The organism is Aquisalimonas lutea, assembly GCF_030409225.1.
Lineage (GTDB): Bacteria > Pseudomonadota > Gammaproteobacteria > Nitrococcales > Aquisalimonadaceae > Aquisalimonas > Aquisalimonas lutea.
In genome coordinates this window covers 478,145-525,512 of the sequence record NZ_JAUFPK010000005.1, presented here as the reverse complement: position 1 = coordinate 525,512, position 47,368 = coordinate 478,145, and the positions used below count along the sequence as shown (strand labels likewise).

Genomic DNA, 47,368 nt, shown 5'->3' with positions numbered 1-47,368 from the left:
ATGTGACCCACGGGCAAACGCCCGAGGACAAGCTCGCCATCATCCGCACCATGCAGGCGAGTCAGCGGACCGCATTCGTCGGCGACGGCCAGAACGACGGGCCGGCGCTGGCCGCCGCCGAGCTGGGGCTGGCCGTCGGCGACGCCGATGCCACCGCCCGGGCCGCGGCCGCGGCACTCCTGCCCGGCGGCGTCCACAAGGTTACCGAAGCCCTACGGCTGGCCCGGGTGGCGCGCCGGGGCATGATCCAGAACCTGGCCTGGGCGATGAGCTACAACCTCCTGGCGCTGCCGACGGCGGTGCTCGGCTTCGTTCACCCGGCGGTCGCGGCCGCCGCCATGGGCATCAGCACGCTGTGCGTGCTCGCCAACACGGCGCGGCTCGCGCTGGGGGATCGTCACCGCGCATCGGCGCGGGACGAGCACCGGCAGCACGTCTATCCTGACGCGGAGACCAGCGCGCGGCTGGGAGATCCGGCATGAGCCAATGGTACTGCGTGAACCTCGGCGACGCCCTTACCGCGGGGATCGAGCTGGACCGCATCGAGCGCGCCTTCGCCGCGGCGTTCGGCCGGCGCGGCGAGCCCGGGGACATGGGGCTGTTCGTGCGGCACGTCTCCGAGGGGCAGCTTCACTGCGACGTGGTGGTCTACTTCACGCCGGCATCCGCCGACGTTGCCGGCCGGGCACTGGCGGACCCGTGCCCGCCCCCGTCCCGCCACGGGCTGGGACTGCTCCAGGGGTCGGCCGAGGCCTGGCGTCTGCTTGCCGGGCGCGACGAGCCTCCGTGCTGACCGGCGCCCCTTCCCTTCCCCGCAGGCCGCCCGTCGCGGCGTCCCGCCGGCGGACGTGGAGCGCGGTTTTTGCCGCGTCCCCGTTCCCGGGAACGTGCAACACGATTCCTTCGCAACAGGGTTTGCAATCACCCGATTTACATTATTTTTTTTCATATATATTGGAAACAAGGCTATTTTTGTTCATGTAACGCCTCCGTTAAGGTGAAGCTGTTTCACGGACTACGGCAACGGGAGGATCCCTCATGGCCACGCTGCACAACCTCGGCTTCCCTCGCATCGGCCCCGGGCGCGAGCTCAAGTTCGCCCTGGAGGCGTACTGGCGCGGCGAGACCGACGCCGCATCCCTGGAAGGCACGGCCTCGGAGCTGCGCCGCCACAACCTCATGCTGCAGTACAACGCCGGGCTGGACTGGCTGCCCGTGGGGGAATTCTCGCTCTACGACCACGTGCTGGACACCAGCTTCCTGCTAGGCCACGTGCCGTCCCGGTTCCGCGACGGCTCCGGCCTGTCGGAGCGGGATCAGTACTTCCGCGTCGCCCGGGGCCGGGCACCGGAGGGCGCCCCGGCGACGGCCGCGGAGATGACCAAGTGGTTCGACACCAACTACCACTACATCGTCCCGGAGCTCGAGGATGCGACCCGGTTCAGCCTGAACGCGGAGAAGTGGCTTGCGGAGATCGACGAGGCCCGGGAGCTGGGCGTGCCGTACAAGCCCGTGGTGCTCGGGCCGGTGAGCTATCTCCACCTGAGCAAGTGCAAGGGCGCGTCGGCCGAGGCCCTGGATTCCCTGGAGGCGTTGATTCCGCTGTATCGCTCGTTCCTGGAGCAGATGCACCAGGCCGGCGCCCGGTGGATCCAGATGGATGAGCCCGCCCTGGCCCTGGATCTCGCGCAGGACTGGCGCGTGGCATTCGAGCGCGCCTACGGCGAGCTCGGGACCCGCACGGCACGGCCGCGCATCCTGCTGACATCCTATTTCGGGCCGCTGCGGGACAACCTGGAAACCGTCACCCGGCTGCCGGTGGACGGACTCCACCTGGACGCCGTGCGCGCCGCCGACGAGGTGGACCGGGTCGCCGCGCGCTGGCCCCGGGACCGCGTCCTGTCCCTCGGGGTGATCGACGGCCGCAATGTCTGGCGGGCGGATCTGCAGGCGCTCACGGACCGGCTGGCGCCGTTCCACGACGCCCGCGGCGACGGCCTGTGGCTGGCGCCCTCGTGCTCGCTCCTGCACGTGCCGGTCTCCCTGGCCCCCGAAGACACCATGGACGACGAGCTGCGCTCCTGGCTCGCGTTCGCTACCGAGAAGCTGGACGAGCTCGCCACCCTGGGACAGGCCCTGAACCAGGGTCCCGCCTCGGTCCGGGACGAGCTGGACGCGAGTGCCCGCGCCGTGCAGGCGCGCCGGCGCTCGGAGCAGGTGGTGCGCACCGAGGTCCGCGAGCGCATGCGGCAGCTGGGCGACGACATGTTCCGGCGGCGCTCGCCCTATCCGCGCCGGGCCGGGGCCCAGCAGCAGCGCTTCGCCCTGCCGCGGTACCCGACCACGACCATCGGCTCCTTCCCGCAGACCGCGGAGATCCGGCGCGTACGCAGCCGGTACCGCAACGGGCGCATCTCCGCCGACGAGTACCGCCGTTTCATGAAGGAGTGCATCGCCGAGGCCATCCGCGAGCAGGAGGCCGCCGGCCTGGACGTGCTCGTCCACGGCGAGGCGGAACGCAACGACATGGTGGAGTACTTCGGCGAGCAGCTCGACGGCTACGCCTTCACCCGCTTCGGCTGGGTGCAGTCCTTCGGCAGCCGCTGCGTGAAGCCCCCGGTGATCTACGGCGACGTGGCGCGCCCCGGCCCCATGACGGTGGACTGGGTCCGGTACGCCCAGTCCCTGACGGACCGTCCGGTCAAGGGCATGCTCACCGGGCCGGTGACCATGCTCCAGTGGGCGTTCGTGCGCGACGACCAGCCCCGCGGCGACACGGCGTTCCAGATCGCCCTGGCGCTGCGCGACGAGGTCGCCGACCTGGAGGCGGCGGGCATCGGCATGATCCAGGTGGACGAGCCGGCCCTGCGCGAGGGCCTGCCGCTGCGCCGGGCGGAATGGGACGCCTATCTCGACTGGGCGGTACGGGCCTTCCGGCTTGCTACGGCGGTGGTCCGGGACGACACCCAGATCCACACGCACATGTGCTACGCCGAGTTCAACGACATCATGGCCGCCATCGCCGACCTGGACGCCGACGTCATCACCATCGAGACGTCGCGCTCGGACATGGAGCTGCTGGACGCCTTCGAGGGCTTCGCCTATCCGAACGAGATCGGCCCCGGCGTCTACGACATCCACAGCCCCAACGTCCCGGAGCAGGAAGCCATGGAGCAGCTGCTCCGGGCGGCGGCCGGGCGCATCCCGCCGGAGCGCCTGTGGGTCAACCCCGACTGCGGGCTCAAGACCCGCCGGTGGGAGGACGTCCGTCCGGCGTTGCGGAACATGGTGGCCGCTGCTCGGACCCTGCGCCGGGAAAGCGGGCAGACTGCCACGGCCTGACAAGACTCCGGGACGGTCAGTAACCACCGCCGGGCAGGATGGGCACGGGAAGCTCGTCGCGCAGGTGCTGGAGCTCGGGCTGGTGGAGCTCGGCGATGCGCTCCACCAGGCGGGCGCCCTCGTCCAGCAGATGGACCTGGATGTAGCGCCGGTCGGCATCATTGGCCCGGCGCTCCACCAGGCCGGCCTCCGCGCAGCGGTCGATCAGCGCCACGGTGCCGTGGTGCTTGGCCTGCAGGCGTTCCGCGAGCTCCCCGACGGTCGCCCAGTCGCGGTCGGGCATGCCCTTGATGTGCAGCAGCAGCTGGTACTGCAGCGAGGTCAGGCCGTGCGCCCGGCACAGATCGGTGCTGTGACGGAGAAAGCACCGCAACTGGTAGCGGAAGGCGGAAAGACGCCGGAAATCCTCGGCTGTCAGCGTGCCCTCGGCGCGGGAGGCATCAGTTGCCACGGCAACCTCCTTGACAGGCATGGTTTTATCGACTAATTATATCATTAGATGATATAAAGCAAAGGAGATCGCCATGTCCCCCGCGAGCATCCTGCGCCTGCCCTTCTCGTCCGCGAGCGGCTGGGACGAGCTGCGGCGGCGGCAGCCTTCGCTGATCGCGCTGGTGAGCTTCATCGTCCTGCCGCTGTCCCTGGTGCCGCCGGTAATGCTCTACTACGCGGGCACCCAGTACGGCGAGGCATTCGGGGCCGGCTTCGCCGACAAGCAATGGCAGTTCATCACCACCATCTTCTTCCTGGCGGAGCTGCTCACGTTCGCGGTGATGGGATGGCTGATCTACGAGGTGGGCAACACCCGCGAGGCACGGATCAGTGTCCACGATGCCTACCTGCTGGCCGCCATCGCCCCGATTCCCCTGTGGCTGTCCGCCCTGGCGCTGCTCATTCCCAGCCTGCCGGTGGTGGCCGTCATCGCCCTGGCCACCCTGGGTCTGTCGTGCAGCATCGTCTACCAGGGCATCCGCGGGCTGTGCCACGTCAAGGAGGACGTGGTCGCCATGTCCATCACGTACACGGTCATGGCCGCCAGCGTCATCGCCTGGGGCCTGCTGCTTGCCATCGTCTGGGCCTTCTGACATCGTTCGGTTCCCGGGCCGGCCTTCCCGCAGGGCCGGCTCTTCTTGCCCATGAACCGCTCACGGAGACAGCCCATGGCCGAGGGACACCGGTTCGCGACCCACTGCGTCCATGCCGGCGCACTCCGGGACTCGCACGGCGCCGCCCGCCCCCCGATATACAACACCACGACCTTCGCGTTCCCCACCACGAGCGACCTGCGCTCCGCGGAGAGCAACCCCCACGACACCGCCCTGTACACCCGCTACGGCAGCAATCCCACGCTGTTCGCGGTGGAAAAGCAGCTCGCCGCCCTCGAGGGCGCGCAAGCCGCCCTGGTGTTCGGCGCCGGCATGGCCGCCATCTCCGCCGCCTGCCTGGCCCTGGGCCGCGGCGGCATCGTCTGCCTCGGCAACGCCTACGGCGGCACGCTGGGCCTGCTGAGCGATCAGCTGCCGCAGCTCGGCATCGCCACGCGGCTCCTCCGGCCCGACCAGGGCGATCAGCTGGATGCGTTGCTGGCCGACGGCTACGGGCTGGTCATCGCCGAATCCCCCACCAACCCGGAGCTCAGCATCCAGGACCTGCATGCCCTCACCGCGCAGGCGCACCGCCACGGGGCGCGGCTGATGGTGGACAACACCTTCGCGACCCCCGTGAACCAGCGGCCCCTGGATCTCGGCGCGGACCTGGTGGTGCACAGTGCCACCAAGTACCTGGGCGGCCACAGCGACCTCACGGCCGGGGCGGCGATGGGGTCCAGCGCGGTCATCGACGAGGTCGACGTCTGGCGCCGGCAGCTGGGGCAGACGCCGGCGCCGGAGACCGCCGCCCTGCTCGGGCGCAGCCTGGCCACCCTGCATGTCCGCGTCCGCGAGCAGAACGCCACGGCGCTGCGCATCGCGGAGGCCATGGCGGACCACCCCGCCGTCGAGCGGGTCCACTACCCCGGTCTGCCGTCGTCACCGGATCACGCCGTGGCAGCGCGGCAAATGACCGGCTTCGGCGGCATGCTCACGCTGGACGTGCACGGCAGCCTGGAGACGGCGACCCGCGTGGTGGACGGCCTGGGCCTGTTTCTCAACGCACCCAGCCTCGGCGGCGTGGAGAGCCTGGCGACGCAGCCGGCGCTCACCAGCCATGCCGGCCTGGATCGCGGCGAACGGCACCGCCGGGGCATTCCGGACACGCAGATCCGGCTGTCCATCGGCCTGGAAGACGCCGAGGACCTGATCGACGATCTCGTCCAGGCACTCGAAGGGCGCGCGGCCGATCGCCGCGTGTAATAGTGTTCCGTCCGGCCTGTCCCCTAGACTGACTGGTACACGGGATCGAAGAGGGCGGCATGACGTTCAACCTGCTGGAGATTGCCTCGGTGGCGCTGTCGGCGGCACCCTGGCTGCTGCTCGGGCTCCTGGCCGCCGGACTGGTGCGCGCCCTGATACCGCAGGAACGCCTCGGCGGCTGGCTGGGCGGCGCCGGCCCTGCTGCGGTCCTGCGCGGCGCCGTGGCCGGCACGCCCCTGCCCCTTTGCTCCTGCGGCGCCATCCCCACGGCGCTGTCGCTTCACCGCAGCGGCGCCGGCCGCGGCCCCACCACGGCCTTCCTGGTGAGCACGCCCGGGGTGGGGGTGGACTCCATGGCCATCACCTACGCCCTGCTGGGGCCGGTCATGCTGGCGGGACGCGTCCTGGGCGCGTTCGCCACCGCCGTGGCCGCCGGTCTCCTGGTGGCCCGCTTCGGCACCACCGCCGCGGCGCCGGCCCCCGGCAAGACCGCACCGGCCGACGACTGCTGCGGCACCGGGGCCGGCGATGACGACTGCTGCGGCACCGGGGCCGGCGATGACGACTGCTGCAGCGCCGGGGCCGGCGACGATGACTGCTGCAGCCGGGGCGAAACGGCGGCGTCCCCGCTTGGCCGGCGGCTGCAGGACGGCGTGCGCTATGCGTTCACCACGCTCCTCGACGACATCAGCGGCTGGCTGTTCGCCGGGCTGCTGGTCGCCGGCATCCTCATGACCTTCTTCCCGCCGCAGACGCTGGCCTCCGTGGGCAGCGGCCTGCTGCCCATGCTGCTCATGGCGGTCATCGGCGTGCCCATGTACATCTGCGCCACCGCCGCGACCCCGGTGGCAGCGGCCATGCTCTTTGCCGGCATCTCGCCGGGCACGGTGCTGGTCTTCCTCCTGGCCGGCCCGGTGACCAGCCTGGCCACCCTCGGCGCCTACCGCAAGGAGCTCGGTACCGCGACGCTGCTCGTCTATCTCGCGGCCATCGTCGCCAGCACGGTGGCGCTCGGCGTCGCGCTGGACGCCGCCATTGCCGGCACCGGCCTCGCCGTGGCGCCGCATGCCGGCGCCGCCGGGGAATGGCTGCCGCAATGGCTGCGCTGGGCTGCCCTCGCCCTGCTGGTCGGGCTGTCCATCCGCCCCGTGCGCCGCCTCGGCGCCCGGACCCTGCGGCGCAGGCCCGGATCCACGCGCAGCGCGTACTAGTGTCCCAAGGAGAATCTCCTTTACTTGTGCCAGATCAAGACGATCGGCGGCAGGAACGGGCAGGGTGCGTCAATACCACCTTCGGCCCAACAAGCAAGCAAAGGAGAACCCGCATGTACCACGCAATCATGGTTCCGGTGGACCTGGAACACGTCGAAAAGCTGGGGAAATCACTCAACACCGCCATCGATCTGGCGCGCCATTACAACGCCATCGTGCACTATGTCGCCGTCACGCCCAGCGCTCCGACGGAGGCCGCACACACCCGCGAGGAGTTCACGCGGAGACTCGCGCAATTCGCTTCCGAGCAGGGCGAGCAGCACGGCATTCAGACGTCGTCGAAGGTCATCGTCTCGGCCGATCCGGCTGTCGAGCTGGATGACAAGCTTCTTGCCACGTACCGGGAGATCGGCGCCGACCTGATCATCATGGCGTCCCACGTACCCGGCGTGGCGGACAAGCTCCATCTCATGAGCTCCAACGCCGGCTACGTGGCCAGGCATGCCGACATCTCGGTGTTCGTCGTCCGTTGACGACCTGCGGGCGGCGGCGCCCGGGAAGCGGCCGAGCGCGGGCTCAGTCGTGCCGCTCCCGGACGTAGCTGCCGGGCGCCGGCTCGATGGGCGGGTGCTTGCTGCTGCCCACCTCGCGGGCGGCGACCTTTGCGCCCCCCTTCTGGCCGAGCCAGCGATGCCAGTCCGGCCACCAGGACCCCTCGTGGAATTCCGCCTTCTCCAGCCAGTCGTCGGGCGACTCGGGCAGCTTTCCGGCACGGGGGCTGGTCCAGTAGCCGTACTTGTTCTTGGCCGGCGGATTGACGATGCCGGCGATGTGGCCCGACATGCCCAGGGTGAAACGGACGTTGCTGGACAGCAGCCTGGCCCCGGCGTAGGTGGCCCGCCACGGGGCGATGTGGTCCTCCTTGGCGGAGATGTAGTAGGCCGGCACCTCGACCTTCGACAGGTCGATGGGCACCCCGTTGAGGGTAATGCCCCCGGGCTCGCGAAGCAGGTTGCGCAGGTACATGTTGCGCAGGTAGAAGGAATGCATCCGCGCCGGCATGTTGGTGGAGTCCTGGTTCCAGTACAGCAGGTCGAACGGGAACGGGTCCTCGCCGTGGAGGTAGTTGTTCACGAAGAATGACCAGATCAGGTCGTTGTCGCGCAGCATGTTCATGGCCGTGGCCATCTGGCTGCCCTTGAGCACGCCGCGCTCGTTCATCTGCTTCTCCAGCGACTCCAGCTGCTCCTCGTCGATGAACAGCTCCAGGTCCCCGGGGCTCTCGAAATCCAGCAGGGTCACGAAGAAGGTAGCGCTGTGCGGCCGGGTATCACCGCGGTCGGCGCAGTAGGCCAGGGTGCACCCGGTCAGCGTGCCGCCGAGGCAATAGCCCACCAGGTTGAGCTCCGACTCCCCGGTAATCTCCTCGACCACGTCCATTGCCGACAGCGGCCCCTCGAGCATGTAGTCGTCGAAGGTCTTGTCCGCCAGCTCCGCTGTCGGGTTGCGCCAGGAGATCATGAACACCGTGTGCCCCTGGTCCACCAGGTGGCGAACCACCGAATTCTGCTGCCGGAGGTCGAGGATGTAGAACTTGTTGATCCACGGCGGCGTGATGATCACCGGGCGCTTGTGCACCTTCTCGGTGGTGGGCGTGTACTGGATGAGCTGCATGAGATCGTTCTGGTAGACCACGTACCCGGGGGTGATCGCCACGTCGCGCCCCACCTCGAAGGCATCGGGGTTGGTCATGCGGATCTTGAGCTCGCCGTTGCCCCGCTCCAGGTCCTCCAGCAGATTGTTCAGCCCGTCGAGGAGGTTCTGGCCGCCGGTGTCGATGGTCTTCTGCAGCACCTCGGGATTGGTCGCCACGAAGTTCGTCGGCGACATGGCGTTGACGAACTGCCGGGTATAGAAATCCACCTTGCGCCGCGTCTTGTCGTCGACGCCCTCGACGCTGCCCACCGTGTGGTGGATATGGTCCGCCGTCAGCAGGTACGACTGCTTGATGAAGTCGAACAGCGGATTCTCCTCCCACTGCGCGTCCTTGAAGCGCTTGTCCCCCGGGGCCGGCGTGATGGTGGGCTCGGCGTCCAGACCGAGCATGCGCAAGCCAGTGTTCTGCATCAGGGACATGTAGTCCTGCCAGAACTGCATCTGCGCCTGGGTCAGCGACACCGGATCCGCCATGAGGCGGGCATAGAAATCCTGGAACAGATTCATGAGGTGGCGGGTGTCATCCGGGCTCACGAGCTCCGCGGACTCCTGGCGGGAGAGGAAGTCCTGGACCAGCTTCTGGCTCTTCCCGGCCACCTCGAGCATGGACCGGGACAGCGCCTCGGGATCCACCTTCACCGCGTCGTCTTGCTTGTCGCTCATGGGCTTCTCCTGGTTACCTCGCCTGCATCGTCGGACGCCGGGCGCCAAAACGCAACAACCACCCCAGGGTCCAGCAACCCGGGCACGCGAGCTGGGCTACTCCTCCTCGCGGAAGAAATCCCACACCCGCACGGGCTTGCCTTCGCCTTCCCAGTTGGCCCGTGGCTGGACGGTCTTGAACGCCTCGTGGATGCCCTGCTCGTCCACCGCGCGCTCCACCGCCAGCAGCGTATTGATCTCATGCTCGCACAGGCTGGCCGCGTATTCCGCCTCTTCCCGCGCCACCGGCAGTGCTTCCTCAAGGCCGGGAGCGCCGTACTCGCTGACGAAATGCCGCGCCAGGCTCTCGATTACGCTCTTGAACTCGCCTTCGTCGATATCAGCCACGGCCACGACCGTGGCACGCCCGAACGACCGCGTTCCCAGGAAACCGTGGCGAAACGCCTGCTTCTCCTTGCCCTCGAAGGTGGCCGGATCCCGGTCCGAGAAGGTGAAGGCGAAACTGCCCGGCACGGCGGGCTCGCCGACCTGGGCGGCGGTCTCGTAGACGTGCTCGTCGGTATCATCCAGCCGCGCGACGCACATGAACTTCATCCCTACCTCCCCGAACGACAAACGGCAGCCGCCCCCCACCGGGGACGGCTGCCGCTATCCGTCCGACAGCAGACCAGCGTCTCAGGAGCCCTGCTGACCGGCAGCACTCCCCGATGGACCCGTCTGGTGCTTGCGCGCCTTGAGCTCCTCCTCGGAGACCGGCTTTTCGCCGGAAGCCAGGACGTCCTGATACCACAGGTCATGATGCTGCTTGGCCCAGGCCACGTCCACACGGCCGCGGGTCATACCCTCCAGGGCCCCTTCGGTTCCCAGGGTACCGATATAGGCGTGCCCCAGGAAAAGGCCGATCCACAGGATCCCCGCGGTGGCATGAAGGATCAGGACCAGGGACATGATCTCCCGGGTCTGGAAGCCCCAGTTCGGGAACAGCGCGATAAAGCCGGTGACCGCCGCTGTCAGGCCCAGGGCGAACACGCCGACCCAGAACCAGACCTTCTCGCCGCCGTTCATCTTGCCGGCGGACGGGTGCTTGTTGCCGATGATCCCGCCCCCCTGCTTGAACCATTGCAGGTCGGTCTTGTTGGGGACGTTATGGCGAATGAACAGCAGGATCATCACCACCAGGGCGACAGCGAACACCGGCCCCACGAGGTTGTGCGTACTGTAGGCCACCTCCGCCCAGGCCGAGAAGCCGACATGGCCGAACACCGGAATCAGCACGGTGCGCCCGAACAGCAGGCTCAGCCCCGTGACGGCGAGAATGACGAAGCCCAGGGCCACGAGCCAGTGGAGAAAACGCTCGTACGTCTGCCAGCGCACCACCGTCTGCCCGCTGCGGCCGCCGTCGATCTTCTTCTGGCCCATCAGCAGGTAGAACGCCGTAATGGCCAGGAACACCACCACCAGGAACCAGCCCCCCACCGTCGTCAGGGGGCCCATGCGGATCTGGCGATAGTTCTCCCCGGAGTTGTTGATCAGCTCGTTGGTGACATACGGCCCCGACTGGTTGGTAAAGCCGCCCTCGCCGCGACGCGCCGATCGCCACATGTCGGAGCGCGGGTTGGTCTCACTCTCCTCCGAGAACTGCCGCTGGGGCAGCTCACCGGAGGATGTCTGCGCAAACAGGTAGCTTGCGGAAGGCAGGGCCGCGGCCAGGAAGAAAACGGCCAGAACGGTCCACAGCATGGAACGCCACCGGCGTTTCGCCGTTGTCGCCTCTTGGTGCTTGCTCATAGCGTTCTCCTCCGCACCTAGCGGTCGGTATGGGCCGTCCGCGCCCGTTCTCTGAGATCATCCGCGCGCGCCTCGGCCGCCTCCTCCGACGCGGTGTCGTCGCCGGAGCCCTTGTAGACCCCGGGCTCGTACATGGTGACGTCGGAGCAACCGGCCAACAGCATCAGGGTCACGACGGCAACGGCGCACAGGGTCGTTCTTTTCGGCATCATGGAATGCTCCTCTTCAGCCTTCCTGTTGTTGTTCTCCAGAGAGCCGAGCAGCCGGAGCCCCGCGTGAGGCCCCGGCCGAACCCCGTCACACGCCCTCGCCGTAGGCGGACTGCCAGCCCCAGGTCTGCGGCCGGCCGCCCCGCTGCATGACCCGCTTGCGGTAGATATCGGAGATGACATCTCCGTCGCCCGCAATCAGGGCCTTGGTGGCGCACATCTCCGCGCACAGGGGCAGCTTGCCTTCCTCCACGCGGTTGGTGCCGTACTTGGTGAGCTCCTCCTGGGAATGGGCCGGCTCCGGGCCGCCCGCGCAGAAGGTGCACTTGTCCATCTTGCCGCGCACCCCGAAGGCGGTCTGCTCCGGATACTGCGGTGCCCCGAAGGGACAGGCATAGAAGCAGTACCCGCAGCCGATGCACAGGTCCTTGTCGTGCAGCACGATGCCGTCGGCGGTGGTGTAGAAGCAGTCCACCGGACAGACCGCGGCACAGGGTGCATCCGTGCAGTGCATGCAGGCCACGGAAACGGCCCTCTCGCCGGGCTGGCCGTCGTTCATGACGATGACCCGGCGGCGGTTCACGCCCCACGGCACCTCGTGCTCGTTCTTGCAGGCCGTGACACAGGCCTGGCACTCGATGCAGCGTTCGGCGTCACAGAGAAATTTCATTCGTGCCATGACGGCATTCTCCTCTCGATTCGGTCTCAGGCCGGCGTCACGCGGCAAAGCGTGGTCTTGGTCTCCTGCATCTGGGTCACCGAGTCGTACCCGTACGTCGTCGCGGTATTGGTGGAATCACCGCGGATGTAGGGTGCCGAGCCCTCGGGATACCGGTCGATGAGGTCCTGCCCCTGGAAGTGGCCGCCGAAGTGGAACGGCGTGAACACCGTGCCGCGGCCGACACGCTCGGTGACCAGGACCTTGACCCGGATGCGCCCGCCTTCCGGCCCTTCCAGCCAGGCCATCTGGCCGTCCTGGACGCCGGCGTTGTTGGCATCCGCCGGGTTGATCTCGACGAACATGTCCTGCTGGAGCTCGGCCAACCACGGGTTGGAGCGGGTCTCCTCGCCGCCGCCTTCGTACTCCACCAGGCGTCCGCTGGTATGGATCAGCGGGAAGTCGCCGGAGTAATCCTGGGCCTGGATGGACTGGTACCGCGTGGGCAGCCGGTAGAACGCCCGCCGGTCCTCGTAGGTCGGGTAGTCGCTGACCAGGTCGTAGCGCGGCGTGTACAGCGGCTCCCGGTGCACGGGGACGCCATCCGGGAAGTTCCAGACCATGCAGCGCGCCTTGGCATTGCCGAACGGCGCCAGGCCGTGCTTGATCGCCACCCGCTGCAGGCCGCCGGAGAGGTCCGTCTTCCAGTTGCGGCCCTCGGCCTCGGCCTTTTCCTCCTCGGTGAGATCGTCCCACCAGCCGAGCTGGCGGATCATGTCGGCCGTGATCTCGGGATAGCCGTCCTCGATCTCCGAACCCTTGGAGTAGGAGCCCTCGGCCAGCAGGTTCTCGCCCTCGTACTCGGTGCCGAACCGGGCGCGGAAGGTCAGCCCGCCCTCGGCGACGTGCTTGCTGGTGTCGTAGAGGTTGGGGGTGCCCACGTGCTTCATCTCGGGGGTGCCCCAGCACGGCCACGGCAGGCCGTAGTACTCGCCGTCCACCTCGCCGCCCCGGGCCTGGAGCGTCTCCACGTCGAAGGTGTGCTGGTTGCGCATGTGCGTCTTGAGCCGCTCCGGGCTCTGGCCGGTATAGCCGATGGTCCAGGTACCGCGGTTGATCTCCCGCAGGACGTCCTCGACGTTGGGCTCCTCGCCGTAGTCGATGGCGATGTTCTTGAACATCTCGTCGGCGAAACCGAGCTTGCGGGCCAGCAGGTAGGCGATGGTGTGGTCGGGCTTGCCCTCGAACAGCGGCTCGATCACCTGGTCACGCCACTGGATGGCCCGGTTCGACGCCGTCACCGATCCGCGCGTCTCGAACTGCGTGCACGCCGGCAGCAGGTAGGTGTTGTCCTGCCGCTCGCCGAGCACCGCCGTCACCGTCGGATACGGGTCGGCGACCACCAGGAGCTCCACCTTCTCCATGGCCTCCTTCATCTCGGGGCCGCGGGTCTGGGAGTTGGGCGCGTGGCCCCACATCATGACGGCGCGGATGTTGTCCTTCTGGGAGATGTTCTCCGGATCCTCCAGGACACCGTCGATCCAGCGGGACACCGGGATGCCCACGTTGTTCATGGGCTTGACGGTGCCGCCCTGGCCGTCGTCGTACTCGCCGTCGTCGAAGCGGCCGACCAGGTACTCGTAGTCCACGTCCCAGACACGGGCCCAGTGCCGCCAGCCGCCCTCGCTGAGCGGGAAGTAGCCCGGCAGGATGTGCGCGTTGGGGCCGACATCCGTAGCGCCCTGGACGTTGTCGTGGCCGCGATAGATGTTGGCCCCGCCGCCCGAGACGCCGATGTTGCCCAGCGCCAGCTGCAGGCAGTTGTAGGCACGGGTGAAGTTGTTGCCGATGGTGTGCTGGGTTCCGCCCATGCACCACACGAAGGTCCCGGGCCGGTTCTCGGCCATGGTCTGGGCGACCTCGCGGACGGCCTCCTCGGAGACGCCGGTCACCCGCTCCACCTCGTCCGGGGTCCACCTGGCCACTTCCTCGCGGACGCGGTCCATGCCCCAGACGCGCTGGCGGATGTACTCCCTGTCCTCCCACTCGTTCTCGAAGACGTGCCAGAGAATGCCCCAGATCAACGCCACGTCGGTACCGGAACGGTGACGGACGTAGATGTCCGCGTGTGCCGCCGTACGCGTGTAGCGCGGATCCATGACGATGACCTTGGCGCCCTTCTCCTTCGCCCGCAGCGTCTGCTGCATGGACACCGGGTGGGCCTCGGCGGCATTGGAGCCGCAGAAGGTGATGCACTTGGAGAAGTTCTCGTCGTTGTACGAGTTCGTCATGGCGCCGTAGCCCCAGGTGTTCGCAACGCCCGCCACCGTGGTGGAGTGGCAGATGCGGGCCTGGTGGTCGGTGTTGTTGGACCCCCAGAAGGCGGCGAACTTGCGCTGGAGATAGGACCCCTCGTTGCTGGCCTTGGACGAGCCCGCGAACCAGAACGCGTCCGGCCCGGACTCCTCGCGGATCTGCAGCAGCTTGTCACCGATCTCGTCGATGGCCTGCTCCCAGGAGATCCGCTCCCAGCGGCCGCCGCGCAGGCGCATGGGGTACTTGGTCCGGCGCGTGCTGTGCCCGTGGTTGCGCAACGATGCGCCCTTGGCGCAATGCGCACCCAGGTTCAGCGGGCTGTCGAAGTTGGGCTCCTGCCCCACCCAGACGCCGTCCTGTACCTCGGCGATGACGCCGCAGCCCACCGAGCAGTGGGAGCACACGGTCTTGACCTCGGTGACCTCGGCCTGCGGGTTATAGGACCGCGCCGCGTGGGCCTTCTTGACCATGGACGTGGGCAGCATGCCGGAGACCGCCACGCCGCCGGCCGCCAGCCCGGTTCCCTTGAGGAAGGTACGCCGGTTGATGGCCTTGCCGAGCAGCCCGCCTGCGGGCGCCGCGCCGCCGGTGCCGTGCTTCTTAACCAGTTTCATGGTGATTTCTCCTCACTCCAGATCCTGTTGCATCCGTCGCGGCGCCGCTCAGAGATCCGCGCGCCTGTAATAGGCCCGGATGTGGTCGGTCTCGCGGTAGCCCTTCTTGTCCTCCAGGTCCTGCGGCGTATCGGCCGCCACCTCCTGCGCGGCCCAGGATCCGCCTGCGCCGGCTGCGAACACCGCAGCGCCACCCGTCATCGCCACGCCCCGCAGGAAACGCCGCCGCGAGGCATCGGCCCGGAATTCGCCGTTGTCGTCACTCATGGTCTGCTCCTCATCTCACGCTGCCCTGGCACGCAGTGCCTGGTACGGATACGGTTCATACCGGCATCCGGTAGTATTTTGATTCCAGGTCCATGAACTCGGCTCCCAGCCGCCCCACGGGCCTGTAGAGCACAGCGGACCTGGCCTCCTGCAGGTCCGTGAAACAGTTCTTCAGCCATGGCTCCAGGTGCGCCTGGTAGAACGCCTTCTCGCGCTCGAACGACACGTCGCCGGCGTTGATCAGCAGCGCCATGGTCTCCAGCAGCGCACCGGCGTGGTCCTCGGGCTCCTTGACGCCGCTGTGGCGCTCCACGCCCAGCTCCTTGAGAGAGCGGCGCAGCTCGATCAGCGGCCGCTCCATCAGCGAGCCGGTGAGATACCACGATGCGTAGGGCGTGATCTCGCCCTGGGCGACGCCGATGAACAGGTCGTTGTGCTCCTGGCGGACGTCCTCGGGCCGGGCGCGCTGCGCCGCCAGCGCCAGTTCCGACCAGGCGCGCCCGATGCCGTCGCTGCTGTCGTCGCCCCCGGCGGCGGCTAGACGCTCCAGGAGCTCGCGCCCGGGCGGCTGGGCCATCAACGAGCCGAGCACGCTGTAGGTGCCCACCCGCAGCGCGTCCTCGTGGCTGAGATCAGCGTTGTTGGACGAATCGGCCATGCCTTCCCCTATCCGTTGCCCCGATCAGGCATCGTTCATTTCCTTCTCGAACATGTCCTTCACGCGGCAGTCGCCGCACATCTTCAGGCGGCGCCGCTGCTCCTCGGTCTCGAACATGTGGTGTCCTTCCAGCCGGCTGAGCATGCGCTCGATGGTGCTCGGCGTGCCGAAGGGCTTGCCGCAGCTCACGCAGCAGAACGGCTCCTCCTCGTTGAGCACGCGCGTCTGCCGGCGTGTCTCCCAGTCCGCCACGAAACGCGGCTGCAGCGTGATGGCATCCTCCGGGCAGGCCGTCTGGCACAGCCCGCACTGCACGCACAGCTCCTCGGTGAAATTCAGCTGCGGCTTGTCGCCGGCGTCGGTGAGCGCCCGGGTCGGGCAAACCTGCGGGCACGCCATGCACAGGGTGCAGGCGTCGCTGTCCACGACCACGTCGCCGAACGGCGCGCCCCGGGGCAGATCGAACACCGCCTGCGCGCCGCCGCTGACCGTCCACAGGTGGTCCAGGGCCAGGCGCAGCGTGCCGCGCTTCTCGTTGAACGTCTCGAAGCTCGCCGCGGGCAGCGCGTCCGGCACGTCGCCCACGGCATCGTCGGGCAGCGTCTCGTAGCGCATCTGCAGCCGGCCGGTATCGTGGCCGAGCCCTTCGAGAAGCGACCGGGCGAAGGTCAGCTGGGCCTCCATCTCGCCGCGCACCGTGGGCGGCACCTGCTGGTGATCCAGAAGCTCCACCCGGCTGGCCCCGTAGGCCAGGGTCGCCAGCCAGGTATCCATGCCCACGGAGCCGATCTCCTCGACGGCGAACGGCAGCACGTTCTCCGGCAGCTCCGCCGCGCCGGCGCGGAGCTGATCCAGGCCGTGACTGCTGTCGTGGAACAGCACCACGGGGCGCTCGCCGCCGGCGTCGCGATAGCGGCCGAGCATCAGGCGAACGGCCGCGAGAGTGTCCTTCGGCCCGGGGTAGGCATAGATGATGGCGCCGGTGGGACAGGCTGTCGCACAGGTGCCTCCGCCCTGGCAGAGATAGGGATCGACTTCCACCAGGTCGCCGATGGAGCGGATGGCATCCGTGGGACAGGCATCGATGCAGCGGGTACACCCCTTCAGCCCGCTGTCACCGTGGGCGCAGATGTCCGGGCTGTAGTTGAAGAACCGCGGCTTCTCGAACTCGCCGGTCATCTCCGGCAGCTCCACCAGGGCGCGCTCCAGCGCGTCCGGGTCGCCCCGGGGCGCGTAGTAGCCGAACGGCGGCAGGTCCATGTTGAGCCCCGGCTCGCGACGCAGATCCAGGACCAGGTCGAAGTAGGGATGATCGCTGGTGGTCAGCGCGGCGAGCTCCAGGTCCTCGCCGTTGGGCGTGTGCAGCCGCGCGCTGAAGCGCCCGAGGTGGCCGCGCAGCTCGCCGGGCTCGCCGTGGACCAGGGTCACGTGGGCCTCATCCCGCTCGGCCGCGCGCGCCTCGTCCGATAGCGCGCCGGGCGCCGGCGCATCGGCGAGCACGGTGCAATGGAGCTGGCCGCGCAGGCGGTCGGCACACTCCAGTCCGTCCACCGCCGAGCCGATGATGAGCACGTACCCCGCCGAGCGATAGCCGACCAGCGACGTCGCTTCCGCCTCGTGGTTGCTCACCGCCTCCAGGGCCACGCGCCGGGCGGCGCCGCTGGCGCCGCCGTCACGCAAGGGCAGCGTATGCACTGTTGATAACCCGGTCGTCATCTTCCTCCAGGCGCTTCAGTCATCGTTGTGCAGAATTTCCGAGCATGCTTTGTGCCAGCTCGGCACATCGGTTGATCCCGGTCGTTGCTGCAGGCGGTGAACCGGCTCCATCCGCCCGGGGAACACCGTTACGCGCCTCTTGTCGGGCGCCCCTTCCCCGGATCCGACGAGGCGGCATCACCGCCGCCCTCGCCCGAATCCACGCCTGCCGATTCGCGCTCCCCGGCGGCACCGGGACCATATGATCCAGAATGTTGCACTGCAGGTGAGTCATTCTGCACCACCTGCGTCGTGTCGCCCGGGTCGTCCGCCGCCGCCCGATCCGCCCCGTCGCGCTCGACACCGGCCTCCCGGGCCTCGGCATCCTCGCGCGCGCTGGCCTGCAGCTCCTCCTGGCGCTGCCGGGCGCGATCCATTTCCCGCTTCACCGCCCGGTGCATGTCGTGGGGGACAATGTTGCCGAGCTTCTGATAGCCGGTGAAATTTCCCGAGTACTCGGCCATGAGGTCGACCTGGTTGAACTTCGACGAGTGCCACAGCGTGCGCAGTGCCGCCAGCCGCAGGGACTGGCTCACGCCCCGCGCGAAGAACGCGCTGACATCGGCGTTCTCGTCCAGGGCCTCGACCGGAGGCATGTCCGCGTCGGTGAGCTCGTCGAAGCGCTTGCCGGTGCGCGGGTCGATGCGGCTGTCGCCGTCATCATCGGACTCCTGCGTCCCCGCGCCGGACGCCGCGGCGTCCGCATCCGCGGCCGGCTCGCCCTCCGGCTCCTCGGGCAACTCACCGCGCTTGCGCCGGGACCAGCGGTGCAGGAAGCCCACCGCGCCGTCGTCGTACTCGCCGTCGCCGGTGTTGTACTCCGCCACCCTCAACTCTCCTGCCGGCGCTTGCCCTTGGGCTTGCGCGGCTCGTAATGATCCAGGACGAACTCCTCGACCCAGCGGTAGACCTCCGGCGGCATGGGCACGCCGGTGACATGCTCTTCCGGGTCCCGCAGCTCCGGGGCATCCAGCTTCTGCGCCTCATCCATGCTCACGGTCACCAGGAACGGCTCCAGCTCGCCCGGCGCCGGAACCCGGTGGACCACGTACACCGACGGCGGGTCGTTGCGCACGTTCAGCGCGTAGTCGTCGACGTAGCGCTTGCGCAGGTGCAGCTTGAAGCCCGTCCACAGATAGAGCTTGAGGGTGTCGCCGTCGCGCATGAGCTGCCGCTCACGCTGCTCGCCGGCGAACCGGGCCCCGGACAGGACACCGTCCACCCGGGAATGCCACTGGCCGCCCCGCCACTCGGACGCCACCATCACGCCGGCGGGCACCGTCCGCGCGCCCTGGTAGCTGGGTGTACGCGGTTGCTCCGGGGTATCCGTCATTTCGTGCGGGTCTCCTCGCTGTATCAATGGAAGAATGCAAACCGGGTGCCACATTGACGTTCGCGTCAAGGAAACGCTGAACATTGGTCCAGGGCCCGGCCCCGCGGGGCGCGCGAGCTGTTCAACGCTTCCTTGTCGAGCCCCCGGGGCGGCTGATCCTGACGGACAAGGCCGGGGTAAAGCAGACTGACAAGGCACCGGAGACGCTGATATGCGACAGAATGCACCAATAAGGGGTCCGCTTATGGGTCATTATTACGTATATGCAGGAACACTGCCCGGCCCGCGTGGGTGAGCACCGGGATACAGGGCGAAGCGAGCCCAGCGACGTGCGGTCCGGGGCTGTGAGGCACGCTTCTTGAATTCCATCAGCCAGGGAGCCCGTGCCATCGCCCGACGGCGGCAGCACGGTGCGAATCAATCGCGCCCGGCAGGCGTCGGGCGCAATCCCATGGAGCGGCCCAATGCACCCGAGCCCGCAAGGCCATGCCCGCAGCTCCGCGGCACAGCGCGCCGACTCCCCGGATGTCCCCCGTTTCATGAATGTCCGTGAAACCGCGCGTTACCTGCGCCTCAACGAGAAGAAGGTCTATACCCTGGCCAGCGAAGGCCGCCTGCCGGCCACCAAGGCGACGGGGAAATGGCTCTTCCCCCGGGAGCTCATCGATCAGTGGCTGATCGAGTCCAGCCACGGCGGTGTCTTCACCGACCGCATCGCCGTGGTGGGCAGCAGCGACCCGCTGATGCGGCTGGCCGCCGAGCAGGTCACCGCGGCCTCCGGGGATCGGGCGCTGGTGTGCTATACCGGCACCGGCACGCGTCCGGGCCTGTGGCAGCTGGCCCGCAGGCGGGCCGACGTGTGCGGCATTCACTGGGGCCCGCTGGACGAGAGCCACCACCGCCATGCGGCGCTGCTCCGCCATCACCCGCAGCACCGGGAATGGGTCCTGGTGCGGGCGTTCGCCCGCGAACAAGGGGTGCTGGTACAGGCCGGCAAGGAGCGCGACGCCGCCGCTGCCCTGCGAACGCCCTGGCGCTGGGTGATGCGCCAGGACGGCTCCGGGAGTGATCGTTTCCTCCGCGACGCCATTGCCGACGAGGGTATCGAGGTAGCGGAGCTGCGCAGCCGCAGCGTCTATATCGCGCTCTCGGAGGCGGAAGCCGCCGAGCGGGTCGCCACCGGCGACGCCGACGCGGCGCCCGGCAGCCGCGCGGCCGCCGCGACCCACGGCCTGGGTTTCATCCCCCTGGGCTGGGAGGCCGTGGACCTGGTGCTCAGCCGCGGCGTGTACTTCCGGGTGCTGTTCCGGCACCTGCTGGATGCGCTGCTGGGCCCGGCCTGCCAGGACCGGGCGGCGCACCTGGGCGGCTACGACTTCCGCGACTGCGGGAAGCTGATCTGGGCCGCCTAGTGTCCTGTAACCCTAGTCCTCGCCGTCCAGGCGGAGCTCACCGGTGATCGTATGCTGCAGCTCCAGTCCGTCGACCTCCAGCGTCATGCGCACGCCCAGGGTCTCGTCGCCCTGGAGGCTCCCCTTCGCCAGCGCCGCCTCCAGCGCCCGCTCGATCTCCTGCTGGGAGGTCACGCCGAACTGCTTCAGGCATTTGCGAATCTGGGTGTTCAGGGCATCATGATCCATCGTCTGTCTTCCTCGTTGCAGTCACGTCCGCGGTAAGCCGAGCCATCATGACCGAAAGCGACAACGCAGTTCAAAACGATCCGTCCTGCCGGGACGACCACGACCCGCAGTCCCTGCCGGTGGCAGCGGCCTGGGAACGCATCCGCACCGAGCTGCAGCCGGTCCGGGGCGTCGAGCAGGTCGCGGTGCGCCAGGCCCTGGGCCGGATCCTGGCCGGCGCCGTGCACTCGACGGTGGACGTGCCCGGCCACGACAACGCGGCCATGGACGGCTATGCCCTCCGCGGCCAGGATCTGCCCGCGGAGGATGCGAGGGATTTCCGCTGCGTGCGCACGGTCCTGGCCGGCGCCCCGCCCGGGGCGGAGCTCGGCCCCGGCGAGTGCGTGCGCATCATGACGGGAGCGCCCATCCCGCCGGGCGCCGACACCGTGGTCATGCAGGAGAACGTCCGCGCCGACGGTGATCGCGTGGAGGTCCGCGCCGGCGAGGCACCCGGCCAGCACGTGCGGGCGGCCGGCGAGGACCTTGCGCGCGGCTCCCGGGTCTTTGCCCCCGGGACCCGTGTCGGGCCGGCGGAGCTGGGCATGCTCGGCAGTCTCGGCCTGGTGGAGGTCCCCGTGTACCGCCGGCTGCGGGTGGCCTTCTTCTCCACCGGCGACGAGCTGCGCACGGCGGGCTCCTCCCTGGAACCCGGCCAGATCTACGACAGCAACCGCTACACGCTGTTCGCCATGCTGCAGCGCCTCGGCGTCGAGGCGACGGACATGGGCGTCGTCGGCGACGACCCGGCCGCCCTGGAGACGGCGTTCACCGATGCCGCTTCCTTCGCCGATGCCATCATCACCTCCGGCGGGGTGTCGGTGGGCGAGGCGGATTTCGTCAAGGAGCAGCTGGCGCGGCTCGGCCAGGTCGGTTTCTGGAAGCTCGCCATGCGCCCGGGACGTCCCCTGGCCTTCGGCACCATCGGCCAGGCACGTTTCTTCGGCCTGCCGGGCAACCCGGTGTCGGTGGTCGCTACCTGGTACCAGTTCGTGCAGCCCGCCCTGCGGCGGCTCATGGGCGAGAACCCGCAGCCCCCGACCACGTTCCGCGTGCGCGCCGCCGCGGACCTGCGCAAGCGGCCGGGGCGCACCGAGTTCCAGCGGGGCATCCTGCGGCGGGACGAGCACGGGGAGCTGGCGGTGACCACCACCGGCGGCCAGGGCTCCGGCATGCTCCACTCCGTGAGCCTGGCCAACTGCTTCATCGTGCTGCCCCACGACGCCGGCAACGTTACCGCCGGCGACTACGTCGAGGTGCAACCGTTCGAGGGCGTATGCCCCTGAGCCGCCCCCCGGCGCGGCTCAGCCGCCGGCCACGGCGGGGATGATCGCGATGACGTCGCCGTCCGCCACGGCGCTCTCCGGGCCTCCCCGCGCCGTCATGGACTGCTCGCCCACAAAGACGTTCACGTAGGGGCGGACCCGGCCTTCGGGGGTGAGCAGGCGCTGCCCCAGGTCCGGGTAGTCACGGGCGAGGCAGGCGAGCACCTCGCCCACGGTCGCCCCCGTTACCGACAGCGACGGCTGATCGCCGGCATGCGGGCGCAGCGGCGGCGGAATGCGGACCGTGACCCGGGGCGCGCGCTCACGATTGCTCTGCATGCAGCTCCTCTTCCACGAATTCGTTCGCCACCAGGCGCCAGCCGCGAATGCAGTGCTGGCCCTCGCCCTGCAGGCCGACAATGACATACAGCCAGCCCGGCCAGGCGGCCCGGCGGTCGGTCTCCGAGGGCTCGGCGCCGCCGTCCGGATGGCTGTGCCACACGCCCGCGACGCCGAGGCCGCGGCGCTCGGCGGCATGCTCGACGCGCATGTACTCCAGCGGATCCAGAGCGTAGCGGCGCAACGGGTCGCCGGCAACATTGGCCAGCCGCACGACCTCCCGGGGCGCGCCGCCGACACCGACAAGCAGGCCGCACGCCTCCTCGGGCCAGGCATCGCGCGCATGCTGCGCCAGGGCCCGGCGGAGCGGCGATGGAAGCCGCATCTCAGCCATGCGACCCATGGTAGCATCAGCCGCCGTCGCCGCCGCCCGCATTTTCTGGTGCAATACCTGCAGCGATCGAGGAGCCCGATGCAACAGCCCGTGACAGTCGATGACGCCGAAACCGCCGTGGTCCTCCTCGTGGGCACCCAGAAGGGTCTGTTCCGCCTGGTGAGCGACCCCGCCCGCGAGCACTGGCGCATGGACGGGCCGTTGATCGCCGGCTACGAGATCACCCACGCCTGGCTGGACCCGCGACGGCCGGCCACCGGCTTCGCCGCCGCCAATCACGTGGTCTGGGGCGCGCACGTCTACCGCAGCACCGATTCCGGCAGCACCTGGCAGTCGCTGCCGAACCCGCCGCAGCACCCGGTGGGCGAGCACGACACGGCCCTGCGGGGCATCTGGCACCTCGCCCCGGGGGCAGCGTCCCAGCCCGACACGCTGTTCGCCGGCATCGACCCGGCCGGGCTGTTCGTCAGCACCGACGCGGGTGCGAGCTGGACCGGCGTGGACGGGCTCAACCACCACGCCACCCGCTCCCTGTGGGAGCCGGCCAAGGGCGGATTCTTCGTCCATTCCACCCAGGTGGCCGGCGACCGGCCGCAGCGCCTGTTCACGGCCGTCTCCGCCGGCGGCGCCTACCGCAGCGACGACGCCGGCGCCAACTGGGAGCCCATCAATGCCGGCGTGCGCGCGGAGCACCTGCCCCAGGCCGCCCCCCGCGCGGGTCACAATATCCACCGGCTGGTCGCTCACCCCCGCGACTCGCGCCGCCTGTACCGCCAGTGCTACAACGGCGTCTACCGCAGCGACGACGCCGGCGAGTCGTGGGTGGAGATCAGCCGCGGGCTGCCCAGCGACTTCGGCTACGTGGCGGTCACCGAGGCCGGGGACCCGGACGTGCTCTACGTCATCCCCATCGACAGCAGCCACCTGCGCACCGCCGTGGACGGGCGCCTGCGGGTCTACCGCACCGCGGATGCGGGTGCGACCTGGCAGCCGCTGACCCAGGGCCTGCCCCAGGAGCATGCCTACGTGTCGGTACTGCGGGAGGCGATGGCCGTGGACGATCTGCCCGCGTGCGGAGCGTACTTCGGGACCTCCGGCGGCCACCTGTTCGCCAGCCGCGACCGGGGGGCGAGCTGGCGGCTGCTGGCCGGTTTCCTGCCGCGCATCCTCTCCGTCACCGCCGCGGTGGTCCCCGCGGGGGAGGCCCCATGACCGGGCCGGGGCTGGCCGAGGCCGTCGGCGCCGGGCACGGCGTCATCTGCGCCGTGGGCGCCGGCGGCAAGAAGACGCTGCTGTATCACCTGCTGGAGAACCATCCGGGCCGGGCGGCCATGACCACCACCGTGTTCACGTACCAGCCGCCCCGCCGCCTCAAGGCCACCCTGATCGTCGACGACGAGGCCGGCCTGCGCCGGCGTGTTCCGGACACGGAGCGCACGCCCGTGCTGTACGCCCGGCCGTCGGACAAGGCCGGGCGCCTGGCCGGCGTGTCCGCGGACACCCTGGCCGACATCCATCGGCGCGGCGGCTTCGGCATCACCGTGGTCAAGGCCGACGGCGCCCGCATGCGGCTGATCAAGGCGCCCCGGGAGGACGAGCCGGTGGTCCCGGCCTGCGCCGACGTGGTGCTGCTGGTCAGCTCGGTCCATGCGCTGGCCCGCCCGCTGGACGAGCGCATTGCGCACCGGCTCGACCGGGTGCTGGCGCTCACCGGGATGGATGAGGGGCAGCTGCTGACCCCGGCCACCCTGGCGCGGCTGTACACACACCCCGAAGGCCTCGCCCGCGGCTGCGGTACGGCGACCGCCGTCCCGGTGCTCAACATGGTGGACGGTCCCACGGCCCGGGAGGCCGCGGAGGAGACCGCACGGCACATCCTCGCCGACGGCGAGCGCTACGACCGGGTAGTGCTCACCAGCAACCGGGCGCCGGGGCTGGTCGTCGGCGTCATCCACCGTTCGTAACGCCCTGCAACCCGGCGACGGGCCCGTCAGTGCAGGCGGTCCGGGTCCACGTCCAGGGCGTCCAGGTGCCGGCGCAGCTTCTGCAGCCGTGGCGAGATCATGCCCAGCGTGCCTTCCACGGAGGTAATGGTGCGGCGGAGAAGCTCGCGGGCCTCGTCGCGGCGGCCGGTATCCCGCAGCAACCCGGCGAGCCGGGTGACAGCGTTGATGTGGTCCATGTTGTCCCGACCCAGGATCCGCGCCGTGCGCTCCACGGCGTCCCGCAGCATGGGCTCGGCGTCGTCGAAACGCTTCTGTTCCGCATACAGGGCCGCCAGCTCGCACAGCGTCATCAGCGTGTGCGGATGCTCCTCGCCCATCAGGCCGCGCCAGGTCTCCAGGTTGCGCCGGTAGAGCTGCTCGGCCTCGCCGTGCTGGCCGGTCTCCCGGAGCAGATCGGCCAGGTTGTTCACGCTGGTGGCGGTGGCCGGGTGATCCCGCCCCACCAGGGTCTCCCAGTTGGCAATCGCCTTGCGGTACAGCGGCTCGGCCTCGTCGTAGCGGCCCATGGCGTCCTTGACCCCGGCCAGGTTGTGCAGGCTCGAGGCGGTATCCACATGCTCGGCGCCGAAGAGCTCCTCGCGGATATCCAGCGCCCGCTGGAACAGCATCTCGGCGGTCCGGTACTCCTCGCGGGCGTCCATCACCGCACCGAGGTTGTGGGCCGCCGCCGCGGTGGCCGCGTGCGCCGGACCGAAAACCGTCTCGGCGATGCCCAGGGCCCGCTGATACAGCGTCTCCGCCTGGTCGAAATCGTGCTCGGCGTACACCACCCCCGCGAGGTTGTCCAGGCACGCCGCCGTGGTCGGATGCCGATTGCCGTAGTGCTTCTCGGCGATGGTCAGCGCCCGGCGGAAATGCGGCTTGGCCGCGGCCGGATCGTCCATGGCCTTGAGCACGGCACCCAGGTTGGTGAGATACGGGATCAGCCCCGGATCCCCCTCGCCCAGCGACTGCTCCCGGGCCCGGAGCGCGGCGCGGTAGAGCTCCACCGCCGCCTGGCCGTTGCCCCGGGCCTCGTGCCACGTGGCCAGCTGGTGCCGGCTGGTGCGGGTTTCCGGATGGTCGGCGCCGAGCCGTTCCAGGCGCCGCTCCAGGGCATCCTGCAACAAGCCTTCGGCCTCGGGCCGTTCCTGCTCGGCGAGCCAGCTGCCCCGCAGCGCGAGCGCCCGCGCGCGCTGCCCGGCCGGCAGGGATTCCTCGTGGAACGCCAGCTCCTCCATGAACGGGGTCAGGTCGCCCCCGGGGATCTGGTCCCGGAACGCGGCGCAGAGAAGGAGCAGCAGCTCCGCCAGGCTCTCGCCGGCGAGCGCGGCCCGCCAGCCGGGGAGCCGCTGCGCATACCATGCCACCAGCTCCGCATCGCTCCCCCACGCATGCCACCAGCGCGTGAGGTCCAGGCGGTCCGGCTGGTGCAGCAACGCCAGCAGCACGTCGGGATCGGCCAGGAAGCGCGCCAGGTGCTCCCAGTCCCGGGCCCGGGTCAGCTGCCAGGGCAGCTCGTCGAGCCGGCGCTCGGGCGGCATGGCGGTCTCGGCGATCTCGGCCACCGTGCGATGGGCGGCCTGGCGATCCACGCCGTCCGGCAGCAGCGAGCGGCGGACGGCATCCCGCACCCCGGCACCGGCGAGCTGCAGCCGCCCGTCCACCTGGTAGACGGGCCCTTGCGCGGCAGGCGCTGCATGTCCCGCCGCCTCGAGCTCCGCGGCGGTCAGCCCCCGCCGGCTCGCCCACAGCATGCGCAGCACGGCGGGCGGAATCGATTCAGGGGTTCCGGCGTCCTCTGCGCCCGCCGACCCGGCGGATTCCGTGCCTTCCACCTGCCAGCCCCGCAGGCGGAGATTCTCGGCAACGGCGGAGCTTGCGGAGACACCGGCCACGATCCGCACCCCCGGCGGCAGATGATCCGGCAGCCAGGCCACCGCCTGCTCGGGATCAGCGTCGGTGAGCCGATCCACCGCGTCCAGCACCACGACGAGCCGGTAGCGGGCGGCTGCCCGCCCCAGCCAGTTGGGCAGGATCTCGCGCCGATCCTCCGGCGCCACCGGAAGGGGATCCGGCAACGCGGCGAGCCGCCGCAGCCACAGCAGCAGGCGCTCGAGCAGCCGTTCCGTGGACCGGCTCTCAGCGGTGCAGCCGACGAAATGGGCGAACAGCCCCGCCTCCGGGTGCTTGCCGGCATATCCCCGCGACCATGCCGCCAGCACGCCGGCGGTATCGCCGCCCGACAGCACCAGCGGCGCATCCTGGCGCGCCGCGTGCCGGTTGAGACGGCGCATGAGCTCGCGCGCCGAGGCATCCGCGACCGTCTCGGCGAAGGCCGCGTGATCCGCCGCCGACAGGGACTCGGGATCGAGTGCCGCCATCTCAGTCATGCCCCGGCTCCCGGCCGCCATCGTCGTGCGCACCAGCCAGCCGGGCGGCCACGGTACTGCGATCCTCCGGGGTGTTCACGTTGACGAACGCCTCCGGCCGGTCATCGAACGCCACCACGGCCAGGCCGTGGCGGGCGTACCAGCGGTCGATCTTGCGCCCGCCTTCCCGGAGGAATGCCTGCAGGTCCTCCAGCAGACACACGGGGAGTAGGGCGAAGACGGGCTGCATTCTGCCGTCGGCGTGGGCCACGCCGATATCCGCGTTCCGGTCGCGCACGCCCGCGGCCAGCCGGGCGACGAGATCCGGCGGCACCATGGGGGAGTCGCAGGGCACGGTCACCACCCAGTCGGTGGTGCTGGCGGCAAGCCCGGCGGCCATGCCCGCCAGCGGGCCGGCGAAGTCGCCGAAGGCGTCGGCGACCACCGGCCAGCCCCGCTGGCGATAGTCGGCCTCGTTGCGGTTGGCGTTGATCACCAGTCCGGCGGTCTGCGGCCGCAGGCGCTCCAGGACATGGTCCACCATGGCCCGGCCGGCGACCTCCACCAGGCCCTTGTCCATGCCCCCCATGCGCGTGGCACGACCACCGGCGAGCACGACGCCGGTTACAGTATTCCGTTCGGGTTCCGCCATCTGCCGGGCCACGTGTTGCTGCCGGAAAGGCACATCATAGCAGCCCGTTCCCGGGCTACGGCACAACAATGACGGCGCCGCGTCCGTGAAACAGCAACGCTTTCGGGTCATAATGCACCACATGCCCGGCCCGTGGTGCATTGCGTCGCGGACGCCGGCGACCGCAGTGCAGATGGACGGTATTGCAACCGATTGTCAGAATGATCGTGTGGCCAGCGGGCGACGACGGCGTCGCTGGAGACAGCCGGATCCAAGGGGGACATGCGGGGCGTGAATGAATCGGTCAACCAGGTGGTGTCCAGCGCCAACCCCCAGGGGTCGGCGGCCCAGGGCCGCCAGCATGCCGTGCTGGTCGTCGACGAAGACCCCGGCATGCGGGATCTCATGCGCTTTGCGCTGGATGATCGCGGCATGTTCGTGGAGGCGGCCGACACCATCGCCACGGCAGAGGCGCTGCGCGTGCGCTACCGCTTCGACGCCCTCGTCGTCAGCACGCGCATGCCCGACCAGTCCGGAACGGACTGGGCCCGGACCCTGCGCTCCCGCGGCGTAACGACCCCGATCGTCCTCATCGCCGCGCAGCCCGAGGACATGACGTCCCCGGAGGCGACGGGGCTGGCCGGCACCCATTTCCTCTCCCGCCCGTTCTCCCCCGAGGACCTGCAGGTCGCCGTCGACGAATGCCTGCGGGAGCCCGGCCCGGAGCCGGCCGGCGTGCGCGAGGACATGCCGTCCAGCGGACTGGAGGGGATCGTCGGCCACAGCGACGCCATGCGGGATCTCCTGGCCCTGTTGCGCCGGGTCTCCAGCCGCAGCACGACCGTGCTCCTGGAAGGCGAGTCCGGAACCGGCAAGGAGGTGGCGGCCCGCTGCCTGCACACGTTCAGCGGCCGGCGCGGGCCGTTCGTGCCCGTCAACTGCGGCTCCATCGCCCCGGAGCTGCTGGAAAGCGAGTTGTTCGGCCACATCAAGGGCGCGTTCACCGGCGCGACCCAGTCCCGGGAAGGGCTGTTCATCCATGCCCACCACGGCACGCTGTTCCTCGACGAGATCTGCGAGATGCCCCTGGGCATGCAGGCCAAGCTCCTGCGGGTGCTGGAAGAGCGCACCATCCGGCCGGTGGGCTCCGAGAAGGAGCTGCCCATCGACGTGCGCATCGTCACCGCGACCAATCGCACCATGGCCGACGAGGTCGCCGCAGGCCGGTTCCGGGAGGATCTCTACTACCGTCTCAACGTCCTCGGGCTGCGCCTGCCGCCGCTGCGGGAGCGTCCTTCCGACATCCCGCACCTGGCCCGGCTGTTCGTCCGCAACCTGGCCGAGGAGCTGTCCCTGCCGCCGCTGCAGCTCAGCGACGAGGACATGGAGACCCTGTCCGCCTATTCCTGGCCGGGCAACGTCCGCGAGCTCAAGAACCTCATGGAGCGGGCCATGCTGCTCAACCGCTCGCCGGCACGCTGCCTGGACAGCGAGCAGATCGACACGCCGATCTCGCTGGGGGAGACGCGCAGTGAGCTCGGCTTCCCGGTGGACATGCCGCTTGCCGAGGTGGAGAAGCAGCACATTCTCAAGGTGATGCGGGCCACCGGCGGCAACAAGTCGGAAGCCGCGCGGCGCCTGGGCGTCTCGCGCAAGACCCTGGAACGCAAGTTCAAGGTCTGGGATGACTCCCCCTGAGCATGGAACGCCTCGGACAGTACGCACGGATCACCCCGGGGAACGCATGACGGACGAGCTGGAACAGCTGCACGAGGCCGTGCGCCGCGCGGCACTGCGCCTCATACGGGCCGGCCGCGGCCGCACGCCGGACATGGACCGTGCCCTGGAAGAGCTGCGCCGGGCGCTGATCGATGATACCGACGCCGCCCGGATCGGCAGTGCCGCCGAAGAGCTCGGCGCGGCGCTGCTAACGCTGGACGACGCCCCGGAGCCGCCGGCCGCCGTACCGCCCGGGCCTGAACCGGCCGGCACGAGCGCACCGGAGCCACCCCGGTCCCTGCTTCGCCGGCTCCGCCGGCTGGGCCGGACGAACCCGGACAGACAGGAGACCAACGGCCACGTCATGGCCATCCGCCAGCGGCTGACGGCCATGGCCGATGCACTCGCGCTGCCCGCCCCCTACAAGCAGAAGCTGCGCGACGCCCGCAACGAGCTCGAAAGCGCCGAAACACCGGATGCGCTGGCGACCCGGGTCGACCGGATGGTCGACGTCCTGGTTGCCGCCAATCGGGACGAGTCCGCTGAGCTTGAAGCGTTTTTCCTGCAGCTCTCGCAACGGCTGGGAGACCTGCACGCGCTGCTGCGCTCCGACGAGGCGTCCGAGGAAGACGCCGACGCCGACGAAGCACGCCTGGACAGTGCCGTGCAGACCCGCGTGCAGTCGATCCAGACCGCTCTCCGCGATACCCGTGACTCACGGCAAGCCCACCGGCTGATCAGCGCGGATCTCGACACGTTGGTACGGGAGGTCGCCACCTACCGGGAAACACGGGATGTCCGCCGCCGCAAGACCCGGGAACGCAACGAGGCGCTGCGGGTCCGGTTGCAGGAAGCCCAGGAAGAGTCCGCGCGGCTGCGCTCCGCGCTGGCGCACGAGCAACAACGGGCCGCCGAAGACCATCTCACGGGCATCGGCAACCGCGAGGCCCACGAGAAGCGCCTCGCCGATGAAATGACGCGGGGCGCGCGAACCGGAACCCCCGTGAGCCTCATGGTCATCGACGTCGACGCATTCAAGCCCGTGAACGACCGCTACGGCCACTCCGCCGGCGACGACCTCCTTGCCCGGCTGGCCGCACTGCTGCAGGAATCCGTTCGGACCAACGACTTCCTGGCACGTTACGGCGGCGAGGAGTTCACGCTGGTGCTTCCCGGAACGCCCCTGGCCCAGGCGTGCACCCTAGCGGAACATCTGCGCGAGGCCGTGGCGACGACACCCATGGACACCGAAGCCGGCGCGCTCACCGTGACGGTCTCCATCGGCGTGGCGGAAGCCGGGAACGGCGAGGCGCCGGAGTCCCTGTTCCGCCGAGCCGACCGGGCCCTGTACCGGGCCAAGGGTGCGGGCCGGAACCGGGTCGCGGCCGACGGCTGACCGGGAGAACGTCGCCTTGCCAGAGCACCGCTGCGGCGCGCAGAAGCACGCGGGAATGGTTTCTTAACGCTCCGGCGTGTACAGCTCGCCCTCGAGCTGGGAATAATAGGCGGCCACGTTGCGCAGCTCCTGCATGGACAGGCCGCTCACCTGGCCCTGCATCACGGAATTGTCCCGCTCGCCCTCCTTGTACTGGCGCAGCGCCTCGACGAGATAGTCGCGGTGCTGCCCGGCCAGCCGGGGCCACTGCGGATTGCTCTGTGAACCGTCAACGGCGTGGCACGCCATGCACTGACTCTCGGCGATCTCCCGGCCGGCCCGGGGGTCGCCGCCGTGGTCACCATTGTCACCACCGTCGGCCGCCAGCGCACTGGTAGCGAGCAACAGGCCGGCCACGCCGACGCCAAGGGCAAAGATCTGTTTCATCATGTCGTCCGGATTCCGTTACTGCGAACCTGGGGCCGCCACCCGGCCCCGCGATGACTCACGGCTGCTGCGCGAAGAACGCAGCGATGTCACGCATTTCCTGCTCGCTCAGGCCCGCGGCCTGGGCCTGCATGGTGGGGTGCTCGCGGTCACCGTTCTTGTAGGCCTGAAGCGCGCTCACCAGGTACTCGGCGTACTGGCCGCCGAGCTTGGGCACCCGGTAAGACGGGTAGGCGTTGCGCGCCCCTTCCACGGCATGACACCCCATGCAGGTGGTCGCGAGCTGCTCGCCCACCACCGGATCACCGCCCTCCTGGGCCTGGGCCGTCCCGCCGGCAGCGACCGCACCGAGCGTCAATCCGAGGAGCAATGTCGTCAGTCTCATCAAGTGCTCTCTTGCTGCGTGTTGTTCCATCGCCGTACCGGGCCCGTGCGACGGGCCCCACCCGAAAACAGGGCAATATGTTTCCATGGATCGCCCCGGGGGTAAACCTCGCTTCAGCGCACGTCGAAGCCCGAAGGCGGCTCCACGTCCACGTCCTCGCAATGCACGGCCTCCACCCGCGCCGCCCGCGGGCCCTTCTCCAGCCAGGCGTGGAAGGCCTCGAGCGCCTCCTCGGAGCCGCAGGCGAGCACGCGCACGCGGCCGTCACGCAGGTTCTCCGCATATCCCCGGACACCGACCCGCAGGGCCTCCTCCTGGGCCGAGCCGCGAAAGAACACGCCCTGCACGTGGCCGGAGACGTAGCACAGAATGCATCGCTGCGACATCAGCAAACCTCCATCGGCTGTCATGTTGGCCGGGAGCCCGGCCCGTCAGTCGCCGGCGGCGCGATCCGTGCGCGGGTGGACGGTCGCCTCGCCCGGCGGCGGCTCGAGCAGGTCCCGCACGGGCCGGTCCAGGGCCCCCTCCGCCCCGGCGACGGCCTCGCCCAGCACGCGCGACAGCGCGCGGTTCCAGGGATCGCGCTGGCGCAGCCGCGAGGGCACGTCGGCAAGCACGAACGGATACCCCCGGTACAGGTCCAGCAGCGTATAGCTGGACGGATCGCGCGCAAGCACCCAGCCGCCCTCTTCCATGCGCCGGATCACCCGTGTGCGCTCCAGCGCATCGATGGCCTCGCCGATAGCGGCATCGCCGGCATCCGGCTCGCGCTCCATGATCTCCTGGCGCGTCAGTCCGCGCCCTTCCTGCTGCGCCCGCCAGAAATCGCCGATCAGGCGCACCGCCAGGACCAGCGTCAGATGCGGCTCCGAGAGCGAGCCGGCACGGGCCTGGCGGTAGCCGGACAGGGCCTTGGTAAATTCCGCACCCAGCAGCACCACGACCCAGCAGACGTAGATCCAGATGAGAAAGATCGGCAGCGCGGCAAGGGTACCGTAGATGGCCTCGTAGGTGGGAACGGTGGTGACGAACGCGGCGAAGCCCCGCTTGGCCCCCTCGAACAGCACCGCGGCGAATACGGCGCCGGCGACGGCGTGCCAGAGGGGGACCCGGCGGTTCGGTACCGCTGCGTACAGGAACATGAAGGCGAGCACCACGCCCACGAACGGCGTCACCGCGAGCATGCCCTGCTGCAGTGAGCCGACATCCGCCAGGTCGGTGAACTCGGCCAGGGCCACCAGGTAGGACGACAGCACCAGGGAGGCAGCCACGAGGAACGGCCCCACGGTAATGACCGTCCAGTACACCATGAAGCTCTGCACGGCGCTGCGGCGCTTGCCGCCGCGCCAGATGCGGTTCATGGCCTTGTCGATGGCGCCCATCATGAGGATGGCGGCCACGGTGATCCCGATCAGGCCGGCGGCGGTCAGCTCCGCGGCCCGGCTGGCGAACTGCTGCATGTAGTCCTGGACCACTTCGCCGGAGGCGGGCACCAGGTTGGCGAACAGCCAGTCCTGGATGCTGGCGCTGAAGCCCTCGAACACCGGGAACGCCGTCATCACGGAAAAGATCACCGCAAACAGCGGCACGATGGACAGCAGCGTCGTGTAGGCAAGGGTGCCGGCGCTGTCCAGGCAGCCGTCCTCGAGGAACCGGTGACCCACGTGGCGCACGAACGCGACCAGCTCGGCCGCGGCGTGCCGCAGCCACGGCCCGAGGTGCTCCCGGTCGGGGAGCCGGGCAAGGAACCGGTTCATCACGACGGCCTCCCCTGAACGAACGCCACGGATCCAGTCTGACACCCCCGGCGGCGGGCGTCATTCCCGGGACCGCGCCGTTGCCGTACAATGCCGGTCACCGCCGGCCGCCCGAGAGACCGCGTCAGACGCTTGCCATGTCCCGAATCCTGGTCCTCTTCTACAGCCGCCACGGCGCCGTCCGGCACATGGCCGAGCAGATCGCGCGCGGCGTCGAAAGCCACGCCGAGGCCGAGGCCGTGGTCCGCACCGTGCCCGCGGTGTCCACGACCATCGAGGCCAGCGAGCCGCCGGTGCCCTCCTCCGGCCCGCCCTACGCCACGCTCGCGGACCTCGAGGACTGCCACGGCCTGGCCCTCGGCAGCCCTACGCGCTTCGGCAACATGGCCGCCCCGCTCAAGCACTTCCTGGACGGCACCTCCGGGCTGTGGCTCAGCGGCACGCTGGCGGACAAGCCGGCGGCGGCGTTCACCTCCACCGGCACCCTTCACGGCGGCCAGGAGACCACGCTGGTCACCATGATGATGCCGCTGCTGCACCACGGCATGCTGCTCATGGGCCTGCCCTACACGGAGCCGGAGCTCACCAGCACCGGCAGCGGCGGCACGCCCTACGGGCCGAGCCACGTGGCCGGGGCGGACGGCCAGGGTCCGCACACCGAGGAGGAGGAACGGCTCTGCCGGGCGCTCGGGCGGCGCCTGGCCGACACAGCAGTGGCGCTGGAGCGGGGCCGGCGCGCATGAGACCGGTATCCCTGGCCCACGGCGTCACCGTCGCCGCGCACCTGGGACTGCTGGCCCTGGTGCTGAGCTGGCTGACCTGGCTGGCCCCGCCGCAGCCCGGGCTGATCGCCCCCCTGGCATTGATCACCGCCACCCCGCTGGTGATCGGTGTCCGCGGCATCCTGCACGCCCGCAACTATACCCTGGCCTGGACCAGCCTGGTATCGCTGGCCTACTTCGTCCACGGTGCCGCGCTGGCGGGCTCGCCCGGGCAGTCCGGCTGGCTGGCGGTGACGGAGATCGTCCTCAGCATGGCGCTGTTCACGGGCTGCCTGGCGGTCATTCGCCTGCGCAGGACCCGCTGACGGGCCGTGACTCAGTCGGCCGCCAGCACCCGCCGCAGGAAGGGGATCGTCAGACGCCGCTGCTCGGCAAGGGCCGCCCGGTCGAGGACATCCAGGAGCCGGAACAGCGAGTCCATGTCCCGGGGCTGGCGCCGCAGCAGGTAGGCGCCCGCCTCGGCGGGCAGCTCCAGCCCGCGGAGGCGGGCCCGGTGGCGCAGCGCCGCCAGCTTGTCGTCGTCGTCCATGGGACGGAGGCGCTCCCGCAATCCCCACTGCAGTCGCGACACCAGGTCGGGGAGGACCAGGCCCACTGCGTCGGGGCGATCGGCGGCGCTGAGCAGCAGGGCCGTGCCGGCATCGCGCATACGGTTGAACGCGTGGAACAGCGCCTCCTCCCAGGCCGCGTCAGCGGCGATGCAGTGGAGATCGTCCAGGGCCAGGAGATCCAGCCGCTCCATGCCTTCCAGGATCTCCGGGCGCAGGGACGCCCGCTCGGACAGGGGCAGATAGGCGACCGGATCACCGCGCTCGCTGCCGGCGCGGGCGGCGGCCTGCAACAGATGGGACTTGCCCGTGCCACCGGGGCCATGGAGGTAGACGCAGGTCTCCTCGCCGGCGAGCAGGCGCTCCACCGCCGCCAGGGCGCGGGCATTGCCCGCCGGATGGAAGCTTGCCAGGCTGGCGGCGTCCTCCCAGCGGATGCCCAGGGGGAGCTGTACGGGTTCCGGCGATGACGGGCCCACGCTAACCTCCGCGCACGGGTGGTAAGCGGAATTCTACCCGCAGCGCCGGGCAAGCGCGAGCCGGGCCGGGTCGCGTCCGCTCGCTACGTTGCGTAGACTCCCGGCCCGTTGCAGACCGCCGATACCGGAATCGCGGGAGACGTTTGCATGAGACCTCGCCTGCCACGCGCCCTTGCCCTGCTCTTCGCCCTGGCCCTGCCGACGGCGGCCCCGGCCGACACGCTGCTGCTGGACAACGGCGACCGGATCACCGGCACCTTCGTGGAGATCGACGATGACCGGCTCACGTTCCGCCCCGACACCACCGACGAGGCGCTGTCCGTACCACTGGCCGCGGTTGCGCAGCTGCGCACCGATGACGCCATCCAGGTGCTCATGGAAGACGGCACCCAGGTCCGCGGGCGCAGCGTGGCGTCGGCGGACGGCACCATCCGGCTGCAGAGCGAGTCCTTCGACGAGCCGCTGGTGTTCCCTGTCACGGCCATCACCCGGGGAACCGGGCCGGAGACACCCGTGCGCCCCGCCGTGCGCACCAGCGGCGACATCAGCCTCGGCATGCGCCTGACCGGCGGCAACGACCAGCGCCGCAGCATCAACGGGAAGGCGGCCGCCACGGTCCGCACCGAGGTCAATCGGCTCCGTTTCAACGGCGAATTCAACCAAGCGGAGGATGACGGCGAAGAAACCGAGGACAACGCCGCCGGCAACATCCGCTACGACCATTTCGTCTCCGAACGGACGTACGTCAATGCCAACGTGGGCCTCGCCCGGGACGAGTTCCGCGATCTGCGCCTGCGCTCGTCCTTCGGTGTCGGCCTCGGCTACCAGGTCTTCGACACGGATCGCCGGCAGCTCTCCGGCGAGCTGGGCATCAGCTACGTCAACGAGGACTACTACAGCGACGGCAGCGAGAGCAATCCGGCGGGCCGCTGGGCGCTGGACTACGAGGAGCGGCTGGCGGGCGACGGGTTACGGCTGTTCCATACCCAGGAAGGACTGGTCAACGTCGATGACACCGACGACGTGGTGATCACCACCCGCACCGGCCTGCGCTTTCCCATTGCGGCCGGGATCACGGGCACCGTTCAGGCCAACGTGGACTACGAGAGCCAGCCCGTGGGCGACAATGAGCGCACGAGCACCGCCTACGTGATCACCGCCGGGTACAGCTGGTAGGCCTCAGCCCTCGCCGCCGGTGGCGCTCAAGCGGAAGACATAGTCCGGGCGCACCCCCGACAGTGCGTCTTCCGCCGCGGCGTCGGCACGCTCCCGCTCCGTCTCGGTCAGCATGCGGCTGTCGCGAAGGCGCTCCAGGGCCTGCTCCGACAGGCCGCGGATGCGCAGCCGGAAGTCCACGGCCCGGTCGGCCACGCGCAGGACCTCCACCGCCTCGACATCGCGTACGCCGCGCAGATGGGACTCCACGCGCGCGTAGGCGTCAAGCCCCCCGACGTCCCGCACTCGCAGCGTGACCCGCCCGACCGAGTCCGGATCCGGCACCCGGGCGTAGCGCCTTGCCAGCCGCACCGCACCCGTGTCCACGCCGACCTCGAGAGCCGCTTCCAGCTCTCCCTGCTCCACCGTCCAGTCGTAGCTCTCGCCATCCCAGAACAGCGTCCAGCGGCTGCGCCAGGTGTCGCCGCGACGGTCCACCCGGCCCAGCAGCACGCCTTCGGCGTCGTAGCGACGCGACGCCTCCATGACCGGCTCCCGGAAGCCGCCCCACAGATCCGAGGTGGACACTGCCTGCTGGTCCTGGAGGTCCATCAGCGGAAACAGCAGCGGCAGACCGGCGTCGGCGGCGCTCTGCCACAGGACGCGGCGCAGCTCGGGACTGTCCTCGCTGCTGACGATCCGGCGCTCGCCGCCGCGATTGACGACCACCCACGCCAGCGTACGGGGACGCCCGTCCACGGGCCACAGGGCAACCTCGCGCTGTACCAGGGCATCCTGGAGCGCCGGGCCGTCGTAGCGGACCCGGAGCTCGACGCCGTCGTCCGTATCGTTGTAGCCGTACTGCTGGACGTACTGGTCGGCGTTGTCCAGCAGGGCGCCCAGCGCCTGCTCGTCCTCGGGGGACTCGCGTCCCGTCAGGCGCGCGACGATCCGGCGCAGGCCCTCCCGCACCGCGGCCTCGCGCTGCTCGGCGGACTGATCGTCGACGTCCAGGCGCACGTCGAACAACCCGGTGGCACCGGACGCCAGAACCGGGACCAGACAAAGGAACACCGCCCACCAGAACCGCTTGCGCATACCGTCTCCGCAGACTCCTCGTGCCGTTTGGCCCCGCCGGGAGGCGGGCCCCATTCGTCACGCAACCATAGCATGTCGCGCCCTCGCGCGAACGCCCCCGGGGTGCTCCGGGCGCCGGGATCCGCTACCATACCGTCCCGAACCTGAGCCGTCGCGCAACCCGGGGAGTATTCGCCATTGGCCTCCGATCCGCCTGACACCGACAACGGGCTGACCTACCGCGATGCCGGCGTGGACATCGACGCCGGCAACAGCCTGGTGGAGCGCATCGGCCCCGCGGTCGCCCGCACCCGGCGCCCCGAGGTGGTGGGCGGCCTGGGCGGATTCGGGGGACTGTTCGCCCTGCCCGCGGACCGCTACCGGCAACCGGTACTGGTCTCGGGCACGGACGGGGTGGGCACCAAGCTCAAGCTCGCGGTGGAGACGGGACGCCACGACGGCATCGGCATCGACCTGGTGGCCATGTGTGTCAACGACATCATCGTCTGCGGCGCCGAGCCGCTGTTCTTCCTGGACTACTACGCCACGGGCAAGCTGGACGTGGACGTCGCCGCCGCCGTGGTGACCGGCATCGCCCGGGGCTGCGAGCAGGCCGGCGCGGCGCTGATCGGCGGCGAGACCGCCGAGATGCCGGGCATGTACGCGGCGGGCCACTATGATCTGGCCGGCTTCTGTGTCGGCGCCGTGGAGCGCGACGAGATCATCGACGGCAGCAGCGCACAGCCCGGAGACGCGCTGATCGCGCTGGCCAGCAGCGGCCCCCATGCCAACGGCTACTCGCTGATCCGCCGCGTGCTGGAAGACAGCGGCGCGCGCCCCGACGACCGCCTGGGCGAGGGCACGCTGGGACAGGCCCTCATGGAGCCCACGCGCATCTACGCCCGGGCCGTGGCGGCGCTGCAGCGCCAGGTGCCGATCAACGCCATGGCGCACATCACCGGCGGAGGGCTGACCGAGAACCTGCCGCGGACGCTCCCGGCCCCCTGCGCCGCGGTGGTCGACACCACCAGCTGGCGCTGGCCGCCGGTCTTCCAGTGGCTCCGGGACGCCGGCGGCATCGCGGAGCGCGAGATGTACCGGACCTTCAACTGCGGCGTCGGCATGGTGATCTGCGTGCCGCCCGACCACCGCGAGCGCGCCCTGGATACGCTGCAGGGCCTGGGCGAGCAGGCGTGGACGCTGGGCTACCTGGAGGACACCCCGGACGACGGCGAACGCGTGCGGTTCACGGAGGGCCGATGACCGCCGCACCCGCCCGCGTGGTGGTGCTGATCTCGGGCGGCGGCAGCAACCTGCAGGCGCTGATCGATGCCCGCGACGCCGGCACCCTCCCCGCCGATCTGTGCGCCGTCATCAGCAACCGCGCGGATGCCCGCGGCCTCGCCCGCGCGCGCGAGGCCGGAATCGCCGCGGAGGTCCTGGACCACCAGGCCTACCCGTCGCGGGAGGCCTACGACACCGCCCTGCGCCAGCGCATCGAGGCCCATGGCGCCGGGCTGGTCGTTCTCGCCGGATTCATGCGCATTCTCAGCGACGGCCTGGTGGAGCACTTCCGCGGACGCATGCTCAACATCCATCCGTCGCTGCTGCCCGCCCACCGCGGCCTGCACACCCATCGCCGGGTACTGGAGGCGGGCGAGAGCCAGCACGGCTGCAGCGTGCATTTCGTCACCCCGGCCCTGGATGCGGGCCCGGTCATCGCCCAGGGCGCCGTCGCGGTCCGGCCCGGCGACACGGCGGACGCCCTCGCCGCCCGGGTGCAGGTGCAGGAGCACCGGATCTACCCCCTGGTGGTGCGGTGGTTCGCCGAAGGCCGGCTGGAGCTCGCCGGCGAGCGCGTCATTCTGGACGGTCGCCCCATGGCCGCGCCGCTGCGCCTGCACGCGGGCGAACCGCTGCCGGCGTGACCCCGCGCGGTCTCAGGAGCGCGGCAGAGTCACGCCGCTCTGGCCCATGTACTTGCCGCCGCGGTCCTTGTAGGAGACCTCGCAGACCTCGTCCGACTCCAGGAACAGCATCTGCGCCACGCCCTCGTTGGCGTAGATGCGCGCCGGCAGCGGGGTGGTGTTGGAGAACTCGAGGGTGACGTGGCCCTCCCACTCGGGCTCCAGCGGCGTGACATTGACGATGATGCCGCAGCGGGCGTAGGTGGACTTGCCCAGGCACACGGTCAGTACCGTGCGGGGAATGCGGAAGTACTCCACGGTGCGGGCCAGGGCGAAGGAGTTGGGCGGAATGATGCACACGTCCGACTTCACGTCGACGAAGCTGTTCTGGTCGAAGTTCTTGGGGTCGACGATGGCGGAGTTGATGTTGTGGAAGATCTTGAACTCGTCGGCGCAGCGCACGTCGTAGCCGTAGCTGGAGGTGCCGTAGGAGATGATGCGGCCGCGCTCCGCCGTCTCCCGCACCTGACCGGGCTCGAAGGGCTCGATCATGCCCTCGGCGGCCATGCGCCGGATCCACTTGTCCGATTTGACTGCCATCCCCATCCCCCCGGGAGAATACGGCCGTGGCCTGCGGGTCGAACCACGCCGAAGGCCCTGCAACCGCGTAAAGGGCGGATTGTACCGCCCGGTGTGTGCGGTCGCCAACGACCCGCCGGAGGAGAACGCCATGAGTGACCCGGAGCACGACGACGGCCCCCGCCTGCCGCCGCCGCCGCAGCCGCCGGACCCGTCGGAGTGCTGCAACAGCGGCTGCGAGCCCTGCGTCTTCGAGCTCTACGAGGACGCCCTGGAGCGCTGGGAGGCGCGCGTCGAGCGCATCCGCGAGCAGTGGCGGCGGCAGCGTGAGGATCCGGGCGGCGGCTGACGCCCCCGGCCACCGATCGCCGTGCCGGGGACCGCCGATCGGGACGACTGGACCTGTGCCGGCCGGCATCGTAAGGTTAACTCAAGTGTCCTGTAACCCAAGTTTTGTCCGCGCGGCTGGTGTTGCGTCTACCGTTCCGCGGGACGCGCCGGGCCGCCGTGGGAGGGGAAGCGCATGCACGGAACCGTCGCCCTGATCAATGCCGACGACGCCCTGGTGGCCGTGGAGACCGAGCACGGCGAATACACCGTCATGGGCGTCATGGAAGAGGACGCGCTGGCCGTGGGAGACATCCTGGTCGGCGATCTCGAGCGCCTCGACTACCAGGTACTGGACAACTCGACCCGGGGGACGCAGGTGTCCGTGTACGTGGAGGACACCGAGCTGGGCCTGGAGCAGGCGCGCTCCAAGCTCGACATGGCCTAGGCAAGCGCACCCGGGTTACAGGACACTAGCGGCGGATGAACCAGCAATGGTGGATGCGCCGGTTGCGGCGGAAATCCGGCGGGATCGACCAGTCCGTGCAATCGCTCACGCGCAGGTCCTCCAGGGCGCTCTCCTCCAGGCGGAAACGGCGCAGGTTGGTGGAGAATACGAGCACGCCGCCGTCGGCCAGGAGCTGCACGGCCAGCCGGATGAGATCGGCGTGATCCCGCTGGACGTCCAACGTGCCCTGCATCCGCTTGGAGTTGGAGAAGCTCGGCGGATCCAGCAGGATCAGGTCGTATTGGCGCGCGCGCTCCCCGGCCGCCTTGCGCAACCACTCGGTGCAATCCGCGCGCACCCGCTCGTGGGCCGCGTCGTCGGCCAGCCCGTTGGCCTCCAGGTTGCTCCGGGCCCAGTCCAGGTAGGTGGCGGACAGATCCACGCTGGTGGTCTCCCGCGACCCGCCCAGGGCGGCGTGCACCGTGGCCGCACCGGTATAGGCGAACAGGTTGAGAAAGCTGCCGCCGGCGATGTTGTCACGGATCCACTGGCGCACCGGGCGGTGATCCAGGAACAGTCCGGTATCCAGGTAATCGGTGAAGTTCACCCGCAGCCGGGCGCCGTACTCCTCCACGGTATGGAACCGTCCCTCATGGCCCTGACGCCGGTACTGGGCAAGCCCCTTCTGCGGCGCCCGCACCTTGAGGGCCATGTGCTCCGGCGACACGCCGTTGGCCTCGGGTAGCGCGGCCATGGCCTGGCGCAGGCGCCGGGCGGCATCCCGGGGATCCACCGAGCGCGGCGGGGCGTACTCCTGGACGTGAAGCCACGGCCCCTCCTCCACCGTGTCGTAGACATCGGCGGCCAGCGCGTACTCCGGGATGTCCGCGTCATAGACCCGGTAGCAGCTCACCCCGGAGCGCTTCAGCCAGGAGCGCAGCCGGCGACGGTTCTTGCGGATGCGGTTGGTCAGGGGCTCGGCCGCCGCCGCACCTGCCTCGTCGCCGCCGGCGGCGATGACGAATCGCTCCAGGCGGCACAGGATGGGGCCGTTGCGCACGGTCCAGCTCTTGTCCGGGCGCAGGCCGAGCTCGGCACCGGCACCGTTGAGTACCACGGCCTGCCAGCCCGGGAACCGCTGGCGCAGGATCTCGCCGAAACGGGCGTACAGCGGCACCAGGCTGGGGTCGCTGTCGAGGCGCTCGCCGTAGGGCGGATTGCTGGCCACCAGCCCGGCCGCCGACCGGCTGCCCGGGGGCGCTGCATCCGCGAGCTCGCGGCGCTCCACGTGCACGCTGCCGGTGAGCCCGGCATCCGCCACGGCCCGAATCGCCGCGCGCACCGCCTGCGCGTCGCGGTCGTAGCCGGCGATGGCGGGCAGGTGCTGAAGCCCGTGCTCGCGCCGCTGCCGCGCTTCCGCCACCAGGCCCTGCCAGCATGCCTCGTCGTGGCCCCGCCAGCCGCGAAAGCCCCAGTAGGAGCGCAACAGCCCCGGCGCGACATCGCCGGCCATCAGCGCCCCCTCGATGACCAGCGTGCCCGAGCCGCAGAACGGATCCACCAGCGCGCCGCCGTCCCGGGCGATGGCCGGCCAGCCCCCGCGCAGGAGCATGGCCGCCGCCAGGTTCTCCTTCAGGGGCGCCGCCACCCCCGGCCGCCGGTAGCCCCGCCGGTGGAGGCTCTCCCCGGAGAGATCCAGGGACAGGGTGACCGCCTCGCCCACCTGGTAGGCGTGCACCCGCACGCCCGGTTGCTCGACGTCCACGTCGGGCCGGCGCCCGGTCGCCTCGCGGAAGCAATCCACCAGGGCATCCTTGACGCGCAGGCTGCCGTAGTGGGTATGGGCGACCGCCGGCCGGACGCCGCCGAAGGTCACCGCGACCGTGGCCTCCGGCACCACCACCTCGGGCCACGGGACTTCCCGTGCGCCCGCGTACAGCGCCTCGGCATCCGCCGCGGCGTAGCGGGCCAGGGGCAGCAGCACCCGGTTGCCGACGCGGGACCACAGGCAGGCGCGGTACGCGACCTCCAGCGGCCCCGCAAACCCCACCCCGCCCTGCCGCCGCGCCACGTCGTCCGCGCCGAGGGCTTCCAGCTCCGCCGCCAGCAGGCCTTCCAGGCCGCCGGGGCAGGTGGCGATGAACTCGTGGCGGGTCTCCATGGCGGCAGCTCCTCAACGTCCGGGGCCGCATTGTACGCCACACCCCGGACGGCAGGGGCACGCCACCCAACAACCGGGGCCGGATCTGGCATAATCCCGGTCAAGCACAACAGCAACGCGCCGCAACCGACCGAGGTTTCATGCAACGCAACATCCTGGTGACCAGTGCCCTGCCCTACGCCAACGGGCCGATCCACCTCGGCCATCTGGTCGAGTACATCCAGACCGACATCTGGGTGCGCTTCCAGAAGCTCCGCGGCAACCGCTGCATCTACGTCTGCGCCGACGACGCCCACGGCACGCCCATCATGCTCAAGGCGCGGGAGCTGGGCATCACGCCGGAGGAGCTGATCGAGCGCATCGGGCGGGAGCATCAGGACGATTTCGCCGCCTTCGGCATCGGCTTCGACAACTACTACACCACGCATTCGCAGGAGAACCGGGAGCTCTCGGAGCTCATCTACGAGCGCAACCGCGAAGCGGGACACATCGATAGCCGCACCATCAAGCAGGCCTATGACCCGGACGAGGGCATGTTCCTGCCGGATCGCTACATCAAGGGAGAGTGCCCCCGCTGCGGCGCCGCGGACCAGTACGGGGACTCCTGCGAGGCCTGCGGGGCGACGTACACGCCCACGGACCTGATCAACCCCGTGTCCGTGATCTCGGGCGCCACCCCGGAAGAGCGCGAGTCGCTGCACTACTTCTTCCGGCTCCAGGACTTCGAGACCATGCTCAAGGACTGGGCGCGCAGCGGCCACGTCCAGCCCGAGGTCGCCAACAAGCTCGAGGAGTGGTTCCAGGAAGGCCTGCGCGAGTGGGACATCTCCCGGGACGCTCCCTACTTCGGCTTCCGCATCCCGGGCACCGAGGACAAGTACTTCTACGTCTGGCTGGACGCCCCCATCGGCTACATGGCGAGCTTCCGCAACTGGTGCGAGCGCCACGGCGAGGACTTCGACGCCTGGTGGGACGCCGACTCCGACACCGAGCTGTACCATTTCATCGGCAAGGACATCGTCTACTTCCATGCCCTGTTCTGGCCGGCCATGCTCCACGGTGCCGGGTTCCGCAAGCCCACGCGCATCTGCGCCCACGGCTTCATGACCGTGGACGGGGCCAAGATGTCCAAGTCCCGGGGCACGTTCATCATGGCGCACACCTACCGGAATCACCTGAACCCGGAGTACCTGCGCTACTACATGGCGGCCAAGCTGGGCAGCAACGTCCACGACCTGGACCTGAACCTGGACGATTTCACCCAGCGCGTGAACTCGGACCTGGTGGGCAAGCTGGTGAACATCGCCAGCCGCAGCAGCGGCTTCATCACCAAGCGCTTCGACGGGCGCCTGGCCGGGGAGCTGCCCGCCCCGGAGATCTACCGGGAGTTCGTCGCCCGCGGCGAGCAGATCGCCGAGGCCTACGAGAACCGGGAATTCTCCCGGGCGGTGCGCGAGATCATGGCGCTGGCCGACCAGGCCAACCAGTACTTCGACGAGGAGCAGCCCTGGGTGCTGGCCAGGGACGAGTCCACCCTGCCGCAGGTCCAGGCCATCTGCACGCAGACGCTGAATCTCTTCCGCGTGCTCATGGTCTACCTCAAGCCGGTGGTGCCGGGCATCGCTGCCGGGGCGGAAGCCTTCCTGAACGTGGACGAGCAGAACTGGCAGTCGGTGCAGGCGCCGCTGCTGGACCATGCCATCAACCGCTTCCAGCCCCTGGCCACGCGGGTGGAACGCGCCCAGGTGGACGCCATGATCGAGGAATCGCGGGAGACCCTGGCACCGAAGACGGACGCACCCGACACGAGCGGCCCCCTGGCGGATGACCCCATCGGCGACACCGTCGACATCGACACCTTCGCCCGGGTGGACCTGCGCGTGGCCCGCATCCGGGAGGCCGCCCGGGTGGACGGCGCCGACAAGCTGCTTCGGCTCAGCCTGGACCTGGGCGGCGAGACGCGCACCGTGTTCGCGGGCCTGCGCTCCGCCTACGCACCCGAGGACCTGCAGGGACGGCTCACGGTCATGGTCGCCAACCTGGCGCCCCGGAAGATGCGTTTCGGCGTCTCCGAGGGCATGGTGCTCGCGGCCGGCCCGGGCGGTGACGAGATCTTCATCCTGGAGCCCGACTCCGGCGCCCGGCCGGGCATGCGCGTCAAGTAGATCCCTGCTCCACCGCCTCCTCGGGCAGGGAGATGCGCTGGGACTGATGCATGATCTCCAGCAGGACCACCACGCGCTCCTCGCCGGTGCGCCCCTGGAACAGTCCCTGGTGGCCGGCGAAGGGCCCCTCGGTGATGCGCACGGGCTGGTCGCGCCGGTAGTCGGTGCACGCCGTCAGATCGATGCAGCCGGTCTCAGCGCTCATGCGGGCACGGATGCCGTCGACCACCGCCGGCGGCACCGGCACCGGATACGTACCGAAGCGTACGAGCCCCAGCACCCCGCGGGTGGAACGGATGGGCGCCCAGTTCTCGGTGACGTCGTCCAGCTCCACGAACAGGTACCGCGGGAACAGCGACTCCGTGACCGTGGTCATGCGGCCCCTTCGGCGCCGGCGCTGGCGCAGCATGGGACGAAACACCGGATAGCCCTGGTTGCCGAGGTGCTCCTCGGCCCGCGCATCCTCCTGCGCCTTGCACTGAACGGCGTACCACTGGCGCATGGACTCCTCCCGGACCGGTTCTGGCTGGGGGTATTATGCCATCGTCACCATGCCGGGTGGGACACGGGACCTGTTCCCCGCCTTCCCCGCGGCGACCGCGGGGAAGGTCAGCCACCCCGCTTGAACCGCGCCAGGTGCTTGCGGTCGTGCTTGTCCGGGCGGTGTTTCGGCTGCGGGAAGGCGGCGTTCTGGGCGCGGATCTGCTCCCGGGTCTGCTCCCGGCGGGCGATGCTCTCCGGGGTCTCCTCGTAGAGGGTCTCGGCGACCTTCGCCGGGCCCCGCTTGTCCGAGACGGCGTGCACGATCACGTGGAACTCGTAGGCATCCTTGCGCACGCGCAGCTCGTCGCCCGGGCGGATGGTCCGGGCCGGCTTGGCCCGGGCGTCGTTGACTTCCACCTTGCCGCCCTGCACGGCCTCCGTGGCCAGCCGGCGCGTCTTGAAGAACCGCGCCGCCCAGAGCCACTTATCGACGCGAACGGCTTCGTCGCTCATGCATCCACTTGCGCCTGCGGCCCGTAGCCGCCGTAAATGTATTCCATCAGCTCGGCGACCGTTGCCGTGATGCCGACCGTGTGGACATCCCCCGGGCGCTGCTCCAGGAGCGTGCTGACGGGCTGGTCCATGCGTGCCTCCTTTATCGGTTCTCGTGGACGGGCCGCGCCGCAACGACAAGACCGTCTTCATCCGCGTACAGATAGTGCCCGGCGCGAATGGTGATCCCGGCCAGGGTGACGGATACGTCGCGCTCGCCCTCGCCCTTCTTGACACTCTTCAGCGGATGCGTGTTCAGGGCCTTGACGCCGATGTCCATGGTAGCGATATCGCCGGAATCACGGATACAGCCGTAGACGACGATGCCCGTCCAGCCGTTGCTCCGCCCCATCCCGGCGAGATTGTCGCCGAGCAGAGCGCAGCGCATGGAGCCGCCGCCGTCGACGACCAGCACCCGGCCTTCGCCCGGCTCTTCCAGGGCCTGGCGGACCAGCGAGTTGTCCTCGAATACCTTGACGGTGCTGACGGGGCCGTGGAAGGCACGTCGACCGCCGTAGTCGTGGAACAGCGGCGTGGCGATGCTCAGCTCCTCGGCGTGCTCGTCGCACAGGTCGGTCGTCTTCAGGCTCATGGATTCCCCCCGAGATACGGTATTCTTGCGAAGCTTTCCAACGGTAAGGAACCTGCGGTGAAATGTCACCCCGGCGCCCCCCGGACGACCCTGGAGACACGTTGCCCATGGCTCAGGACGCATTCGCACGCGCCGCCGAGACTTCCGATCTGCGTACCCTGCTCGGCTCGGCCCGCCGCCCGCTGCTCCTGGGGGTGGCCGGCGACAGCGGCAGCGGCAAGACGACGTATACCCACGGCATCCGCCGCCTGCTGGGCAACGATCTGGTCACCTCCATTCCGCTGGACGGCTATCACCGCGAGGATCGCGCACAACGCCGCCGCAGCGGCCGCCTGCCCCTGGACCCGGCCAACAATCACCTGGACCTCATCGAGGAGCACCTGCGCGCGCTGCGCGGCGGGCGCCCGGTGGAGGTGCCGGTATACAACCACCAGACCGGCTGCTTCGACGCGCCCCAGATCGTCCGCCCGACACCCGTGGTCATCATCGAGGGCCTGCACGCGCTCTACGAGCACCTGTGCCCGCTGCTGGACTTCGCCCTGTACGTGGACACCGACCGGGACGTGAAGTGGCGCTGGAAATTCGAGCGCGACGTCTCCTTCCGCGGCCACGATCCGGCGGAGCTGGAGGAGGAGATCCAGCGCCGGGAAGCCGCATACAAGCAATGGATCGATTTCCAGAAAACCAGCGCCGACGTGGTGGTCAAGATCCACGAGAGCCAGCTCGGCCGGCTCGCCCACCAGAAGTACGACGGCGCCGTGCCGGACAACTGCTACCATCTGGAGATCGTGCTCACCCCGGGCCACCTGCCGCTGCCGGCGCTGAACCTGCCGGTGAATCTCAATGCCGTGATGAATGCCGATTCGCAGCCGTTCATGCTTGCC

General features: G+C 69.8%; 51 protein-coding genes (1 of these 51 only partly in view). 22 read left to right on the top strand and 29 right to left on the bottom strand.

The annotated features are described in order from the left end of the window. The 3 genes from QWY84_RS16745 to metE form a co-directional block, all read left to right on the top strand. Positions 1 to 482 (top strand): HAD-IC family P-type ATPase (locus QWY84_RS16745; RefSeq protein WP_290204044.1); only part of this gene is annotated, 482 nt, incomplete at its 5' end. Further along, on the top strand, positions 479 to 793 hold the full coding sequence (locus QWY84_RS16740; protein ID WP_290204043.1) for a hypothetical protein: 315 nt from the start codon (positions 479 to 481) through the stop codon (positions 791 to 793). The genes QWY84_RS16745 and QWY84_RS16740, both read left to right, overlap by 4 nt. A gap of 245 nt (positions 794 to 1,038) precedes the next feature. Then, positions 1,039 to 3,342 carry a 5-methyltetrahydropteroyltriglutamate--homocysteine S-methyltransferase gene (gene metE / locus QWY84_RS16735; RefSeq protein WP_290204042.1) on the top strand — a complete coding sequence of 768 codons (2,304 nt, stop codon included), beginning with the start codon at positions 1,039 to 1,041 and terminating at the stop codon, positions 3,340 to 3,342. Between the two features lie 16 nt (positions 3,343 to 3,358). Here the strand turns inward: metE and QWY84_RS16730 are convergent, their stop codons facing one another. Next, positions 3,359 to 3,793 (bottom strand): MarR family winged helix-turn-helix transcriptional regulator, encoded by a 435-nt coding sequence (locus tag QWY84_RS16730; protein ID WP_290204041.1) that lies wholly within the window; start codon positions 3,791 to 3,793, stop codon positions 3,359 to 3,361. A 73-nt stretch (positions 3,794 to 3,866) separates the two neighbouring features. Between QWY84_RS16730 and QWY84_RS16725 the strand changes: the two genes are divergently transcribed. The 4 genes from QWY84_RS16725 to QWY84_RS16710 all read left to right on the top strand — a co-directional run bounded on the left by QWY84_RS16725 (position 3,867) and on the right by QWY84_RS16710 (position 7,437). Beyond that, on the top strand, positions 3,867 to 4,427 hold the full coding sequence (locus QWY84_RS16725) for a Yip1 family protein (RefSeq protein WP_290204040.1): 561 nt from the start codon (positions 3,867 to 3,869) through the stop codon (positions 4,425 to 4,427). A gap of 75 nt (positions 4,428 to 4,502) precedes the next feature. After that, complete coding sequence (locus tag QWY84_RS16720; RefSeq protein ID WP_290204039.1) at positions 4,503 to 5,693, top strand: trans-sulfuration enzyme family protein; 1,191 nt, start codon at positions 4,503 to 4,505, stop codon at positions 5,691 to 5,693. Positions 5,694 to 5,752: 59 nt separating this feature from the next. Continuing rightward, a complete protein-coding gene (locus QWY84_RS16715; protein WP_290204038.1) occupies positions 5,753 to 6,904 on the top strand; it encodes an SO_0444 family Cu/Zn efflux transporter in 1,152 nt (383 codons plus the stop codon). A 113-nt stretch (positions 6,905 to 7,017) separates the two neighbouring features. Beyond that, positions 7,018 to 7,437, top strand: a complete 420-nt coding sequence (locus QWY84_RS16710) for a universal stress protein (RefSeq protein ID WP_290204037.1) — start codon at positions 7,018 to 7,020, stop codon at positions 7,435 to 7,437. 43 nt (positions 7,438 to 7,480) lie between these two features. Here QWY84_RS16710 and QWY84_RS16705 read toward each other — a convergent pair whose 3' ends face one another. The 11 genes from QWY84_RS16705 to QWY84_RS16655 all read right to left on the bottom strand — a co-directional run bounded on the left by QWY84_RS16705 (position 7,481) and on the right by QWY84_RS16655 (position 18,881). Continuing rightward, positions 7,481 to 9,283, bottom strand: a complete 1,803-nt coding sequence (locus QWY84_RS16705; RefSeq protein WP_290204036.1) for a PHA/PHB synthase family protein — start codon at positions 9,281 to 9,283, stop codon at positions 7,481 to 7,483. A 96-nt stretch (positions 9,284 to 9,379) separates the two neighbouring features. Further along, positions 9,380 to 9,877 (bottom strand): DUF6505 family protein, encoded by a 498-nt coding sequence (locus QWY84_RS16700; protein ID WP_290204035.1) that lies wholly within the window; start codon positions 9,875 to 9,877, stop codon positions 9,380 to 9,382. Positions 9,878 to 9,958: 81 nt separating this feature from the next. Further along, positions 9,959 to 11,071: a formate dehydrogenase subunit gamma gene (locus tag QWY84_RS16695; protein WP_290204034.1), complete on the bottom strand. Its 1,113-nt coding sequence runs from the start codon at positions 11,069 to 11,071 to the stop codon at positions 9,959 to 9,961. Positions 11,072 to 11,088: 17 nt separating this feature from the next. Further along, on the bottom strand, positions 11,089 to 11,283 hold the full coding sequence (locus tag QWY84_RS16690) for a hypothetical protein (RefSeq protein ID WP_290204033.1): 195 nt from the start codon (positions 11,281 to 11,283) through the stop codon (positions 11,089 to 11,091). An 85-nt stretch (positions 11,284 to 11,368) separates the two neighbouring features. Further along, the gene (gene fdh3B, locus QWY84_RS16685) at positions 11,369 to 11,959 is read right to left on the bottom strand and encodes a formate dehydrogenase FDH3 subunit beta (protein WP_290204032.1); all 591 of its coding nucleotides are present in this window, start codon (positions 11,957 to 11,959) and stop codon (positions 11,369 to 11,371) included. A gap of 26 nt (positions 11,960 to 11,985) precedes the next feature. After that, positions 11,986 to 14,868 carry a molybdopterin-dependent oxidoreductase gene (locus tag QWY84_RS16680; RefSeq protein ID WP_290204031.1) on the bottom strand — a complete coding sequence of 961 codons (2,883 nt, stop codon included), beginning with the start codon at positions 14,866 to 14,868 and terminating at the stop codon, positions 11,986 to 11,988. 48 nt (positions 14,869 to 14,916) lie between these two features. Continuing rightward, complete coding sequence (locus tag QWY84_RS16675; RefSeq protein ID WP_290204030.1) at positions 14,917 to 15,135, bottom strand: twin-arginine translocation signal domain-containing protein; 219 nt, start codon at positions 15,133 to 15,135, stop codon at positions 14,917 to 14,919. 55 nt (positions 15,136 to 15,190) lie between these two features. Then, on the bottom strand, positions 15,191 to 15,793 hold the full coding sequence (locus QWY84_RS16670; RefSeq protein ID WP_290204029.1) for a TorD/DmsD family molecular chaperone: 603 nt from the start codon (positions 15,791 to 15,793) through the stop codon (positions 15,191 to 15,193). A gap of 24 nt (positions 15,794 to 15,817) precedes the next feature. Next, positions 15,818 to 17,509, bottom strand: a complete 1,692-nt coding sequence (locus tag QWY84_RS16665; protein ID WP_290204028.1) for a 4Fe-4S binding protein — start codon at positions 17,507 to 17,509, stop codon at positions 15,818 to 15,820. Between the two features lie 128 nt (positions 17,510 to 17,637). Continuing rightward, entirely contained in the window at positions 17,638 to 18,375 is a 738-nt protein-coding gene (locus QWY84_RS16660; RefSeq protein ID WP_290204027.1) for a DUF3306 domain-containing protein, read from the bottom strand. A gap of 2 nt (positions 18,376 to 18,377) precedes the next feature. Then, on the bottom strand, positions 18,378 to 18,881 hold the full coding sequence (locus QWY84_RS16655) for a DUF3305 domain-containing protein (RefSeq protein WP_290204026.1): 504 nt from the start codon (positions 18,879 to 18,881) through the stop codon (positions 18,378 to 18,380). 539 nt (positions 18,882 to 19,420) lie between these two features. On the opposite strand from QWY84_RS16655, the gene QWY84_RS16650 reads away from it, so the two are divergent. Next, entirely contained in the window at positions 19,421 to 20,293 is an 873-nt protein-coding gene (locus tag QWY84_RS16650; RefSeq protein WP_290204025.1) for a substrate-binding domain-containing protein, read from the top strand. 12 nt (positions 20,294 to 20,305) lie between these two features. Here QWY84_RS16650 and QWY84_RS16645 read toward each other — a convergent pair whose 3' ends face one another. Continuing rightward, a complete protein-coding gene (locus QWY84_RS16645) occupies positions 20,306 to 20,521 on the bottom strand; it encodes a DUF6494 family protein (RefSeq protein ID WP_290204024.1) in 216 nt (71 codons plus the stop codon). 47 nt (positions 20,522 to 20,568) lie between these two features. Between QWY84_RS16645 and moeA the strand changes: the two genes are divergently transcribed. Next, a complete protein-coding gene (gene moeA / locus QWY84_RS16640) occupies positions 20,569 to 21,846 on the top strand; it encodes a molybdopterin molybdotransferase MoeA (protein ID WP_290204023.1) in 1,278 nt (425 codons plus the stop codon). Positions 21,847 to 21,864: 18 nt separating this feature from the next. Here the strand turns inward: moeA and QWY84_RS16635 are convergent, their stop codons facing one another. Both QWY84_RS16635 and QWY84_RS16630 read right to left on the bottom strand, forming a co-directional pair. Beyond that, positions 21,865 to 22,164 carry a MoaD/ThiS family protein gene (locus QWY84_RS16635; RefSeq protein ID WP_290204022.1) on the bottom strand — a complete coding sequence of 100 codons (300 nt, stop codon included), beginning with the start codon at positions 22,162 to 22,164 and terminating at the stop codon, positions 21,865 to 21,867. After that, the gene (locus QWY84_RS16630; protein ID WP_290204021.1) at positions 22,148 to 22,567 is read right to left on the bottom strand and encodes a M67 family metallopeptidase; all 420 of its coding nucleotides are present in this window, start codon (positions 22,565 to 22,567) and stop codon (positions 22,148 to 22,150) included. The genes QWY84_RS16635 and QWY84_RS16630 overlap by 17 nt, the downstream gene beginning before the upstream one ends. A gap of 69 nt (positions 22,568 to 22,636) precedes the next feature. On the opposite strand from QWY84_RS16630, the gene QWY84_RS16625 reads away from it, so the two are divergent. Beyond that, on the top strand, positions 22,637 to 23,770 hold the full coding sequence (locus QWY84_RS16625) for a WD40/YVTN/BNR-like repeat-containing protein (protein ID WP_290204020.1): 1,134 nt from the start codon (positions 22,637 to 22,639) through the stop codon (positions 23,768 to 23,770). Beyond that, complete coding sequence (gene yqeC, locus QWY84_RS16620) at positions 23,767 to 24,522, top strand: selenium cofactor biosynthesis protein YqeC (protein WP_290204019.1); 756 nt, start codon at positions 23,767 to 23,769, stop codon at positions 24,520 to 24,522. The genes QWY84_RS16625 and yqeC overlap by 4 nt, the downstream gene beginning before the upstream one ends. A gap of 26 nt (positions 24,523 to 24,548) precedes the next feature. On the opposite strand, the gene QWY84_RS16615 is transcribed toward yqeC, so the two are convergent. Beyond that, complete coding sequence (locus QWY84_RS16615; protein WP_290204018.1) at positions 24,549 to 26,936, bottom strand: tetratricopeptide repeat protein; 2,388 nt, start codon at positions 26,934 to 26,936, stop codon at positions 24,549 to 24,551. Next, positions 26,929 to 27,567, bottom strand: a complete 639-nt coding sequence (gene mobA, locus QWY84_RS16610; RefSeq protein WP_290204017.1) for a molybdenum cofactor guanylyltransferase MobA — start codon at positions 27,565 to 27,567, stop codon at positions 26,929 to 26,931. The genes QWY84_RS16615 and mobA overlap by 8 nt, the downstream gene beginning before the upstream one ends. Positions 27,568 to 27,837: 270 nt before the next feature. On the opposite strand from mobA, the gene QWY84_RS16605 reads away from it, so the two are divergent. Beyond that, positions 27,838 to 29,244 (top strand): sigma-54-dependent transcriptional regulator, encoded by a 1,407-nt coding sequence (locus QWY84_RS16605; protein WP_290204016.1) that lies wholly within the window; start codon positions 27,838 to 27,840, stop codon positions 29,242 to 29,244. A gap of 46 nt (positions 29,245 to 29,290) precedes the next feature. Beyond that, positions 29,291 to 30,661, top strand: coding sequence for a GGDEF domain-containing protein (locus tag QWY84_RS16600; RefSeq protein WP_290204015.1), 1,371 nt, complete (start codon positions 29,291 to 29,293; stop codon positions 30,659 to 30,661). Positions 30,662 to 30,724: 63 nt separating this feature from the next. Here the strand turns inward: QWY84_RS16600 and QWY84_RS16595 are convergent, their stop codons facing one another. The 4 genes from QWY84_RS16595 to QWY84_RS16580 form a co-directional block, all read right to left on the bottom strand. Then, the gene (locus QWY84_RS16595; RefSeq protein WP_290204014.1) at positions 30,725 to 31,090 is read right to left on the bottom strand and encodes a c-type cytochrome; all 366 of its coding nucleotides are present in this window, start codon (positions 31,088 to 31,090) and stop codon (positions 30,725 to 30,727) included. A 55-nt stretch (positions 31,091 to 31,145) separates the two neighbouring features. Further along, positions 31,146 to 31,472, bottom strand: coding sequence for a c-type cytochrome (locus tag QWY84_RS16590; RefSeq protein ID WP_290204013.1), 327 nt, complete (start codon positions 31,470 to 31,472; stop codon positions 31,146 to 31,148). Between the two features lie 113 nt (positions 31,473 to 31,585). Further along, positions 31,586 to 31,858 (bottom strand): acylphosphatase, encoded by a 273-nt coding sequence (locus tag QWY84_RS16585; RefSeq protein ID WP_290204012.1) that lies wholly within the window; start codon positions 31,856 to 31,858, stop codon positions 31,586 to 31,588. A gap of 45 nt (positions 31,859 to 31,903) precedes the next feature. Next, on the bottom strand, positions 31,904 to 33,229 hold the full coding sequence (locus QWY84_RS16580) for a virulence factor BrkB family protein (RefSeq protein ID WP_290204011.1): 1,326 nt from the start codon (positions 33,227 to 33,229) through the stop codon (positions 31,904 to 31,906). Positions 33,230 to 33,366: 137 nt separating this feature from the next. On the opposite strand from QWY84_RS16580, the gene wrbA reads away from it, so the two are divergent. Both wrbA and QWY84_RS16570 read left to right on the top strand, forming a co-directional pair. Continuing rightward, on the top strand, positions 33,367 to 33,972 hold the full coding sequence (wrbA, locus tag QWY84_RS16575; protein WP_290204010.1) for an NAD(P)H:quinone oxidoreductase: 606 nt from the start codon (positions 33,367 to 33,369) through the stop codon (positions 33,970 to 33,972). Continuing rightward, positions 33,969 to 34,316, top strand: a complete 348-nt coding sequence (locus tag QWY84_RS16570; RefSeq protein WP_290204009.1) for a DUF2069 domain-containing protein — start codon at positions 33,969 to 33,971, stop codon at positions 34,314 to 34,316. Before wrbA ends, QWY84_RS16570 begins: the two co-directional genes overlap by 4 nt. Before the next feature lie 11 nt (positions 34,317 to 34,327). On the opposite strand, the gene hda is transcribed toward QWY84_RS16570, so the two are convergent. Next, positions 34,328 to 35,038 (bottom strand): DnaA regulatory inactivator Hda, encoded by a 711-nt coding sequence (gene hda / locus QWY84_RS16565; RefSeq protein ID WP_290204008.1) that lies wholly within the window; start codon positions 35,036 to 35,038, stop codon positions 34,328 to 34,330. 147 nt (positions 35,039 to 35,185) lie between these two features. Here hda and QWY84_RS16560 point away from each other — a divergent pair, with 147 nt between their 5' ends. Next, complete coding sequence (locus tag QWY84_RS16560) at positions 35,186 to 36,214, top strand: DUF481 domain-containing protein (protein ID WP_290204007.1); 1,029 nt, start codon at positions 35,186 to 35,188, stop codon at positions 36,212 to 36,214. Between the two features lie 3 nt (positions 36,215 to 36,217). Here the strand turns inward: QWY84_RS16560 and QWY84_RS16555 are convergent, their stop codons facing one another. After that, on the bottom strand, positions 36,218 to 37,291 hold the full coding sequence (locus tag QWY84_RS16555; protein WP_290204006.1) for a DUF2066 domain-containing protein: 1,074 nt from the start codon (positions 37,289 to 37,291) through the stop codon (positions 36,218 to 36,220). Between the two features lie 177 nt (positions 37,292 to 37,468). Here QWY84_RS16555 and purM point away from each other — a divergent pair, with 177 nt between their 5' ends. Further along, complete coding sequence (purM, locus tag QWY84_RS16550) at positions 37,469 to 38,533, top strand: phosphoribosylformylglycinamidine cyclo-ligase (RefSeq protein WP_290204005.1); 1,065 nt, start codon at positions 37,469 to 37,471, stop codon at positions 38,531 to 38,533. Continuing rightward, a complete protein-coding gene (gene purN, locus QWY84_RS16545; protein ID WP_290204004.1) occupies positions 38,530 to 39,198 on the top strand; it encodes a phosphoribosylglycinamide formyltransferase in 669 nt (222 codons plus the stop codon). Before purM ends, purN begins: the two co-directional genes overlap by 4 nt. Before the next feature lie 12 nt (positions 39,199 to 39,210). Here purN and dcd read toward each other — a convergent pair whose 3' ends face one another. Beyond that, complete coding sequence (gene dcd, locus QWY84_RS16540) at positions 39,211 to 39,777, bottom strand: dCTP deaminase (protein ID WP_290204003.1); 567 nt, start codon at positions 39,775 to 39,777, stop codon at positions 39,211 to 39,213. 130 nt (positions 39,778 to 39,907) lie between these two features. On the opposite strand from dcd, the gene QWY84_RS16535 reads away from it, so the two are divergent. Together QWY84_RS16535 and QWY84_RS16530 are read left to right on the top strand one after the other, a co-directional pair. Then, positions 39,908 to 40,105 (top strand): oxidoreductase-like domain-containing protein, encoded by a 198-nt coding sequence (locus QWY84_RS16535; protein ID WP_290204002.1) that lies wholly within the window; start codon positions 39,908 to 39,910, stop codon positions 40,103 to 40,105. Positions 40,106 to 40,279: 174 nt separating this feature from the next. Further along, complete coding sequence (locus QWY84_RS16530) at positions 40,280 to 40,531, top strand: hypothetical protein (protein ID WP_290204001.1); 252 nt, start codon at positions 40,280 to 40,282, stop codon at positions 40,529 to 40,531. Between the two features lie 25 nt (positions 40,532 to 40,556). On the opposite strand, the gene rlmKL is transcribed toward QWY84_RS16530, so the two are convergent. After that, positions 40,557 to 42,692 (bottom strand): bifunctional 23S rRNA (guanine(2069)-N(7))-methyltransferase RlmK/23S rRNA (guanine(2445)-N(2))-methyltransferase RlmL, encoded by a 2,136-nt coding sequence (gene rlmKL / locus QWY84_RS16525; RefSeq protein WP_290204000.1) that lies wholly within the window; start codon positions 42,690 to 42,692, stop codon positions 40,557 to 40,559. A gap of 83 nt (positions 42,693 to 42,775) precedes the next feature. On the opposite strand from rlmKL, the gene metG reads away from it, so the two are divergent. Then, complete coding sequence (gene metG / locus QWY84_RS16520; protein ID WP_290204061.1) at positions 42,776 to 44,857, top strand: methionine--tRNA ligase; 2,082 nt, start codon at positions 42,776 to 42,778, stop codon at positions 44,855 to 44,857. On the opposite strand, the gene rfaH is transcribed toward metG, so the two are convergent. The 4 genes from rfaH to rraA form a co-directional block, all read right to left on the bottom strand. Further along, complete coding sequence (gene rfaH, locus QWY84_RS16515) at positions 44,850 to 45,359, bottom strand: transcription/translation regulatory transformer protein RfaH (RefSeq protein ID WP_290203999.1); 510 nt, start codon at positions 45,357 to 45,359, stop codon at positions 44,850 to 44,852. The genes metG and rfaH overlap by 8 nt on opposite strands. A gap of 107 nt (positions 45,360 to 45,466) precedes the next feature. Beyond that, positions 45,467 to 45,853 (bottom strand): RNA-binding S4 domain-containing protein, encoded by a 387-nt coding sequence (locus QWY84_RS16510; protein ID WP_290203998.1) that lies wholly within the window; start codon positions 45,851 to 45,853, stop codon positions 45,467 to 45,469. Then, entirely contained in the window at positions 45,850 to 45,984 is a 135-nt protein-coding gene (locus QWY84_RS16505) for a hypothetical protein (protein WP_290203997.1), read from the bottom strand. The genes QWY84_RS16510 and QWY84_RS16505 overlap by 4 nt, the downstream gene beginning before the upstream one ends. Before the next feature lie 11 nt (positions 45,985 to 45,995). Continuing rightward, positions 45,996 to 46,484: a ribonuclease E activity regulator RraA gene (gene rraA, locus QWY84_RS16500; protein WP_290203996.1), complete on the bottom strand. Its 489-nt coding sequence runs from the start codon at positions 46,482 to 46,484 to the stop codon at positions 45,996 to 45,998. A gap of 107 nt (positions 46,485 to 46,591) precedes the next feature. Here rraA and QWY84_RS16495 point away from each other — a divergent pair, with 107 nt between their 5' ends. Then, on the top strand, positions 46,592 to 47,368 hold the 5' portion of the coding sequence (locus QWY84_RS16495) for a phosphoribulokinase (protein WP_290203995.1). 255 nt of this gene lie beyond the right edge of the window; 777 of the gene's 1,032 nt are visible here — the first part of the coding sequence; it begins with the start codon at positions 46,592 to 46,594; its stop codon lies off the right edge, out of view.

Coding starts and splice junctions, on each gene's coding strand:
- QWY84_RS16645 (WP_290204024.1), bottom strand. CDS start 20,521: ATGGATCATGATGCCCTGAACACCCAGATTCGCAAATGCCTGAAGCAG.
- QWY84_RS16680 (WP_290204031.1), bottom strand. CDS start 14,868: ATGAAACTGGTTAAGAAGCACGGCACCGGCGGCGCGGCGCCCGCAGGC.
- QWY84_RS16630 (WP_290204021.1), bottom strand. CDS start 22,567: ATGGGTCGCATGGCTGAGATGCGGCTTCCATCGCCGCTCCGCCGGGCC.
- QWY84_RS16720 (WP_290204039.1), top strand. CDS start 4,503: ATGGCCGAGGGACACCGGTTCGCGACCCACTGCGTCCATGCCGGCGCA.
- mobA (WP_290204017.1), bottom strand. CDS start 27,567: ATGGCGGAACCCGAACGGAATACTGTAACCGGCGTCGTGCTCGCCGGT.
- QWY84_RS16590 (WP_290204013.1), bottom strand. CDS start 31,472: ATGAGACTGACGACATTGCTCCTCGGATTGACGCTCGGTGCGGTCGCT.
- moeA (WP_290204023.1), top strand. CDS start 20,569: ATGACCGAAAGCGACAACGCAGTTCAAAACGATCCGTCCTGCCGGGAC.
- QWY84_RS16555 (WP_290204006.1), bottom strand. CDS start 37,291: ATGCGCAAGCGGTTCTGGTGGGCGGTGTTCCTTTGTCTGGTCCCGGTT.
- QWY84_RS16695 (WP_290204034.1), bottom strand. CDS start 11,071: ATGAGCAAGCACCAAGAGGCGACAACGGCGAAACGCCGGTGGCGTTCC.
- QWY84_RS16560 (WP_290204007.1), top strand. CDS start 35,186: ATGAGACCTCGCCTGCCACGCGCCCTTGCCCTGCTCTTCGCCCTGGCC.
- metE (WP_290204042.1), top strand. CDS start 1,039: ATGGCCACGCTGCACAACCTCGGCTTCCCTCGCATCGGCCCCGGGCGC.
- wrbA (WP_290204010.1), top strand. CDS start 33,367: ATGTCCCGAATCCTGGTCCTCTTCTACAGCCGCCACGGCGCCGTCCGG.
- QWY84_RS16615 (WP_290204018.1), bottom strand. CDS start 26,936: ATGACTGAGATGGCGGCACTCGATCCCGAGTCCCTGTCGGCGGCGGAT.
- QWY84_RS16675 (WP_290204030.1), bottom strand. CDS start 15,135: ATGAGTGACGACAACGGCGAATTCCGGGCCGATGCCTCGCGGCGGCGT.
- QWY84_RS16650 (WP_290204025.1), top strand. CDS start 19,421: ATGAATGTCCGTGAAACCGCGCGTTACCTGCGCCTCAACGAGAAGAAG.
- fdh3B (WP_290204032.1), bottom strand. CDS start 11,959: ATGGCACGAATGAAATTTCTCTGTGACGCCGAACGCTGCATCGAGTGC.
- QWY84_RS16740 (WP_290204043.1), top strand. CDS start 479: ATGAGCCAATGGTACTGCGTGAACCTCGGCGACGCCCTTACCGCGGGG.
- QWY84_RS16535 (WP_290204002.1), top strand. CDS start 39,908: ATGAGTGACCCGGAGCACGACGACGGCCCCCGCCTGCCGCCGCCGCCG.
- QWY84_RS16705 (WP_290204036.1), bottom strand. CDS start 9,283: ATGAGCGACAAGCAAGACGACGCGGTGAAGGTGGATCCCGAGGCGCTG.
- rfaH (WP_290203999.1), bottom strand. CDS start 45,359: ATGCGCCAGTGGTACGCCGTTCAGTGCAAGGCGCAGGAGGATGCGCGG.
- QWY84_RS16570 (WP_290204009.1), top strand. CDS start 33,969: ATGAGACCGGTATCCCTGGCCCACGGCGTCACCGTCGCCGCGCACCTG.
- purN (WP_290204004.1), top strand. CDS start 38,530: ATGACCGCCGCACCCGCCCGCGTGGTGGTGCTGATCTCGGGCGGCGGC.
- QWY84_RS16690 (WP_290204033.1), bottom strand. CDS start 11,283: ATGATGCCGAAAAGAACGACCCTGTGCGCCGTTGCCGTCGTGACCCTG.
- yqeC (WP_290204019.1), top strand. CDS start 23,767: ATGACCGGGCCGGGGCTGGCCGAGGCCGTCGGCGCCGGGCACGGCGTC.
- QWY84_RS16635 (WP_290204022.1), bottom strand. CDS start 22,164: ATGCAGAGCAATCGTGAGCGCGCGCCCCGGGTCACGGTCCGCATTCCG.
- QWY84_RS16625 (WP_290204020.1), top strand. CDS start 22,637: ATGCAACAGCCCGTGACAGTCGATGACGCCGAAACCGCCGTGGTCCTC.
- QWY84_RS16530 (WP_290204001.1), top strand. CDS start 40,280: ATGCACGGAACCGTCGCCCTGATCAATGCCGACGACGCCCTGGTGGCC.
- QWY84_RS16715 (WP_290204038.1), top strand. CDS start 5,753: ATGACGTTCAACCTGCTGGAGATTGCCTCGGTGGCGCTGTCGGCGGCA.
- QWY84_RS16585 (WP_290204012.1), bottom strand. CDS start 31,858: ATGTCGCAGCGATGCATTCTGTGCTACGTCTCCGGCCACGTGCAGGGC.
- QWY84_RS16665 (WP_290204028.1), bottom strand. CDS start 17,509: ATGACGACCGGGTTATCAACAGTGCATACGCTGCCCTTGCGTGACGGC.
- QWY84_RS16700 (WP_290204035.1), bottom strand. CDS start 9,877: ATGAAGTTCATGTGCGTCGCGCGGCTGGATGATACCGACGAGCACGTC.
- QWY84_RS16655 (WP_290204026.1), bottom strand. CDS start 18,881: ATGACGGATACCCCGGAGCAACCGCGTACACCCAGCTACCAGGGCGCG.
- QWY84_RS16580 (WP_290204011.1), bottom strand. CDS start 33,229: ATGAACCGGTTCCTTGCCCGGCTCCCCGACCGGGAGCACCTCGGGCCG.
- QWY84_RS16670 (WP_290204029.1), bottom strand. CDS start 15,793: ATGGCCGATTCGTCCAACAACGCTGATCTCAGCCACGAGGACGCGCTG.
- QWY84_RS16510 (WP_290203998.1), bottom strand. CDS start 45,853: ATGAGCGACGAAGCCGTTCGCGTCGATAAGTGGCTCTGGGCGGCGCGG.
- rlmKL (WP_290204000.1), bottom strand. CDS start 42,692: ATGGAGACCCGCCACGAGTTCATCGCCACCTGCCCCGGCGGCCTGGAA.
- QWY84_RS16600 (WP_290204015.1), top strand. CDS start 29,291: ATGACGGACGAGCTGGAACAGCTGCACGAGGCCGTGCGCCGCGCGGCA.
- QWY84_RS16710 (WP_290204037.1), top strand. CDS start 7,018: ATGTACCACGCAATCATGGTTCCGGTGGACCTGGAACACGTCGAAAAG.
- QWY84_RS16725 (WP_290204040.1), top strand. CDS start 3,867: ATGTCCCCCGCGAGCATCCTGCGCCTGCCCTTCTCGTCCGCGAGCGGC.
- rraA (WP_290203996.1), bottom strand. CDS start 46,484: ATGAGCCTGAAGACGACCGACCTGTGCGACGAGCACGCCGAGGAGCTG.
- QWY84_RS16595 (WP_290204014.1), bottom strand. CDS start 31,090: ATGATGAAACAGATCTTTGCCCTTGGCGTCGGCGTGGCCGGCCTGTTG.
- QWY84_RS16505 (WP_290203997.1), bottom strand. CDS start 45,984: ATGGACCAGCCCGTCAGCACGCTCCTGGAGCAGCGCCCGGGGGATGTC.
- dcd (WP_290204003.1), bottom strand. CDS start 39,777: ATGGCAGTCAAATCGGACAAGTGGATCCGGCGCATGGCCGCCGAGGGC.